Source organism: Synechococcus sp. WC10meta (assembly GCF_047461475.1).
This window is the reverse complement of record NZ_JANSHF010000001.1, coordinates 195879-251515: the sequence shown is the minus strand read 5'-3', so window position 1 is coordinate 251515 and position 55637 is coordinate 195879. Positions and strand designations below refer to the sequence as shown.

At 60.9% G+C, this 55637-nt stretch carries 55 protein-coding genes (1 of these 55 only partly in view); 34 read left to right on the top strand and 21 right to left on the bottom strand.

Annotation, left to right across the window (positions count from 1 at the left end):
* The 3 genes from fbp to NW804_RS01340 all read left to right on the top strand — a co-directional run.
* Nucleotides 1–613 carry the 3' portion of a class 1 fructose-bisphosphatase gene (gene fbp / locus NW804_RS01350; protein ID WP_414422676.1) on the top strand. 386 nt of this gene lie to the left of the window's left edge, so 613 of the gene's 999 nt are visible here — the last part of the coding sequence; its start codon lies beyond the left edge, outside the window; its stop codon occupies nt 611–613.
* 37 nt (nt 614–650) lie between these two features.
* Entirely contained in the window at nt 651–2192 is a 1542-nt protein-coding gene (gene zwf / locus NW804_RS01345; protein ID WP_414422667.1) for a glucose-6-phosphate dehydrogenase, read from the top strand.
* A gap of 100 nt (nt 2193–2292) precedes the next feature.
* Entirely contained in the window at nt 2293–3219 is a 927-nt protein-coding gene (locus tag NW804_RS01340) for a tetratricopeptide repeat protein (RefSeq protein ID WP_414420537.1), read from the top strand.
* Here NW804_RS01340 and dxs read toward each other — a convergent pair.
* Nucleotides 3188–5149, bottom strand: coding sequence for a 1-deoxy-D-xylulose-5-phosphate synthase (gene dxs, locus NW804_RS01335; protein WP_414422666.1), 1962 nt, complete (start codon nt 5147–5149; stop codon nt 3188–3190). The genes NW804_RS01340 and dxs overlap by 32 nt on opposite strands.
* 146 nt (nt 5150–5295) lie before the next feature.
* Between dxs and cysK the strand changes: the two genes are divergently transcribed.
* On the top strand, nt 5296–6273 hold the full coding sequence (gene cysK, locus NW804_RS01330; protein ID WP_414411352.1) for a cysteine synthase A: 978 nt from the start codon (nt 5296–5298) through the stop codon (nt 6271–6273).
* Here cysK and ileS read toward each other — a convergent pair whose 3' ends face one another.
* Nucleotides 6274–9039 carry an isoleucine--tRNA ligase gene (ileS, locus tag NW804_RS01325; protein ID WP_414422675.1) on the bottom strand — a complete coding sequence of 922 codons (2766 nt, stop codon included), beginning with the start codon at nt 9037–9039 and terminating at the stop codon, nt 6274–6276.
* Between the two features lie 202 nt (nt 9040–9241).
* Nucleotides 9242–10081, bottom strand: a complete 840-nt coding sequence (locus NW804_RS01320) for a hypothetical protein (protein ID WP_414422665.1) — start codon at nt 10079–10081, stop codon at nt 9242–9244.
* Between the two features lie 137 nt (nt 10082–10218).
* Here NW804_RS01320 and NW804_RS01315 point away from each other — a divergent pair, with 137 nt between their 5' ends.
* Nucleotides 10219–10593 carry a rhodanese-like domain-containing protein gene (locus NW804_RS01315; RefSeq protein WP_414410604.1) on the top strand — a complete coding sequence of 125 codons (375 nt, stop codon included), beginning with the start codon at nt 10219–10221 and terminating at the stop codon, nt 10591–10593.
* Between the two features lie 66 nt (nt 10594–10659).
* Nucleotides 10660–12486 carry an aminopeptidase P family protein gene (locus tag NW804_RS01310; protein ID WP_414422664.1) on the top strand — a complete coding sequence of 609 codons (1827 nt, stop codon included), beginning with the start codon at nt 10660–10662 and terminating at the stop codon, nt 12484–12486.
* 88 nt (nt 12487–12574) lie between these two features.
* Here the strand turns inward: NW804_RS01310 and NW804_RS01305 are convergent, their stop codons facing one another.
* On the bottom strand, nt 12575–13297 hold the full coding sequence (locus NW804_RS01305; RefSeq protein WP_414404881.1) for a Crp/Fnr family transcriptional regulator: 723 nt from the start codon (nt 13295–13297) through the stop codon (nt 12575–12577).
* Between the two features lie 169 nt (nt 13298–13466).
* On the opposite strand from NW804_RS01305, the gene NW804_RS01300 reads away from it, so the two are divergent.
* From NW804_RS01300 to NW804_RS01275, 6 genes are all read left to right on the top strand, one after another.
* Nucleotides 13467–14129 (top strand): sigma-70 family RNA polymerase sigma factor, encoded by a 663-nt coding sequence (locus NW804_RS01300; protein WP_414394390.1) that lies wholly within the window; start codon nt 13467–13469, stop codon nt 14127–14129.
* Nucleotides 14126–14704 (top strand): anti-sigma factor family protein, encoded by a 579-nt coding sequence (locus NW804_RS01295; protein ID WP_414422663.1) that lies wholly within the window; start codon nt 14126–14128, stop codon nt 14702–14704. Before NW804_RS01300 ends, NW804_RS01295 begins: the two co-directional genes overlap by 4 nt.
* 132 nt (nt 14705–14836) lie before the next feature.
* Entirely contained in the window at nt 14837–15295 is a 459-nt protein-coding gene (locus NW804_RS01290; protein ID WP_414404879.1) for a hypothetical protein, read from the top strand.
* Between the two features lie 51 nt (nt 15296–15346).
* Nucleotides 15347–15661, top strand: coding sequence for a DUF3181 family protein (locus tag NW804_RS01285; protein ID WP_414410600.1), 315 nt, complete (start codon nt 15347–15349; stop codon nt 15659–15661).
* Nucleotides 15649–16716, top strand: coding sequence for an S-layer homology domain-containing protein (locus tag NW804_RS01280; RefSeq protein ID WP_414422662.1), 1068 nt, complete (start codon nt 15649–15651; stop codon nt 16714–16716). The genes NW804_RS01285 and NW804_RS01280 overlap by 13 nt, the downstream gene beginning before the upstream one ends.
* A gap of 77 nt (nt 16717–16793) precedes the next feature.
* Nucleotides 16794–17363, top strand: coding sequence for a photosystem I assembly protein Ycf4 (locus tag NW804_RS01275; protein WP_414394097.1), 570 nt, complete (start codon nt 16794–16796; stop codon nt 17361–17363).
* 105 nt (nt 17364–17468) lie between these two features.
* Here the strand turns inward: NW804_RS01275 and NW804_RS01270 are convergent, their stop codons facing one another.
* The 8 genes from NW804_RS01270 to NW804_RS01235 all read right to left on the bottom strand — a co-directional run bounded on the left by NW804_RS01270 (nt 17469) and on the right by NW804_RS01235 (nt 23939).
* On the bottom strand, nt 17469–19013 hold the full coding sequence (locus tag NW804_RS01270) for an NAD(P)H-quinone oxidoreductase subunit N (protein WP_414422661.1): 1545 nt from the start codon (nt 19011–19013) through the stop codon (nt 17469–17471).
* 119 nt (nt 19014–19132) lie between these two features.
* Nucleotides 19133–20434: a gas vesicle protein GvpJ gene (gene gvpJ, locus NW804_RS01265; RefSeq protein WP_414422660.1), complete on the bottom strand. Its 1302-nt coding sequence runs from the start codon at nt 20432–20434 to the stop codon at nt 19133–19135.
* A gap of 75 nt (nt 20435–20509) precedes the next feature.
* On the bottom strand, nt 20510–20692 hold the full coding sequence (locus tag NW804_RS01260) for a peptidylprolyl isomerase (RefSeq protein ID WP_414422659.1): 183 nt from the start codon (nt 20690–20692) through the stop codon (nt 20510–20512).
* Nucleotides 20693–20736: 44 nt separating this feature from the next.
* Entirely contained in the window at nt 20737–20811 is a 75-nt protein-coding gene (locus tag NW804_RS01255) for a hypothetical protein (protein WP_414420547.1), read from the bottom strand.
* Nucleotides 20812–21011: 200 nt separating this feature from the next.
* A complete protein-coding gene (locus tag NW804_RS01250; protein ID WP_414420530.1) occupies nt 21012–21488 on the bottom strand; it encodes a phosphate-starvation-inducible PsiE family protein in 477 nt (158 codons plus the stop codon).
* A gap of 49 nt (nt 21489–21537) precedes the next feature.
* Nucleotides 21538–21702 carry a DUF2256 domain-containing protein gene (locus NW804_RS01245; protein ID WP_414420529.1) on the bottom strand — a complete coding sequence of 55 codons (165 nt, stop codon included), beginning with the start codon at nt 21700–21702 and terminating at the stop codon, nt 21538–21540.
* Between the two features lie 27 nt (nt 21703–21729).
* Nucleotides 21730–23364 (bottom strand): CTP synthase, encoded by a 1635-nt coding sequence (locus tag NW804_RS01240; protein ID WP_414422658.1) that lies wholly within the window; start codon nt 23362–23364, stop codon nt 21730–21732.
* 50 nt (nt 23365–23414) lie between these two features.
* A complete protein-coding gene (locus NW804_RS01235) occupies nt 23415–23939 on the bottom strand; it encodes a hypothetical protein (protein ID WP_414420527.1) in 525 nt (174 codons plus the stop codon).
* A gap of 203 nt (nt 23940–24142) precedes the next feature.
* Here NW804_RS01235 and NW804_RS01230 point away from each other — a divergent pair, with 203 nt between their 5' ends.
* Together NW804_RS01230 and NW804_RS01225 are read left to right on the top strand one after the other, a co-directional pair.
* A complete protein-coding gene (locus tag NW804_RS01230; protein WP_414422657.1) occupies nt 24143–25150 on the top strand; it encodes an aldo/keto reductase in 1008 nt (335 codons plus the stop codon).
* 32 nt (nt 25151–25182) lie between these two features.
* Nucleotides 25183–25932 (top strand): HAD family hydrolase, encoded by a 750-nt coding sequence (locus NW804_RS01225; protein ID WP_414422656.1) that lies wholly within the window; start codon nt 25183–25185, stop codon nt 25930–25932.
* An 8-nt stretch (nt 25933–25940) separates the two neighbouring features.
* Here the strand turns inward: NW804_RS01225 and queA are convergent, their stop codons facing one another.
* A complete protein-coding gene (gene queA, locus NW804_RS01220) occupies nt 25941–27128 on the bottom strand; it encodes a tRNA preQ1(34) S-adenosylmethionine ribosyltransferase-isomerase QueA (RefSeq protein ID WP_414422655.1) in 1188 nt (395 codons plus the stop codon).
* A gap of 83 nt (nt 27129–27211) precedes the next feature.
* On the opposite strand from queA, the gene NW804_RS01215 reads away from it, so the two are divergent.
* Entirely contained in the window at nt 27212–27889 is a 678-nt protein-coding gene (locus NW804_RS01215; RefSeq protein ID WP_414410265.1) for a Mo-dependent nitrogenase C-terminal domain-containing protein, read from the top strand.
* 77 nt (nt 27890–27966) lie between these two features.
* On the opposite strand, the gene NW804_RS01210 is transcribed toward NW804_RS01215, so the two are convergent.
* Complete coding sequence (locus NW804_RS01210) at nt 27967–29385, bottom strand: folate/biopterin family MFS transporter (protein WP_414422654.1); 1419 nt, start codon at nt 29383–29385, stop codon at nt 27967–27969.
* Between the two features lie 228 nt (nt 29386–29613).
* Here NW804_RS01210 and rph point away from each other — a divergent pair, with 228 nt between their 5' ends.
* The 6 genes from rph to NW804_RS01180 all read left to right on the top strand — a co-directional run bounded on the left by rph (nt 29614) and on the right by NW804_RS01180 (nt 35274).
* Nucleotides 29614–30342: a ribonuclease PH gene (gene rph, locus NW804_RS01205; protein WP_414404954.1), complete on the top strand. Its 729-nt coding sequence runs from the start codon at nt 29614–29616 to the stop codon at nt 30340–30342.
* Nucleotides 30343–30541: 199 nt separating this feature from the next.
* Nucleotides 30542–31774: a response regulator gene (locus NW804_RS01200; RefSeq protein WP_414422653.1), complete on the top strand. Its 1233-nt coding sequence runs from the start codon at nt 30542–30544 to the stop codon at nt 31772–31774.
* Between the two features lie 24 nt (nt 31775–31798).
* Entirely contained in the window at nt 31799–32437 is a 639-nt protein-coding gene (locus tag NW804_RS01195) for a riboflavin synthase (RefSeq protein WP_414410270.1), read from the top strand.
* 39 nt (nt 32438–32476) lie between these two features.
* Nucleotides 32477–33046: a shikimate kinase gene (locus tag NW804_RS01190; protein ID WP_414410271.1), complete on the top strand. Its 570-nt coding sequence runs from the start codon at nt 32477–32479 to the stop codon at nt 33044–33046.
* Nucleotides 33047–33100: 54 nt separating this feature from the next.
* Nucleotides 33101–34630, top strand: coding sequence for a glycogen synthase GlgA (gene glgA, locus NW804_RS01185; protein WP_414410272.1), 1530 nt, complete (start codon nt 33101–33103; stop codon nt 34628–34630).
* A gap of 44 nt (nt 34631–34674) precedes the next feature.
* Complete coding sequence (locus NW804_RS01180) at nt 34675–35274, top strand: hypothetical protein (RefSeq protein ID WP_414422652.1); 600 nt, start codon at nt 34675–34677, stop codon at nt 35272–35274.
* On the opposite strand, the gene rsmD is transcribed toward NW804_RS01180, so the two are convergent.
* The 4 genes from rsmD to NW804_RS01160 all read right to left on the bottom strand — a co-directional run bounded on the left by rsmD (nt 35271) and on the right by NW804_RS01160 (nt 38570).
* The gene (gene rsmD / locus NW804_RS01175) at nt 35271–35822 is read right to left on the bottom strand and encodes a 16S rRNA (guanine(966)-N(2))-methyltransferase RsmD (RefSeq protein WP_414422651.1); all 552 of its coding nucleotides are present in this window, start codon (nt 35820–35822) and stop codon (nt 35271–35273) included. The genes NW804_RS01180 and rsmD overlap by 4 nt on opposite strands.
* Nucleotides 35823–35826: 4 nt before the next feature.
* Complete coding sequence (locus tag NW804_RS01170) at nt 35827–36717, bottom strand: Sll0314/Alr1548 family TPR repeat-containing protein (protein WP_414410275.1); 891 nt, start codon at nt 36715–36717, stop codon at nt 35827–35829.
* Between the two features lie 36 nt (nt 36718–36753).
* Nucleotides 36754–37452: a HEAT repeat domain-containing protein gene (locus NW804_RS01165; RefSeq protein ID WP_414422650.1), complete on the bottom strand. Its 699-nt coding sequence runs from the start codon at nt 37450–37452 to the stop codon at nt 36754–36756.
* Between the two features lie 338 nt (nt 37453–37790).
* The gene (locus NW804_RS01160) at nt 37791–38570 is read right to left on the bottom strand and encodes an RNA methyltransferase (RefSeq protein WP_414394135.1); all 780 of its coding nucleotides are present in this window, start codon (nt 38568–38570) and stop codon (nt 37791–37793) included.
* A 53-nt stretch (nt 38571–38623) separates the two neighbouring features.
* On the opposite strand from NW804_RS01160, the gene NW804_RS01155 reads away from it, so the two are divergent.
* From NW804_RS01155 to NW804_RS01130, 6 genes are all read left to right on the top strand, one after another.
* Nucleotides 38624–39181: a hypothetical protein gene (locus tag NW804_RS01155; protein WP_414422649.1), complete on the top strand. Its 558-nt coding sequence runs from the start codon at nt 38624–38626 to the stop codon at nt 39179–39181.
* Nucleotides 39178–40083 (top strand): UDP-3-O-acyl-N-acetylglucosamine deacetylase, encoded by a 906-nt coding sequence (lpxC, locus tag NW804_RS01150; protein ID WP_414422648.1) that lies wholly within the window; start codon nt 39178–39180, stop codon nt 40081–40083. The genes NW804_RS01155 and lpxC overlap by 4 nt, the downstream gene beginning before the upstream one ends.
* 83 nt (nt 40084–40166) lie before the next feature.
* Entirely contained in the window at nt 40167–40667 is a 501-nt protein-coding gene (fabZ, locus tag NW804_RS01145; protein ID WP_414394140.1) for a 3-hydroxyacyl-ACP dehydratase FabZ, read from the top strand.
* A gap of 70 nt (nt 40668–40737) precedes the next feature.
* Nucleotides 40738–42333 (top strand): CocE/NonD family hydrolase, encoded by a 1596-nt coding sequence (locus NW804_RS01140; protein ID WP_414422647.1) that lies wholly within the window; start codon nt 40738–40740, stop codon nt 42331–42333.
* Nucleotides 42334–42406: 73 nt separating this feature from the next.
* Nucleotides 42407–42667: a DUF6761 family protein gene (locus NW804_RS01135; RefSeq protein ID WP_414404856.1), complete on the top strand. Its 261-nt coding sequence runs from the start codon at nt 42407–42409 to the stop codon at nt 42665–42667.
* A 30-nt stretch (nt 42668–42697) separates the two neighbouring features.
* On the top strand, nt 42698–44494 hold the full coding sequence (locus NW804_RS01130; RefSeq protein ID WP_414410279.1) for a hypothetical protein: 1797 nt from the start codon (nt 42698–42700) through the stop codon (nt 44492–44494).
* Nucleotides 44495–44548: 54 nt separating this feature from the next.
* Here NW804_RS01130 and sufR read toward each other — a convergent pair whose 3' ends face one another.
* Nucleotides 44549–45274, bottom strand: a complete 726-nt coding sequence (sufR, locus tag NW804_RS01125; RefSeq protein WP_414394150.1) for an iron-sulfur cluster biosynthesis transcriptional regulator SufR — start codon at nt 45272–45274, stop codon at nt 44549–44551.
* Nucleotides 45275–45405: 131 nt separating this feature from the next.
* Here sufR and sufB point away from each other — a divergent pair, with 131 nt between their 5' ends.
* The 6 genes from sufB to NW804_RS01095 all read left to right on the top strand — a co-directional run bounded on the left by sufB (nt 45406) and on the right by NW804_RS01095 (nt 51577).
* Nucleotides 45406–46842 carry a Fe-S cluster assembly protein SufB gene (gene sufB / locus NW804_RS01120; RefSeq protein ID WP_414420507.1) on the top strand — a complete coding sequence of 479 codons (1437 nt, stop codon included), beginning with the start codon at nt 45406–45408 and terminating at the stop codon, nt 46840–46842.
* A gap of 101 nt (nt 46843–46943) precedes the next feature.
* A complete protein-coding gene (sufC, locus tag NW804_RS01115; protein ID WP_414422646.1) occupies nt 46944–47717 on the top strand; it encodes a Fe-S cluster assembly ATPase SufC in 774 nt (257 codons plus the stop codon).
* A complete protein-coding gene (sufD, locus tag NW804_RS01110) occupies nt 47714–49021 on the top strand; it encodes a Fe-S cluster assembly protein SufD (RefSeq protein WP_414422645.1) in 1308 nt (435 codons plus the stop codon). The genes sufC and sufD overlap by 4 nt, the downstream gene beginning before the upstream one ends.
* Nucleotides 49022–49271: 250 nt before the next feature.
* Nucleotides 49272–49718, top strand: coding sequence for an AbrB family transcriptional regulator (locus tag NW804_RS01105; protein WP_414410284.1), 447 nt, complete (start codon nt 49272–49274; stop codon nt 49716–49718).
* Between the two features lie 131 nt (nt 49719–49849).
* A complete protein-coding gene (locus NW804_RS01100; protein WP_414422644.1) occupies nt 49850–51235 on the top strand; it encodes a 1-acyl-sn-glycerol-3-phosphate acyltransferase in 1386 nt (461 codons plus the stop codon).
* Nucleotides 51236–51370: 135 nt separating this feature from the next.
* Nucleotides 51371–51577: a hypothetical protein gene (locus NW804_RS01095; protein ID WP_414410286.1), complete on the top strand. Its 207-nt coding sequence runs from the start codon at nt 51371–51373 to the stop codon at nt 51575–51577.
* Here the strand turns inward: NW804_RS01095 and pyk are convergent.
* Entirely contained in the window at nt 51574–53415 is a 1842-nt protein-coding gene (gene pyk, locus NW804_RS01090) for a pyruvate kinase (RefSeq protein ID WP_414422643.1), read from the bottom strand. The genes NW804_RS01095 and pyk overlap by 4 nt on opposite strands.
* Before the next feature lie 161 nt (nt 53416–53576).
* On the opposite strand from pyk, the gene NW804_RS01085 reads away from it, so the two are divergent.
* A complete protein-coding gene (locus NW804_RS01085; protein ID WP_414394164.1) occupies nt 53577–53819 on the top strand; it encodes a hypothetical protein in 243 nt (80 codons plus the stop codon).
* Nucleotides 53820–53909: 90 nt separating this feature from the next.
* On the opposite strand, the gene NW804_RS01080 is transcribed toward NW804_RS01085, so the two are convergent.
* Entirely contained in the window at nt 53910–55418 is a 1509-nt protein-coding gene (locus NW804_RS01080; RefSeq protein ID WP_414422642.1) for a UbiD family decarboxylase, read from the bottom strand.
* Nucleotides 55419–55637 lie beyond the last annotated feature (219 nt).

The window sequence follows — 55637 nt, the reverse complement described above, 5'->3', positions numbered from 1 at the left end:
CGTTGGCTCCATTTTCTCTGTCCTTCAGCCCCTGGAGGATCGCCCTGAGGCTGACCACCAAGATCTCCTCCAGCCGGGCCGCCGGCAACTGGCTGCTGGCTATATCCTCTACGGCCCCAGCACCCAACTGGTCTATTCCGTCGGCAAGGGGGTACATAGCTTTACGCTGGATCCCAGCTTGGGCGAGTTCATCCTCTCCCAAAGCGACATCCGCATTCCCGAACGTGGCTCCGTCTACAGCCTCAACGAGGGCTACTTCTGCCAGTGGAGCGAGGGGATCCAAAACTTCATCCGCTACGCCCATCGCCAAGGTAGCTATACCTCCCGCTACAGCGGCGCTCTGGTGGCGGATTTTCACCGCATCCTGTTGCAGGGAGGGGTGTATCTCTATCCCGGTACCCAGAAGAAACCCGAGGGCAAGCTGCGGCTGATGTACGAGGCCAACCCGCTGGCGTTTTTGGCCGAGCAGGCAGGAGGCGTGGCTACCACTGGCACCGAGGCCATCCTGGACATCGTGCCCCACTCTCTCCACCAACGGGTGCCCCTCATCATTGGCAGCCGCGAGAACGTGGAAGAGGTGCTGCGCTGTCTGGAAGGTTCTCTGCAGCCCTAGCTCCTCTCTCCCTATCCACCCAAGCTGAGCCGACTCTATGGTGGCCCTGGCGGAAAACCCCTTGCGCGTTGGCCTCAACCAAGAGCGCATTCCGGATCCTTGCATTCTGGTGCAGTTTGGCGCTTCCGGGGATCTGGCGGCCCGCAAGCTGATCCCGGCCTACTACCGGCTCTTTGTCCAGCGACGGCTGCCGCCGGAGTTTACCTTGGTGGGGGTGGCTCGCCGCGACTGGAGCCACGAGGCCTATCGGGACAAGATGCGGGCAGCCCTGAAGGAGTTTGCCCCCCAGGATCTGGGGCCAGAAGCCCTCTGGCAAGACTTTGCCAGCCGCCTGTTTTACTGTCGCCTGGATATTGGCGATGCCGAGGGCTACCTGCGCCTCAAGCAATTCCTCAGCGAATTGGACGAAGAGCGGGGCACCCGCGGCAACCGCGTGTTTTACCTGGCGGTGGCACCGGACTTCTATGCCCAGGCCCTCCAGCAGTTGGGGGCAGCGGGGATGCTGGCGGATCCAACCAGGACGCGGGTGGTGATTGAAAAGCCCTTCGGCCACGACCTCACCTCGGCCCAGGAGCTGAACCGCCTTGTGCAGCGCATCTGTCAGGAAGAGCAGGTCTACCGCATCGACCACTACCTGGGCAAAGAGACGGTGCAAAACCTGCTAGTCTTCCGCTTTGCCAACGCCATCTTTGAGCCTCTCTGGAACCGCAACTACATCGACCATGTGCAGATTACGGTAGCGGAAACGGTAGGGGTGGAGGATCGGGCCGGCTACTACGACGCTGCCGGCGCCCTGCGGGACATGGTGCAGAACCACCTAATGCAGATCTATTGCCTGACGGCCATGGAGCCGCCCGTCTCGTTGCGCGGCGATGGGGTGCGCAATGAAAAGACCAAAGTGCTGCAGGCCACCCGTCTGGCCGACACTCGCAACGTGGCAGCCGCAGCGGTGCGGGCCCAGTATGGCCCCGGCTGGATTAGCGGCAGGCCAGTGCCCGGCTATCGCCAAGAGCCCAATGTCAACCCCAACTCGCAGACCCCCACCTATGCCGCCCTGAAGCTGGAATGCGACACCTGGCGGTGGAAAGGGGTGCCCTTTTACCTGCGCACGGGCAAGCGCCTAGCCAAGAAGGTTTCCGAGGTGGCCATCTACTTTAAGCAGGTGCCCCTATCCCTTTTTCCTTCGGCCACGCGGGAGGTGAGCCCCAACATCCTGGTGCTGCGCATCCAGCCCAACGAGGGCATCTCCTTGCGTTTTGAGGCCAAGATGCCCGGGCCGGAGATCCGCACCCGCTCGGTGGAAATGGATTTTCGCTACGGGACAGCCTTTGGGTCGAGCGCGCCAGATGCCTACGAGCGCCTGCTGTTGGACTGCCTGCTGGGGGATCCCACCCTGTTTACCCGCGCCGACGAGGTGGAAGCTGCCTGGCGGGTGGTAACGCCCGTTTTGTCGGCCTGGGAGACGCCACCTGGCTATGATACCGCGCCGCCGCTGTACACCTATGAGGCCGGCACCTGGGGGCCCAAGGCTGCCGAAGACCTGCTGGCCCAGTCTGGGCGGCGGTGGCGACGTCTCTAGTTTCCTGCAGCAAAACCTGGCTCAGGTAGCGACTGGGGCTGATAAAGCGCCAAGGGGGCGAGAGCAGACATTTCAAACAGCGATTGCGGCTAACATGGGCATGGCCTGGTTTTGCGTGGGTATCATGCCGTCGCTGTCGTTCCGGTTTTGCCTAGCCTTGCCGGTGGGCCTTGCCCTTGTCTTGGGGATAGAGGGAGGGGATCCCGCGCGGGCTCAGGTCTTGCTCCATGTGCCCCTGCCCAATGGCGACTTGATGCAGGCCCAGGGGCTGCAACTGGCCACCAACGCGCTGCGGCTAGCCCAGTTTGGCCAGACCGAAGAGGCGTTGCGCCGCCTGCAACTGGCCGTGGCCATGGTGCCCACCTCTTCCGAGCTGCTCTACGCTTTGGGCAACGTCTATCTGGAGCTGGGGAACTCTGCCCAGGCCGTGCAGGTGCTGCAAAGGGCCCGCGCTCTGGCTCCCCAGGATGGGGATGTCCTCTACTCCCTGGGAGTGGCTTACTTGCGGCAGGGCAGCTACTTTGCCGCCGCCGAGGCCCTGGAACGGGCTGTTGCCTTGCAGCCGGATAACCCCAACGCCCGCTTTCAACTGGGCAATGCCTACCTCATGCTTGACCAATGGGATCCCGCCCGGCGGGAATATGAGAAAACCTTGGAGTTGGATCCCGCCTACTGGCCTGCTATGAACAACCTTGGCCTGGTGGACTACGAGCAAGGGGATCTGGAGGCGGCCATCGAGCGCTGGGAGCGCACCATCGAGATGAACGAGGCGGTGGCCGAGCCCTACCTGGCCCTGGCTACAGCCCTGTACGTTCGCGGCCAAACCCAGCGGGCGGAAGAACTGGGGGCCAAAGCCGTGCGCTTGGATCCCAGCTATGCCCGGCTAGAGGTGCTGCGGGAGAACCTGTGGCGGAATAACCTGCTGCGAGATGTGCAAGTTCTCCTGCGAACGCGGGCAGTGGTGGAGGCCCTACAGCAGGCTGCTGTGGACCGGTTCAACCGCCAGATGGGTCTTGCAGGAGAGTAGCCCGGGATCCCTCGGCCACTGGCTTTTGCAGCTTCTCAAGCTTGGCTCGGATCCGCTCGGCAATACCGACACTGTTGAGGCCAAGGTCTGCAAGAGACTCTTCACGGGTAGCATGTTCTACCCAAATGTCTGGCACCCCCAGGCGCAAAAGAGGCACCCGGATATCGGCATCCAGGAGGGCTTCCCCCACTGCCGAGCCAAACCCGCCCATGAGGCAGCCTTCTTCCACCGTCACCACCAGGCGGCTTTGTTCGGCTAGGGGCAGGATTAGCTCTGTATCCAGGGGCTTGGCAAAGCGGGCATTGACTACCGTCGTGGAGATGCCGTGCTCTTTGAGGATCTCCGCGGCCTGCAAGCTGGGATAGACCATCGACCCATAGGCCAGGACTAACACATCGCCGCCGCTGCGCAGCACCTCCGCCTTGCCAATGGGAATGGGCTCCCAGCCATCTTCCGCCAAGGGCACCCCAACGCCAGAGTCGCGCGGGTAGCGCATGGCAATGGGTCCTTGGGTGTACTGGATCCCGGTTACCACCATGCGCTGCAGTTCCGCTTCGTCTTTGGGGGCCATCAGCACCATCTCGGGGATGCAGCGCAGATAGGCGATGTCGTACATGCCCTGGTGGGTGGCGCCGTCAGGTCCAACCACGCCTGCCCGATCCAAGCAGAAAAAGACTGGCAGCTTTTGGAGGCAGACATCGTGGATAATCTGGTCGTAGGCCCGCTGCAGGAAGGTGGAGTAAATGGCCACCACCGGGCGCATCCCCTCACAGGCCATGCCAGCAGCCAAGGTGACCGCGTGCTGCTCCGCGATCCCCACATCCACAAACTGATCCGGCAGTTTTTCCTTGAGCTTGTCTAGGCCAGTGCCGGTGTCCATAGCTGCCGTGATGCCAATGATGCGGGGATCCCGCTCCGCCAGTTTGCAAAGGGTATGGCCGAAGACCTTGCTGTAGCTGGGGGGAGTGGGTTTAGTGGGAGGATAGGGTTTGCCGGTGGCCAGGTCGAAGCGGGATTGGGCGTGATAGCTTACCTGCTCAGCCTCTGCCGGTGGGTAGCCTTTGCCCTTGACGGTGGCCACATGCACCAGCACGGGCCCAGAGAGGCCATGGGCCAACTCAAAAGCATCCAACAACTCTGCCAGGTTGTGCCCGTCCACCGGCCCCACGTAGGTAAAGCCCAGCTCCTCGAAGATGATGCCGGCCTTGTTGTTCTGCACAGCAGTAACCAGCTTCACCGTCTCCTTCATGCGCTCAATTTCGGGGCTGAGACTGGAGCCAACTAGAGGCAGGTTCTTTAGTTGCTCCTCCAGGCTGTCGGCCAAAAATTGCACTGGCGGGCTGAGGCGCAGGCGGTTTAAATAGCGCGGGATCGCCCCCACATTGGGGGAAATCGACATGCCGTTGTCGTTGAGAACCACCATCAGGTTGGTCTTGGGCAAATGGCCGGCGTGGTTGATGGCCTCATAGGCCATGCCCCCGGTCAGGGCGCCGTCCCCGATGATGGCCACCACCTTGAAGTTTTCCCCCCGCCGGTCGCGGGCAATGGCCATACCCAAGGCTGCCGAGATGCTGGTGGAGGCGTGGCCGGCCCCAAAGTGGTCGAAGCGGCTTTCGCTGCGCTTCAGGTAGCCGGAGATCCCCCCCTTTTGGCGAATGGTGTGGAAGTTGTGATACCTGCCGGTGAGCATTTTGTGGGCATAGGCTTGGTGCCCCACATCCCAAATAACCTTGTCGCGATCCAGGTCAAGGGTTTTGTAGAGCGCCAAGGTCAGCTCCACCACCCCCAACCCTGGCCCTAGGTGACAGCCGACGGGAGAGTTGGCAGCCGTTTGCAAGTGTTTTTCGCGGATCTGGCGAGCTAAGCTGCGCAACTGGCTGAGGCTTAGGTTGCGGAGCTGGTTGGGATGAGTGATTTCACTCAGGTGCATAGGGGATCTGTCCTTCCGGTGTGATCTCACTCTAGATCATGGCTTTCCAAGAGGGCTTGGCTGGAGTCTTTTCAAAACTTCGCTGGATGTCTCCCGCTGCAGGGTTAGCATCGGACAAAGGCCCCGCTTTTCGAGGTTGCCTGCCCATGAGGATTGCCGACAACATCACCCAACTCATCGGTCGCACGCCGTTGGTGCGGCTCAACCGGATCCCGCAGGCGGAGGGATGCCTGGCGGAGATTGTGGTTAAACTGGAGAGCTTCAACCCGGCAGCCTCGGTAAAAGACCGCATTGCCGTCAGCATGATCGAGGCAGCTGAGCAAGCCGGTTTAATTTCCCCCGGCAAGACCATTTTGGTGGAACCCACCTCCGGCAACACGGGCATTGGCTTAGCTATGGCGGCAGCGGCCAAGGGCTACCGGCTCATCATCGTCATGCCTGAGAGCATGAGCCTGGAGCGGCGGCTGCTGTTGAAGGCCTACGGGGCAGAGGTGCATCTAGCCAGCAGCGCCGGTGGCATGGGAGAGGCCATTTGGAAGGCGGAAGAGATCGTGCGCCGCACCCCCAATGCCTACATGCTGGGCCAATTCACCAATCCGGCCAACCCCCAAATCCACGCCCGCACCACCGGCCCCGAGATCTGGGAGGACACCGATGGCCAGGTGGACATCCTGGTAGCGGGGGTGGGCACTGGCGGCACCATTACCGGGGCGGGCGAGTTTCTCAAGAGTAAGAAACCTTCCATTCGGCTAGTGGCCGTCGAGCCCAAGGCAAGCGCGGTTCTAAGCGGGGGACGGCCCGGCTTTCACCGCATCGAGGGCATCGGGGCAGGGTTTGTGCCGGAGGTGTTGCGGCGGGATCTCCTGGATGAGGTGATTGCCGTAGACGACGAAGAAAGCATGGTCTACAGCCGCCGCCTGGCCAGAGAAGAAGGGATCCTCTCCGGCATTTCCACTGGGGCAGCCCTGGCTGCCGCTATCCAGGTGGGGCGGCGACCGGAAAACGCCGGCAAGCTAATTGTGATGATCCAGCCCAGCTTTGGCGAGCGCTACCTCAGTACGCCTCTCTTCCGCGACCTGGAGCGAGAGTCGGACTCGCGGCTGCCGCAGTCTTTGGTTAGGTAGTCAAAACTCGCCAGCTAGGGCCGCTACGCAGCGCTCACACAGCTCTGGATGTTCGGCAAATTCCCCCACCCGAGGAGAGTAGTTCCAGCAGCGCACGCACTTTTTGCCCTCTGCCCGCTGAACGACAACCTGCAGCTCCGCCGCCTCAGTCTCTGCCTTGATGAGCTCCACCTGGGAAGTGATAAACAGGTAGCGCAGCTCGGCGGCCCGCTCTTCCAGAAGAGCGTACAGGTGGGGATCCGCCACCTTGAGGATGAGCTTGGCTTCGGTGGAAGCGCCGATGAGCTTGTCGGTGCGCGCTTGTTCCAGCGCCTTGTTCACCTCCTGCCGCACTGCCCGCAGCTTTTCCCAAGTGGCAGCTAGCTGGGGATCCCGCCACTGCTCCGGCAGTCGCATCCAGCCCCCTTCAAACACCGAACGGGTGGGCTTGGGGTAGGGCAGGTAGCTCCAGATCTCTTCTGCGAGGTGGGAAAGCACTGGGGCGATGGCCTTGGCCAAGTTCTCCAGCACCAGGGACAGCACCGTCTGACATTGCCGCCGCCGCAGGCTGCGGGCGTGACTGATGTAGAGGCGATCCTTGCCAATATCCAAGTAGAAGTTGGAGAGATCCACCACGCAGAAGTTCTGAACCGCTTGGAAAAAGCGGTAGAACTGATAGCTGTCAAAAGCTTCGGTGATCTCCTCTCCCACCTCCTTTAGGCGGTGCAGGAGGTAGCGATCCAACTCGGTCAACGCTTCAAAGGGAACGGCATCCTGGGCCGGGTTAAAGTCATAGAGGTTGCCTAGCAGAAAGCGGGCTGTGTTGCGGATCTTGCGGTACACATCTGCCATCTGCCCCAGAATGGTCTTGCCCAGGGGCACGTCGCCGGAGTAGTCCACGCTGGAAACCCACAGTCGCAGCACATCGGCCCCGTAGGCGGGATCCGTCTGAGGGTCGCTGCCGCCGTTGATGAGCACCAGGGGATCGATGACGTTGCCCAAGGACTTGCTCATCTTCTGGCCCTTTTCGTCCAGCACAAAGCCGTGGGTGAGCACCGCCTTGTAGGGGGCACAGCCATTGACCGCCACTGAGGTCAGCAAGCTGGACTGGAACCAACCTCGGTGCTGATCCGAACCCTCCAGGTAGAGATCCACGGGGTAGCCTAACCCGCGCGCCTGGGCCACCGCCGCCCAGGAAGAGCCGGAGTCAAACCAAACATCCATGGTGTCCGTGCCCTTGCGGTAGGTGCGGCCATTGCGGCGGTACTGCTCCGGCAGCAATTCTTCTACTGGGCGCTTCCACCAAGCGTCAGATCCCTCTTGGGCAAAGATGGCCTTGATGTGGTCAATGGTTTCGGCAGTCAGCAGAGCCTCGCCAGTCTCCTCGTCATAGAAAACAGGGATGGGCACCCCCCAGGCCCGCTGGCGGGAGATGCACCAGTCGGAGCGCTCCTTGACCATGGCGGTGATGCGGTTTTCCCCTTCCGGCGGGATCCACTTCACGGTTTTGATGGCCTGCAGGGCCAGCTCCCGGAAGCCGGCTACGGACGCAAACCACTGCTCGGTGGCCCGGAAGATGGTGGGTTCTTTGGTGCGCCAGTCATAGGGATATTTGTGGCTGTAGGGCTCCTCCTTGAGCAGGGCACCGGCAGCCTGCAAAGCCTTAATCACGGCCAGGTTGCCGCTGGTCTCCGGTTCTTTGGAGAGGACATCTAGCCCGGCAAACTGGGGGCCGGCTTCTGCTGTAAACCTCCCCTGCTCGTCCACGGGGCTGAGGATGGGCAGGCCGTACTTTTGGCCAGTTTTGAAGTCTTCTTCCCCATGCCCTGGCGCCGTGTGGACAATGCCGGTGCCGGACTCGGTGGTCACATAGTCTCCCAAAACACAGAGGCTAGGGCGGTCAAAGAGGGGGTGGCGTCCCTGGCAGTATTCCAGAGCGGATCCCGGCAGGGTGGCCTTGACCTCCAAGGGAGTCTCCAGGACTTTTTCCAGCCGCTGCCGCAAAGCGGCGGCAATGAGCAGCAGGCCGAAGCGGGGAGACTCCACCACCGCGTAGGTAAGCTTGGGGTTAAAGCAGAGAGCCAGGTTGGCCGGGATCGTCCAAGGGGTAGTCGTCCAGATGGCCGCCCGCAGGCCTGGCAGGAAGGGCTCTAAAACCGGCCGCGCCGCCGGGCTGAGGCTTTGCAAGGGAAAAGCCACGTAGATGCTGGGGGAGATGTGGTTGTCGGGATATTCCAGCTCCGCTTCTGCCAGGGCCGTCTGGGAGCTGGGGCTCCAGTGGACGGGCTTGAGGCCGCGGTAGATGTAGCCCTTGAGAACCATCTGGCCAAACACCTCGATCTGGGCCGCCTCGTACTCCGGCGATAGGGTCAGGTAGGGCCGATCCCAATCTCCCCATACCCCCAGCCGCTGAAAACTGGCCCGCTGCACGTTGACGTAGTGCAGGGCGTACTCTCTGGCCTTTTGCCGCAGTTGCAGGGGGGTGAGGCTCTGCCGCTCCTGGGGGGAGAGGCTTTGCAGCACTTTCAGCTCGATGGGCAGGCCGTGGCAGTCCCAGCCAGGTACATAGCGCACCTTGCGCCCTCGCAGGAGGTGGTACTTGTTGACGATGTCCTTGAGGATCTTGTTGAGGGTGGTGCCCATGTGGATGTCGCCATTGGCATAGGGTGGCCCATCGTGCAGGACAAAGGGATCCCCCGGATTGGTTTCCGACAGACGCTGGTAGATCTGTTCTTCCTGCCAAAAAGCCTGGATGGCGGGCTCTCTCTTAGCGGCCTCCGCCCGCATGGGAAACTGAGTCTGCGGCAGGTTGAGGGTACTCTTGTAGTCCACGGCAACTTGAGCAGGCTAAAGGGCGTTTTTCTATCCTACGCCGTTGCCTGGTTCTCAGTCGTGTTCTAGGCTTCCTCTCCCTGGCCTGAGGGAAAGGGATCCAGACGGCCACCTCGGCTTTCTGCCAGGAGTCTGGCTTGCTTGGGGTTCCTTTCTCTTAGGGTTGAACGGTAAGGCGCCGGCTCTCGACAACCAGGCCACTTTGGTTAACCAGCATCACCGAGATCCACTCAGCACCCGCTTCTGGGGGGGCATCCGCCTGCAGGAAGATCCCGCCCGCCTGCAGAGGTTCGAGGGCAAACGAAGTGACATCCAGGTAGCTTGCTCCGGCAACGGGCCGCTCCGCCACAGCGCCCAACAGCAAAGATTGGGTGAGGGGCTCGGCCACAATGGCCTGCAGCGAGTAGGTGGATCCCGGCTTGACCACCTCCGGCAGCTTGAAAGTAACGGTGGGGGGTGCTGAGCCGGAGGTGAGCGTGCTCGACTCCCGCAGCACTTCTTGCTCTACCAGCAGCAGTTGTCCTGGATTGGCGGCATCCGGGCGGTAGCGGTTGCGCACCAGGACGGAAGCCTTTACCTGAAACTCCCCCCGCCCCGAAGCCTGGGATCCCTGCACTTGGCTAGCAATCTCAGCTACAATCTCAGGGCCTATCTGCCGCCAGGAGACAATTTGGGCGGAGTAGGTCAGCTCAGGATGCGCGTCCCACAGCTTGCGAATGGCCTCTTCCACCCCCTGCCGATCCAACCCGTCGCGGTGGCGGAAGTCGGGGCTGTAGCCGGCCATCACCTTCGGCAAGTCCCGTCGGTTAGCCGCGGCTATTTGCTCGTTCAGCCACTCGACCAGAGCCGCTGGCGCAGGGGCAGAAACCTGCCTTTGCAGCCCGCTTTCTAGCGGCGGGGGAGTCTGGGCCAGCACTTTGCCTGCAAGCGGGATCCCCCAGCTCAAACTCAAGGCAAGGGGCCAGAGCAGTTGGGAAAAGGCGGATCGAGAGCTCAAACTGTGGGCCTCCGGCGGGCAGGTCTGCGCTTAGTTTAGCCTGTCCGGGTAGGGATCCGGCCCAACTTGGCCGAGCGGCTATCCACACCCCTAAAGCCCGGTTTATTCTGGAGATTGGGTTGCATCGGCGAGGTTCCATGGCGTCCCCTCACTCTCCTGCTTTCTTGGCTTTGGTCAACGAGGCCAAAAGCCGCATCCAAGAGCTGACCGTCGAGCAAGTCAGGCAGAAACAACGGCAAGGGGATCCCTTCTACCTAGTCGACGTGCGGGAAGAATCGGAGTGGCAGGCAGGTCGCATTGCTGGCGCCATTCACTTGAGCAAAGGCATTATTGAGCGGGACATCGAGAAGGTGATCCCAGACAAAGAGGCGGAGATTGTCCTCTATTGTGCTGGTGGGTTTCGTTCAGCCTTAGCAGCCGATAACTTGCAGAAGATGGGCTACCGCCGCGTGTTTTCGATGGACGGCGGCATCCGCGCCTGGCGAGAGGCTGGCTTTCCCGAAGAGTGCTAGAAATTCTTGCTCAGCTTTCCCAAGGAGAAAGGGGACGTCTGTAACATGGTCTCTAGGGCCGATAGCGTGGACTCTTCCGTTGCCTCTGCCATGCCTCAAACCTTGCCCCGCCTGGAGATTGCTGCCCGTTTGCAGCAGCTGCGCCAGCTTTTGCAAGAACAGAATTTGGATGGGTTTTGGGTGCCCTCCGCCGATGAGCACCTCAACGAGTACCTGCTGGAGTATCGCAAGCGGCGGCAGTGGATCACGGGTTTTACTGGCTCGGTGGGCGATGCTTTGATTAGCCGGGACAGGGCTTGGCTGTGGGTAGATCCCCGCTACCACGAGCAGGCCGAGCGGGAGGTGGATCCCAACCTGTTTACGGTGATCAAAGGCGGTCTGCCGGATCAGCCCAGCCTGATGGAGATTGTAGAGGAGTTAGGATCTGGCTTTCGCCTGGGGGTGGATCCCTTTACGGTGTCCGTAGCCACCTACCGCCAGTTACAAGCCCACGCCCAAGCCGGGGGAGTGCTGCTGGTGCCGGTTCGCGAAAACCCGCTAGATAAGCTGGCCAAGGAATCTAGCCAACCTCTTTTGAAACAACCCATCTATCCTGTCCCTGCCCAGCTCTGCGGGGCCACCCCCAGCGACAAGCTGGCTCAGGTGCGCCAGGAGATGCGCCGCAAGCGGGTAGGCCTGTTGCCCTTAACCAAGTTGGACCAGGTAGCCTGGCTATTGAACCTGCGTGGCTCTGACATCCCCTACAACCCGGTGTTCCGCGCCTACGCGCTGGTTGCCCTGGAGAGGGTTGCCCTCTTCACAGATCTGGAGCGCCTTACTCCCTCGGCTCGGCAAGTGCTGGCCGAAGCGGAGGTAGAGCTCTGGCCCTACGAGGCTTACCCGGAACAACTGCCCCAGTGGGCCGAGCGCTACGGGCCGGTGGGATTGGATCCCAAGCAGACCACTCAGGGCACGCAAGAGCTGCTGCACGGGATCCCCTGTCGCGAGCTGGATCACCCCGTGGATGTCCTCAAGGCGGTCAAAAACCCCACCGAGCTGGAGCAGATGCGGCTAGCCAACCGCAAAGCCAGCCGGGCCAAGATCCGCACGCTCGCCTGGATCGACCGGCAGATCCAAGCAGGGATCCCCATCAGCGAAGCCGATGTGGCAGCCACCCTGGAGGCCCACTACCGCGAGGAAGGGGATTGGGTTGGCTTGAGCTTTAACACCATCGCTGGGGCCGGGGCCAATAGCTCTATCGTTCACTACGGCACCCCGGATCCTCAGAAGCTGCTGCAGCCAGGCGAGTTGTTTTTGTTGGACTCGGGATCCCACTACCTGGGGGGCACTACCGACGCTACCCGCACCCTCTGGATTGGCTCGCAACCCGCGGATCCCTTGTGCAAGCGGCGCTACACCGAGGTGCTCAAAGCCCACATTCACTGCGCCCGCCAGATCTTCCCCCCCGATACCTACGGCCTCTCTTTGGATGGCATTGCCCGCTCCAGCCTCTGGCAGGCAGGGCTAGACTACGGCCACGGCACTGGCCACGGCGTCGGCGCCTTTTTGAACGTCCACGAGGGGCCCAATGGGATCCACCGCCGCGCCAGCACCCCCTTCAAGGTAGGCATGATCACCAGCATCGAGCCAGGTTACTACCAGCCAGGCTGGGGCGGGATTCGCCTGGAGAACCTCTACGAGGTGGTTGCCCTCCCCGAGCCAGAGGGCTGGATGGGCTTTCGCTCTCTGACGTGGATCCCTTTTGACAGGCGTTTGATCGATTGGGATCTCCTAGACGCGGCACAGCGGGCTTGGCTGGATGAGTATCACCGCCAGGTTTACGCCCTGCACCAGGCCAGTCTCTCAGAAGAGGATGCCTCTTGGCTAGAGTGGGCCTGCGGTCTTGCCAGCTAGCCGTTATGCCACGGGTCTTGCCGCTAGCGCAAGCTCTCGCAAACCACAGCTTGCAAGGAGCAAGTTTCCTGGATGCAGCCCCAGCTAACTAGAGCAGGCGGGCTGCTTTTACGAGTTTGGGGTACTGGATTAGGAGCAGAGACTGTTGGTCTGGCAGGGGCTGAATGATCCCCTGCTGCTGCAAGCGGTTCAGCACTGCCGCCACTGTTTCCTGGTTAACCTGGCTGAGGTCGGCCAAATCCTGGAGGGGCGGGTAGATGATGCGCACTCCCTGCTCAGTCTTCTCGCCAAAGGCTTCCGCCAGTTGCACCAGCGCATGCACCACCCGCACAGGAGGGCTCTGTTGCTCCAGGTCGGCCTGCAAATTCGCTAGGCGCAGACGGCGGGAGAGGCTGCGAGCCAGTTGGTAGCACAGGCGCGGCTCCTGCAGCATCAGCGTCTTGAAAGTTGCCGCTGGGATCCCGGCAGCCCGCACCGAGGTTAAGGCCAGCACATCCCGCGAGCGGGGCGCTTCGTCCAACACCGCCATTTCCCCTACCCAGGCGCCGGGCCCGAGTAGAGCTAGGGTTTGGGCGCTGTCCCAGGTTCCTTCGGCGGTGTGGATCCGCAGAGCTCGCCGCACCTTGACCCAGCCAGATAGGATCAAATAAACAACGCTGCCCCAGGCATCCTGCATCAAGAGCGCCTGCCCTGCTGGGATGTCCCGCAGCTTTACCTGGGATCCCAGCCACTGCAAAGACGTGGCCGAAAGTTCCGCCAGCGTCGGCACTGCCTTGAGCTCAGAAAGAACAGCAGCGGCGTCGGAAGTCATGCCAGATCGGGCGTCTACTCTACCGCAAGCTCACTGTAGCCCAGTTGCCAGCCCAAGAGCTATCCTGCAAGGGTACTCTCGCCAAAGATAGGAAGGGAACCCGGTTGTCCTGAATTCGTCTCTCAAGTAGAGGTTCCGGTTGGGAGGGGATCTCTTTCTGGGGATGCTTATGGATGCTGCCCTCAGCAACATCAGCGGCCAGTGCTGGTCAGCCTCACTGAGGAAGGAGCCTGTGCTGCCAGAAAAGCTTGCCGATCGGGAGCTGGTACTGCTGTGTCAGCAGGGATCCCGGCCCCACCGCGAGGCCTTTGCCGAGCTCATACGCCGCTATCAGGCCTACGTAGATAAGGTTCTCTACCATCTTGCGCCCAACTGGCCGGATCGCCAGGACTTGGCCCAGGAAGTTTGGATCCGGGCCTACCGCAACCTCAAACATCTGCAGGAGCCAGCAAAGTTTCGCAGTTGGCTGGGGCGGATTGCCACCAACCTGGTTTACGACGAGCTGCGCAAGCGCAGGCGCCAGCAGCAACCCCTCTCTTTGGATGCCTCGATTTCCACGCAAGAGAGTGAGATGGAATGGGAGCTGCCCAGCAGTAGCCCAAGCCCCCACGACCACCTCGCCACCTGCGAGTTTTACGAGCGATTGCACCAAGCCGTCCACGACCTGCCTGAGGCCTTTCGCCAAGCCATCCTGCTGCGAGAAATTCAGGGGATGGCCTATGAGGAAATTGCGGAGATTACGGGGGTATCTCTGGGTACTGTTAAATCCCGCATTGCCCGGGCCCGCGCCCGCTTGCAGTCCATCCTGAAGCCCTACCTCAATGGCGAATGACTATGTTTTGCCCCAACCTCAACCCCGACCGCGAGGATGCCGCCTCCCCTCCCCCCGCGGAGCTGCCGCCGGTGGAGGAGCGCTTTGAGCAGCTAAGCGCCTACCTGGATGGAGAACTGTCCCCCCAGGAGGCGCGACAAGTGGAGGACTGGCTAGCCAGCGATCCCCAGGCGCAGCAACTGTACAGCCAACTGTCGGCCTTACAGGCCGGTTTGGCTAACCTCAAGGTGCCAACCCTGGATCCCGTTCAGACGGAGCTGCTGATTAGCCGTGTGTTCGAGAAGCTGGATCGAGGGCCAGAGGTTGCTCTGGGCTGGCGGCGGTGCAGCGGCTTTCCTTGGCGACAAGTGGCAGCAGCCGTGGTAGCCCTGGCGGGAGCGGGCTGGGCGGGCTGGCGCTGGCTGCACCCTCAGCCGTTGGTGTCTCTGGAGGATCCGCCAGTGCGGGTGGCAATTGTGCCCGCCTCTGCCTGGGTTGCCCAACGCTATCTATTTGAGCCAGGACAGAAGCAAGACGCCTACTCAATTTTATTCGAGTCGCTGCCCAACTCCCCAACCGACTTGAGCTGGGAGTGAGCTAATTGGCTTGAGCTAGCTTGAAGTGAGGAACACAGGGTGAGAACAGCGGTTTGCCAAGCTTGGGGGCTAGCAGTTTGTCTTTGGCTGGGCAGTCTGGGATCCTGGCCAGCCCAGGCAAACCCCAGCGCCTTGAAGTCCGCTTCCCAGCCCACTCCGCCGCCGGCCAGCTCTCAGGCTCCTGCTCGAAAAAACCAGCCGCCCTCTGGTGAGATAGAGCTTTCCCCTTTCCCCAACTTCCCCCTTCTCAAAGAGGTAGAAGCGCCTCCACCACCCTCGACTAAGCTGGGCATCGATTGGGCTCAGCTGCCCCTCCTTCCCGATCCCGAGCTGGCGGCAGAAATGGATAGGGAGTTTAGCCGCCGCCTAGCCCGCTTGAACCAGCAGATTGCCAGCCAACAAGACCGCCTCTACCGCCTTTTGCAAACCTGGGACGCCAACGTAGAGGACATTCGCCAGACCCAGGCCCAACTCAGCCAGTTGCGCCTCGAACGGGATCGCTTGGCTCTGGAGCACCTGTTGCTGCTGCGGCAGTTGCAAGAGAACTTCGCCCTGCCTCTACCGCGCCGCTCTGCCGCCAGCTCTCCCTAAAGTGGGGCCAGGCTATGATCAACGCAGGGCAACCAGTAACGAAGCTGATCCATGGCCCAAGTGCCGAGCAACCCCGAGATCGAGCAATTGGCCGCTGCCATTGGCAAGGAAGTTTACATCGATGTAGCCCGGTGGCACCTCTACCTGCGGGATGCCCACCTGCATACCGTTCTGGCGGAGCGGCTGGCCCCTCAGGTGATGGCAGGCAAGGTGGATGAGAATGCCGTCACGGAGATCCTGCAAGGGATCCCAGTGAAGGTGGGGGGCGGGCGCAAAGAGCTGCCTCTGGTGGATCTGCTGCCCATGCAAAGCCTGCTGAACCTGCTGGATGTGCTGGAGGAGTTCAGTCGCAAATGGGCTCAGTAGAGGGAGAGAAAGCATTGCACCAGCAACACCACTCCAAGCGGCCTAAGCAATCGCTGTCCCCGGCTATCACCTGGCTCTTGCTGCTGGGACTGCTGTCAGCTTGTCAGGGAACGGAGTGGGGAGAACGACTGGAACGGGCGGTGCGACCGGTGGATCTGTCTGTTCCTCCCTCTGCAGAGCAGCCGGCGACGCCAAGGCCTCTCTCAGAATTCCCCTCACCCTCCACCTCTCCCCCTGTTGCCTTGACACCTCTGCCAAGCCAAGTCAGCAGCCGCTTCACGGATCTGGAGCCCGGATCCCTAGTGGCCCAGTCGGTCTATTACCTGGATCGGCTGGGGATCTTTGCCGATATTGCTGGCAGCGAATTTCAGCCGCAGCGCAGCGTGCGTCGAGGAGAGTTTGCCCGCTGGCTGGTGCTAGCCAACAACGCCATTCACGCTGACGAGCCCAGCCGCCAAATCCGCATAGGATCCCCCTCGGAGCGCCCTCTTTTTTTGGATGTACCGGAGGAGGATCCCAACTTCCGCTACATCCAGGCCCTGGGAGCTGCCGGCATCGCTGCTGGGGATGCCAATCGCGAGTTTCGCCCCAACAGCCTGCTGTCGCGAGCCGAGTTAATTCGCATGAAGGTGCCTTTGGATTTGCCGCCCGGCCAGATCAAGGGATCTCGGGCAGAGCTGGAGGAGCGCTGGGGCTTTACCGATGCGGCGCAGATCCCCGACGAGGCTGTTGCTCCCCTAGTGGCAGATCGCAGCCTAGAGAATGCCTCCACGGTGTTGCGCACCTTCGGCCCCATCCGCACCTTTAACCCCCTCCAGCCAGTTAGCCGTGGGGAAGTGGCAATTGCCCTGTCTGCCTTTGGAGAGCGGACGGCTCAAGAGGCCGTAGCCCAGCTCTCGGCTCTCCCAAGTCCAACTCCTGCCGTCGAATCCTCTCCCCTGCCAGCCGAGCCGGAACCGACCTCTTCCCCCACTTCCGAACCCTCCCCTGCTGAACCTCCGGCAGTTACCCCAGGGGTAGGGAAAATCGTTACGCCCCGCGAGTCTCAACCCTGAAGTAGCGGGATCCCAGCAAGAGGTCGAGCCGCCCAATAGAATGGGAGAAGCCAGCTTTGGAAAAAGGGATTCCGGCGGTGTCTGCAACTGTTCCCGAAATTCGCTCTGAAGACCTGCTGCGCTACACCGTCATTGGGTCGCGGCGGCCCAGCGTTTACTTTTGGGCAGTGGTTCTGACGGCAGGGGGTCTGGGCTTTACCCTGGCTGGTCTTTCCAGCTATTTCCACCGCAATTTGCTTCCCTTTTCCGACCCTGCCAGCCTGGTGTTCATTCCCCAGGGCATTGCCATGCTCTTCTACGGCGTGCTCGGCTTCCTGGCAGGGTTGTACCAATGGCTGAGCCTGTACTGGAACTTGGGGGGCGGCTACAACGAGTTCAACCGCCGTACCCAAAAGATAACGCTGGTGCGGCAGGGCTTTCCGGGCAAAAACCGCGAAGTTCGTCTGGAGTATGACTTTGCCGAGGTGCAAAGCCTGCGGGTGGAGCTGCGAGAAGGCCTCAACCCCCGCCGAGCTATCTACTTGCGAGTGAAAGGACGCGGTGACATCCCCCTCACCGGCGTTGGGCAGCCGCCTTCTTTGGCCGAGATTGAAAACCAAGCCGCCGAAATTGCCCGCTTTCTTAATGTCAGCCTAGAGGGTATTTGAGGTTCGACTCAGTTGCAGACGGTGGCGGGGCAAGGCTGAAACGCTTAATTCCCCCTCCTACAGGGAGAGGGGTGGGGGCATTTTTAGGAATTGCGGCCCGAGTAGCTAGGGCAAAGCTGCAGGGCTGGCTGCCTCGGGAGCAAAAGCCTGGGCTGTCGGGAACCCCAAAAACGGGCTACGCTCCACTGCCTGAACAGAGAGGGTAAACAGTGGATTGGAGAGGATGCCAGCAAAGATGGTGGCCACTAGGGTCAACACCATGCCTACTCGCAGAGCCGGCATGCCCTCTGCCTGCCAGTCGGTCTCGGCGTAGTTTTGCACCGAAAGCGACATCTCCTGCGGCTCTTTCACCACCATGGTTTTCACCACTCGCACGTAGTAGTAGATGGAGATGACGCTAGTAACCAGGCCCACCAGCACCAGGGTGTATTCTCCTGCCTGCCAGCCAGCCCAGAAGAGATAGAGCTTGCCGAAAAAGCCGGCCAGTGGCGGCAGCCCGCCCAGGGAGAGAAGACAAATGCTAAGGCAAAGGGTGAGGAAAGGATCCTTCTGGTAAAGGCCACTGTACTCGTTGATTTCGTCAGTGCCGGTCTTAAGGCTAAACAGGGTGACGCACAGAAAGGCGCCCAGGTTCATGGCTAGATAAACCATCAGGTAAAAAATTAAGCTGGCGTAGCCCGCTTCCGTGCCTGCCACCAAACCAATCAAAACAAAGCCCGCCTGCCCAATAGAGGAATAGGCCAGCAGGCGCTTGAGGCGGGTTTGGGCAATGGCCACCACATTGCCCAGCACCATGGTCAAGATAGCCAGCACTGAGAGCACCGCCCGCCACTCTTCCGTCATGGCTGGGAAGACGGTAGCCAGAAAGCGAATGGCCAGGGCAAAGCCTGCCGCTTTGGATCCCACCGACAAAAAGGCCACCACCGGCGTCGGGGATCCCTCGTAGACGTCGGGAGTCCACTGGTGGAAGGGCACCGCCGCCAGCTTAAAGCCAATGCCCCCAAGGCAGAACACCAAGGCCAGGATCCCTGCTAGGCCAGCATTGGCCAGGTGGGGCGCGATGGCCGACAGTTGGGTTTGCCCCCCCGACAGGCCATAGAGCAGCGACATGCCGTAGAGGAAGATGGCCGTGCTGCTAGCGCCGGTCAGCAGGTACTTCAGGGCAGCCTCAGAGGAGCGCGGATCTCGCTTCGTGTAGCCAGCCATGAGGTAGCTGGCAATGCTCAGCGTTTCCAGCGAGACAAACACCATGATTAAATCCATCGCTCCCGCAAGGAACATTCCCCCCAAGGTGGCCGTGAGGAGCAGCACATAGAACTCGCCCGTGGGCGTGCCCGCCTGGCTGAGGTAGCGCTCCGCCATCATCACCGTCAGGGCTGCTGTCACCACCACCAGGCCACGGAAGAGAATGCTCACGGGATCCGCGGCAAAGCTGCCCAAGAAGCTCTCCAACTGGGGCTGCTGCCACTGCAGCACCAGGGGCACCAGGGCTCCCATCAACCCCAAGAGGGAAAGAGTTGGCAAACTTCTGCGCGCTGCCGACCCGCCTACCAGATCCACTGCCAGGACGAGCAACAGCGTGAGGGTGACCACCACCTCCGGCCAAATCGCGCCGGCATGCAGGTTTCCGGTTGGGGCGAAAACATCCATAGGAGAAAACTGTGAAGAGAGATTAACGGGATCCAAAGCCAGCATACCGCGATTTCCGGCCTCCCCATCTTGCTTCTGGCATCTCTTCTCTCAATCGTCTCCATCGACACTCCCTGGGTCTAAGAAAGCTTGGCGCTGGAGGTAAGCACCAATTGCAGGCGGGCGTGGATAAGACTCAAGTCCGCCAAGCCCAGGTCGAGCTCGCCGTCGACGACGATCCCGGTGTTGATCAGCCGATCCAAGAGTTCCAAGAGGGATCCCTCGCCGTCGGGCTGGCCGGGGTAGTAGTCTCCCTGGCGGGGCAGAAGCGTGCCCAGATCCCCTAAATCCAGATTGAGATCTGCCGGGTCAATCTCCAGCAGGGCGCAGAGTTGCCGAATTTGCTGCCGCAGGGCTTGCAGGCTGCTGCCGGCCCGCTCGATCTGCTCCGGCGAAAGGCGATTGGCCTCCATCTGCCGCACCACCTGAGCTTCCATCAACTGGCGCAGCAGCTCCACCAAGGTCAGCACCAGGGAGGCAAGGCCAGCTTCCGGGCGTTTCCGGTCAGGGCTAGCTTGAACCCGACTCAAGTCTTGCGGGCCGGCTGGGCTGATGGCAAGACCAGAGGAAGGAGGAGGCGGGATCAACCACTGCTCAAAAGGCTGGGAGAGCTGTTCCAAGCTAAGGAGATGCAGGCGGGGATCCCGGGCGGCCTCTTCTCGCTCCTCCGGCAGGTTGTAGCCCCAGGCAGCCAAAAACAGGAGCACTGGCTCTAGCTCCGGTACGCTCTGCACCTGGCGCAGCGTCTGCAGGCGATCCTCGACAAACCAGAGTTCCTCTGGCGCTACCTGAGCTGCAGTTAGCAGCCGCTGGAGGGTGGCGGCCTTGGGAGCGCGCACCTCCTTGCCCAGGATGCGGTGGCGCGGCAGTTGGATCCCTTCGCGGAGCAAAAGCTGCTGAATAAAGCGCCCCTCTTTGGTACTGAGAATGGCTAGGCGCGGCTCGCCGGCAGCCTGTACTTGGCGCATCCAGGCTGTCACCCCCGGATAGAAGCGGTGCAGCTCCAGCCACCCCTGCCGATCCTCTGCAAGCCAGCGATCTCGCACCTCATCCAGCGCTTGGGACAAAGCCCGCTCGGAAACCCCCGCCTGCTGCAACAACCGCTGCCGCCAGCCAGGCCAGTCTTGGCGCAAAGCGTCTTCCGGGATCCCTTGCTGCAGCCCCCAGAGCAACAGGGGCATCTCCCAACCCGTCTCGATTAGCGGGCGCAACTGGTCAAAGACTGGCTGCAACGGCTGCAATTGCGCAGGAGCCAGGCTCCACACCTGGGCACAGACACGACAGGAGGAGGCAAAGTACTCTGCCCGCCCATCGCAGAGCACGCCATCAAAATCCAGAACCAAAATGCGGGGGGACATTCGCCGGGGGCTAGCGAACTCCATACGGGATCCCCCTCAAGGCAAGTTGCAAAAACCCAGCTAAGGATCAATCAAACTGTTCCACGAGATTAGCTCAAGCTAATGGGATTCCGAGATGAGAATGGGCTTGCTCTCCACCGGGTTTAGCGGGCAATCCTGCGGGCCAGTTGGTGCAGGGGCAATTTTATCCAACACCTCTTCTCCCGCGATCAGTTGGCCGAAGATGGTGGAGTTGGGAGGCAGGGGATAGTCACTGACTGCCGTTGGTGTTAGGGCCGGCATTGGCCATCGCCAAGATCGCCCGGGGGTAGGGACGTTGCAACGGCTCATCGGGAAAGCGGTAGCCTCCTACCCCGCTTTGTGCCTGTGGGATCCCCGCCTTGGGCCATGAAGCCCCGAATCCCGCGCTGGAAGATGAAGCCATCGTAGAAGTGAGCGTTGGCCCAAAAAGACGAAGCTGACAGTAAGGGAAGCTTCTTGCAGGAAAAGCTCCAGAACTATCGTGCCGGCAGTGGCTCCCCTCATAGCCGTGTAGGATTTGGCCGAGCCAAGCACCACTGGCGCGGGCTGTTGCAGGTTTTTTGCCAAACTATTGGGAAGCTTAGTCTTGACCGGACTTGGATGGGGGCTTAGCTCGTCGCACCAGCCAGTAACTTACCGACAGAGCCAGAGTTGCTGCCCCCAGGCCAATCAGATCCAACCCCCCCAGCTTCTCGAAATCAAAAATGATGATCTTGCGCGCCACCGCAATCAAAGAGGTAACAATGACCAGCTCCACTTGCACAACCTGCTTTCGCAGGTAAGCAGTAATGTTCTCCAAAATCTCCAGGGCAATCAAGATATTCAAAAAGAGGCCGAAGATCTCAATCAAAGTGGTGGAGAAAAACCCGGTTGGCTCCCGTAACAGATCGGCTATCAGGAAGCGGGCCAAGTCCACCACGGCCACCACGATTAGCCCAATCATCAAAACTGACAGTAGCTTCGAGATCAGGCTTTCGATGCGGGTGATGGCCCGCAAAAAGGGATCCTCCTCTTCGGTTTCGTGGGGATTGTGCAACAGCCACTTGAGAAACCGCATGCTGCCCTTTTGTCCCCTCCTCGACCCCACCATTATCCGTCCTGGCCGCCTAGGAGGAGGAGCGGGATCCCCTGGGGCGATGGTTGCGGCAACGCTCGGAACAGTATTTCACCTCTGGCCAACAATCAGCCCATTTCTTGCGCCAAGTAAAGGGCCTGCCGCAGGTGAGGCAGATTTTGCTAGGCAGATCCGACTTTTTCCGGTGGCGGGGCATAGCGTGCTGGAGACAACAACCCTTGGATCAACTTGTACTTTGCAACTGCAGCGGTTGAAGCTGGGAACGGCGACGCAGAGCAGCCTCGATCAGCCCCAAAAAGAGGGGGTGCGGGCGGTTGGGGCGGGAGCGAAACTCGGGATGGAATTGGGTGGCGATGAAAAAGGGGTGGCTGGGCAGCTCGATGATCTCCACCAGGCGGTTGTCGGGCGAAACACCGCTAATCACGTAGCCAGACTCGAGGAACAGGCTACGGTAAGCGTTGTTGAACTCGTAGCGATGGCGGTGGCGCTCATAGACAATTGACTCACCATAGAGCTTGGCTGCCAGGGTGTCGGGCAGAATGCGGCAGGGGTAGAGGCCCAGGCGCAGGGTTCCCCCCAGGTGCTCCACATCTTTCTGCTCCGGCAGCAAGCTGATGACGGGATGAGGAGTGTCGGGATCGAACTCATAGCTGTTGGCCCGCTCCAGGCCGGCAATATGGCATCCCCAGTCGATCACCGCACACTGCATGCCCAAACACAGCCCCAGAAAGGGAATGCCCCGCTCCCGCACGTGGCGGATGGTGACCACCTTGCCCTCGATGCCGCGGTTGCCAAACCCCCCTGGCACCACTACGCCATCTACCCCCGCTAGCAGAGTTTCTGGTCCCCGCTCCTCGACTGCCTCAGAAGAGATCCAGCGCAAGGTAACGCCAGCATTGAGGGCCAGCCCGGCATGGCGCAGGGCTTCTGCTACCGAGAGGTAGGCGTCTGTCAAGCGCACGTATTTGCCGACAATGGCAATCTCCACCTGCTCTTGCGGGTGGTGCAGCCGCTGTACCAGGAGCTCCCACTCGCGCAGATCCGGCTGCTGTGGATCCAGGTTGAGAATCTCCAAAACTCGCTGGGCCAGGCCCTCCTGCTCCAGGATCAGGGGCACGTCGTAGATGCTGGGGGCATCCTGGGCCTGGATGACACATTCCACCGGCACGTCACAGAACTCGGAGATCTTCTCCTTGATGGCGCGCGGCAGAGGCTGTTCACAGCGGCACACCAGCACGTCCGGCTGAATGCCAATCGAGCGCAGCTCCTTGACCGAGTGCTGGGTAGGCTTAGTTTTCATCTCCCCCGAGGCCTTGATTAGAGGCACCAGGGTGACATGCACATAGGCCACGTTGGCGCGGCCCACGTCCTTGCGGAACTGGCGGATGGCTTCCAAGAAGGGCAAAGACTCGATATCCCCCACCGTGCCCCCCACTTCTACCAGCACCACGTCGGGGTTGGTCTCGCGGGCCACCCGCCGGATCCGCTCCTTGATCTCTTGGGTTACGTGGGGGATTACCTGCACCGTGCTGCCCTGGTAGTCGCCCCGCCGCTCTTTGGAGATCACCGCTTGGTAGATGGCGCCAGTGGTGACGTTGTTGAGCTTGGACATGTTGGTGTCGGTGAAGCGCTCATAGTGGCCCAAGTCCAAGTCCGTCTCGGCACCATCGTCGGTAACAAACACCTCCCCGTGCTGGTAGGGGCTCATCGTGCCGGGATCCACGTTGATGTAGGGATCCAGCTTCAAAATCGACACGGTGTAGTTGCGGGACTTGAGCAGACGGCCCAGGCTAGCCGCTACAATGCCCTTGCCAATGCTGGAGACGACCCCGCCGGTGATGAAGACAAACTTGGCCATAGCCCCGACCCTTGCCCTTTCTTGATTATGCCAGGGATCCCAGGGCTTCCTCAGCGCCGGGAGCGAATGGGGCCATTGTAGAGGATGGTGGTCTGAAAGGTGCGCCGATCCACCCGCACCTGGGTTTCAATGCTGGGTTGGACAAAGCCGGGCTCGCCGCCGCGGAAGGTGAAGACCCAGGCGTCTTCAAACTCTTCAAACGGCGCGTCGATGGCCGCCCCGTGCATGGAAGCCTCGGCGCGGTAGCGCTGCAAGCCCCCGTTGGCAATCTCGGCCGCTTGGCGGGCCAGGTTCTTAGCTCGGTTGAGATCGCGGAAGTATCGACTAATTTCCTCAAAGCTCCCCCTGGGCAGCGGTCGTCGCGGGGCAGGTGTGGGCGGCACAGGCCGGGGATCCGGCACGATGGGCAAGGTGGGAATATCTTGGCTAGGGGGCAGTGGCTCGACCGGGCTGGGAGTTCGGAAAGTTTCTGGGAAAAGCGGGGTGATCCCCTGCGCCTGAACGGGCAGCAAGGATCCCCAGAACAAAATGCCGCCCAGGGAGCCGGACAGGCAGAGAGGGAAAATGGACTTCATGGAGCCATTCCTCAAAAGTTTTGGGGTGTGGTGTGAATTTTTCAATCCTCACTCTACTAGGCCGCTAGTCGGGAAAGCAGAGGCAAAAGCCCGCCCTCTTTTTCCACCAGCAGCTAGGCGCGTGGGTTGTCTGCGCAAGAGGCTTTGTCCTCCCCCGGCGCCTGTTAGCATCCTGAAACGGGATCCTGTTTGCAGACGTTGCCATGGAGTTTGTTACGCTTGCCGAGACGGGGCTAAAACTTAGCCGCGTGGGGCTGGGCACCTGGAGCATGACCGGGGATTGGTGGGGGCCAGCGGATCCCCAGGAGGCCTATGCCACCCTCCGCAAGGCTATTGACCTGGGCATTACGCTCTTTGACACGGCTCCGGCCTATGGCCGCGGCCTTTCGGAGGAGCTATTGGGACGGGCTATCCGGGATGCCGGCTGTCGGGATCGCGTAGTCATTGCCACCAAGGCCGGCCTGCAGTGGACTAACGGCAAGGTGGTGCGCAACTGCAGCCTCAGTTGGCTGGCTCAGGATCTGGAAAACTCCCTCCGCCGCCTGCAGACGGATGTGATCGACATCTACCAGGTGCATTGGCCGGATCCCTTGGAGCCTCTGGAGGAGACAGCTGCCTTTTTCGGCCGCCTACTCCAGGAAGGAAAGATCCGCGCCATTGGGGTGAGCAACTTTTCTCCGGAGCAGATGGAGCGCTTCCGCCAGGTGGCTCCCCTGCACACGGCCCAGCCGCCCTATAACCTGTTTGAGCGCCAGATCGAAGCGGATGTCCTGCCCTACTGCCGGGCCAACGGCATTGCCACGCTAATCTACAGTCCCCTCTGCCGGGGGCTGTTGGGGGGAAGGCTGACTCCGCAAACCAAGTTTCCGCCTGGAGATCTGCGCAGCGGCATCGATCCCAAGTTTGGAGAGCCTCGCTACTCCCAGTACCTGCAAGCGGCAGAAGAGCTGAGCCGACTGGCGCGGGAGCGCTACGGCAAAACCTTGCCCCAGTTGGCGGTGCGCTGGCTCTTGGATCAGCCGGGGGTGAGTGCAATCCTATGGGGAGCGCGCAAGCGCCAGCAGCTGGATGACCTAGCCGGAGTTTGGGGCTGGTCGCTGGAGGCGGAGGCAATGCAGACCATCGACGAGATCCTGCAAAGGCACGTCCCCGAACCCCTTCCCCCCAGCTTTATGGCTCCTCCTACCCGCCCAGGGATCCCAGCTTCCTAGAATTGTCCGGAGAATCTGAAATAGGACCTCGCATGACGCTGCAAGGGGTAATCCTAACCTGGAGCGGCGTGGTGGCTGACGACGAGGAGCTACACCTCTACGCCATCAACCAAGTGTTGCTGGAGGAGAACCTGCGCCCCTGGGATCTGGGATCCCCGGCGCAAAAAGAGCTCTATCGGCTACACCATCTGGGCCAACCGGATCGGGAGAGTCTGCTCGCCCTCTGGCAAGCCCAGGGACGGGTGCTCAGCCCCAGGCAGCAAGAAGGACTTTTGCAGCGTAAGGCCCTTTACTACCGGCAGGCGTTGCAGGAGCAAAAGGGATCCCTTCTGGTTCCTGGTTTGGCGGAAGCCTTGGAGAAGCTGGAGCGGCTGCAGCTCAAGGTGGGCCTCTTGAGTGGCCACGCCGCTGTCGAGGTGGAGGCTTTTCTGGAGCGCTTCCCCTGTCCAGCTCTGGCGCGGCTGACTCAGAACTTCCGCTACCGCGTAACGGGCGAGGCAGGGGATCCTCAGTTGCACCGTCTGCTCCTAGAGCGGATGGGGCTCTCCCCTCAGGAGTGCCTGAGTTTTGAAGCCACCTACGCCGGCATTCAAGCGGCTCGCTCGCAAGGGATCCCGGTGTTGGCTTTGGCCACTTTCTTTCCTCTGCACATGCTGCAGCGGCGGGCCGATTGGGCAGTGGATGGCTACCCCCACGTGGAATGGGAGCGCCTCCAAACTTGGTTTGCCACTGGCCAAGACCGTCCTGCTGACCTTCCTACCAAGCCCTTGGCAAAAGGGTAAGAATCCCCCTAGGGCAGGATCAGCATGCCGTCCCCAAAGGAATAGAACCGATAGCCCTGCTCGATGGCCTCCTGGTAGAGATCCAACAAGCGCTGTCGCCCGATCAAGGCTGCCACCAGCATCATCAGGCTGGAGCGGGGCAGATGAAAGTTGGTGATCAGCCCCTGCACCACCCGCCAGGAGTAGCCGGGGTAGATGAAGAGGTCGCTTTTTCCCTGCCAGGGTTGCAGGGCGCCGGAGAGAGCTGCCGTTTCTAGGGCCCGCACCACCGTTGTTCCCACCGCAATCACCCGCCTCCCCTGGGCTTGGGTTTCGCGAATAGTGTCCACCGTTTCTGCCGGCACCTTGAGCCACTCGCTGTGCAAGCGGTGGTCGGTTACTCGCTCTGCCTCTACCGGGCGGAAGGTACCCAGCCCAATGTTCAAGGTGATGTAGGCAGTTTGGACCCCCTTCTGGGCCAACCGCTCCAAAAGCTGAGGGGTAAAATGCAGGCCTGCGGTGGGGGCAGCCACCGAGCCCGGGTGTCTGGCCCAGACGGTTTGATAGTCTTCAGGTCGGACTCCCGCACTTGTCGGGTCAAGGGCACGGGCAGCTTCCAGATAGGGAGGAAGCGGGATCCGCCCCACCCGCTCCAGGATCTGCTCAAAGGCATCCGCCCCTTCCCATGCAAACTGCACCACCCGCCCGCCGGTCTCTGCGTCCACCGCCAGCACTGCGGCCGTCAGCTCAGCCAGCAAGCCCTGGTGATCCCAAAACCGGATTTGATCCCCCACCTTGACCCGTTTGCCCGGCCTGACCAAGACCCGCCAGATCTGCTGCTGAGGGGAGGTGTTGCCTGGGATCCCGGGCTGCTCTGGCTCGAGCAGCAAAACCTCTACCCGCGCCCCAAAAGCGTCCTTTCCCGGCAAGATCTTGGCTCCCCACAGCCGGGCCGGGATGACCTTGGTGTCGTTGAGAACCAGCAGATCCCCGCTCTGCAGGTAGTCGGGGAGGTCGCAGAAGCGGCGGTGCTCGTGCCTATCGGGGTACACCACCAGCATTCGCGCCTGATCCCGGGGCTCCACCGGCCTCTGCGCGATCCGCTCAGGCGGTAGGAAGTAGTCATAGGCAGCAGTTAGGAGATCCGGGTTGGGCTCTTCAGCGCTCCCTGGGCTGGGTTCAACCTGGGCAGCTAGGGGTGGAAGAGGATCCGTCATGAACAAAAAGAGGTTGCACAGACTTCAACCTCCAGTCCAGCCTAGCTCTTTAAAATGGCGGTGGCTTCTTGTGGAGCTCTGCCATGTCTAGCGATTCCACGCCTACTTCTGCTAGGGAGTGCTCACCCCAGCAGGCGGAACTATGGCTACGAGGGCTGCTTGGCATTGCCTGGGCTGATGGAGAATACAGCCCCGAAGAGCAACGACTCATCGAAGATCTCATCCGCTCCGACTGGCCCGAAGAAGAGGGGAAAGATCTCGCTCCCCTCTCCCCCGAAGAGCTGGCGGCCCAGTTGCAGCCGGAGTTGCGGGAAGATTTCCTGCGCACGGCGGTGATGACAGCCGTTGCCGATGGGGTATATTCCGAGCCGGAAGATCGCTTGTTGCACCAATTGGCCACTGCCTTTGGGCTGGAGCTTCCCCAGCTCCATCTGCTCAAGGCTACGCTGGTCGACAAGAGGGCCACCTCGCCATCGCCGGCAGAAGCCCAGCCTGAAAGCAGCTATACCGACCTTTTGGCTCCCTTGCGCAAGTGGCTGGACGGCATCCAAGTCCGCGACGTGAGGGTAGCCCGCTTCTTATGCCGTATGATCCCTGCCCACTGCCCCTTTGAGCGGGATGTGGTGTTGTTTGGCCGCAAGGTGCTGCACATTCCCCCCATGTGCAAGCTTAACCCCCTCTACGACCAGGTGGTGGCCTTGCGCTGCCGCGCCCTCTCCTTCCTGGCAGAAGCTGGGGAAGACATTAGCCAATACACTTGATACCTTGCGCTCAAGCAGGTGGAAGCCAACGCTACCTTCTTCCCAAAAGAGGGGTGCGTCTATTGGCCGCCGGCCCCTTAGGAGTAGGTTATGTCCGTCTCTCCCAAAGGGATTGCCTCTCTCCTAGCGGCTGCTTCTGCTCCCTGCAAGAAGGACTGCAGCGAAGCCTGAGCTTCCGCCTCCAACTCTGCTGGGCTGGGAGTTATCCTCTCGGCGGGCAGCCAACCCAACAAGGGCAAGGGCAAGAGGGTGGAGAGGTTGGTGATCACCAAAAGCAGCCCCAGGTGGCTGAAATTGCTTTCGGTTACCCCTAGAGCGTGCATGAGCAGGGATCCCAGCTCCTGCGAGAGAAACCCCGCTAAATTAAAGGCCGACATGAGCAGGGCAAAAAAGGTGGCCTCGATCCCTGGCGGGCAAAGGCGGGCGGCCAGAACCAGCACCGGCATAAAGGCAATTTGCCCCGCTACTGTCAGCACCAGGCTATCCCCGAGGCTAAACCAGTGGTCGTCGAGGCCCCAAGCGCGGTTGAGGTGATAGACCAAGATCAGGCTGGTCAGGCCTAGAGCTGCGGAAATGACCGTCATCCAGCCAAAGAGGGGGCGCAGCGGGATGTGCCGCAGATACACCTGAAAGATTCCCACCCCTACCAAGCTGGCAACGCTAGTCACTAGCCGCACCTGGCCCAAAAACTCCGGACCAAAGCCGAGATCGTTGGTAACAAAGTAAAACAGCGCTACGTCGGCACTGGGAGTTGCCTGCCAGACAAACACAAACAGCAGCGGCAGGAAAACGCTGGGCTGCCGCAGGGCTTGCCACACCCGAGCTACCTGTTGCTGCAGGGGATCCCAGCCCAAGGCGCTAGCCACGGGCTGATCCTCAATGACCCAAGCAGCCAGGGCAATCAGCATGGGCAGCAGGGCTGTTAGCCCAAACACTACCTGGGGAGGATAGTGAGCCAAGAGCGCCCCCCCGGCATAGGCCGTGAGCAGGGATCCCAGAGCTGTGGCCCCCCACGTTAGAGACTGCAGCGTGCCCGTTCCCGCCCAGTCACTGCCCTGCACCCGCTCCACCACCAGCGAATCGACAATGACATCCCCCACGGCTACCGCCAGGGATGCCAAAACCATCCAAAGCAGGGCCAGCTCAGCCGTCGGCGCCCCCAGAGCCATCCCCAGCCAGGCCCCACATCCCAACAGCCCTGCCAGCAGGAGGTAAGGGCGGCGCCGGTAGCCTGCTAGCGGCAGCGTATCCGATAGGAGTCCATAAAGAGGCTTGACAGTCCAGGGGATTACAGCCAGGCCCATCAACGCCGCTGCCTGTGTTGGGCCGAGGCCCAGGTTATCCTTCAAGTAAAAGCTGGTGGCTAGCCGTGCCAGCCCCACTGCCCCCTGCACAAAATACACCAGCAGGATCCCAAACAGTTCCGGCGTCCAGCGGATTTCCTGGAGGGGGTCAAGCGCCGACTGACGTAAACGCTGCAGGAAGAGGAGGATCATGACGTCTGTGTCTTCTTGCTGGCTGGGTCCTGCCCTGCAGGACACCTTTTGTTCCAGAACTTGCTGCAACAGTAGGAAAAGTTGGCTAAGAACTTCTTTACACTGTAACCTGCCTATTGGCCTACAACAGCAGCTCTCCCGCTGCCTGTCTTCCAAGGCGCTGGCAGCCCTTTTGGAGAAGCTGCCGTGGGTGAACCTGAACGACAATGCGAGGGATTTGAATCGCCCATGAGCTGGCAACGCCCTGATGGCCGCACACCTACCCAATTGCGCCCGGTTTCCTTCCAGCGCCACTTCACCCGCTACGCCCACGGCTCGGTGTTGGTTAAGCTTGGCGATACCCATGTTCTCTGCACCGCCACCGTGGCCGAAGAAGTCCCCCCTTTTTTACAAAACACCGGCCAAGGCTGGCTGACCGCAGAGTACCGCATGCTGCCCACCGCCACCCAACAGCGCCAGCCGCGGGAGACGCTCAAGGTCTCCGGCCGCACCGCTGAGATCCAGCGGCTAATTGGGCGCAGTCTGCGCGCAGCTTTGGATCTCCGGAAGCTGGGATCCCGCACCATCACCATCGATGCCGATGTGTTGCAAGCCGATGGCAGCACCCGCACCGCCGCAATTACCGGTGGATACGTGGCCCTGCACGATGCCATCACCTGGCTCTACAAGCAGGGACTGCTGGATCCGGCGCAGGGATCCCCTTTGCAACAGCAAGTGGCAGCCCTTTCGGTGGGAATTGTGCAAGGCGAGGTGCTGCTGGATCTCTGCTACGAGGAGGACAGCCAAGCCGAAGTGGACCTGAACGTGGTCATGAACGAGCAGGGAGCCTTAATTGAAATCCAGGGTACCGCCGAAGCCGGATGCTTTGACCGCTCGCAACTGTTGCAAATGCTAGACCTGGCCCAGGCCGGCATCCAGAAATTGCTCCAGGCCCAGCGGGAGGCTCTAGACTTGTAGCCAAGGCAAGTCTAGCCCGGGCCCCGAAAGGGGGAACTGCTGTCCCGGCAGGGGGAGGGTGTGGCCAGGTTAATGGTTTGATGAAGGGGAGATAATGGGATAAAGCAGCCGCAAACTAAGGCTCTCTCTTCAACTGAGGTGAGTAGCTGATGTAGTCGCTGCTTAGGTAGCCTGGAGAGGCTAGGCCGGAGGGTTTCCCATGTCCCATTTTCTCTTTGCAGCGGCGGAACTGGCGCCTCTGCTCCGGCAGCAAGGTCGGCGGTTTACCACTGGCTATCTCCACCTTCACCTTAGGGGCGAGGATCCCGCCGAGGGCACAGAGCCTTGGGTGCTGACCTACTACCACGGCCGGCTGCTTTTTTCCGCCGATCAGCCCCTCAATGCCCCGATCCTACTGCGACGGCTATCGCGCTTTATCCCCCGCCTCAACCTGGACTGGCCCCAGCGGGTTATCCGTGTGCTGCAGCAGCGGCTGCTCCCAGACAACTCCCTAGCGGAGTTGCTGGAGATGATGACCGAGCTGGGCTTGATAAAGCCAGGCGAGCTGGAAGATGCCCTCTGGCTGAACCTGCTTACCGATTTTGACCGCTACCTGTTCGATCGGGGGGGCACTTGCTACTTCGAGGTGCAGGAACGGGTTGCCCAAGAGGCTCCCATTGGTGGGTTTGAGCTGGAGCCCCTGCTGCAAGAAGCGGCCCGCCGCCACGATCGCTGGGCGGAACTCAAGGTGGCCATCCCCACCCTGCTGGCGGTGCCGGTGGTCAACTGGGATCGGGTCAACCGCTATCGCCTCAGCGACGAACAACGCCAGAAGCTCCACGCCCTCACCAAAGATGGCCAGTCGCTGGAGGCCATTGCCCAAAAGCTCTGTCGGGATCGGCTGGAGGTAGCTAGCCTCTTTGCCGCTTGGGCCAAAAAAGGTCTGGTGAGCCTGCAAACGCCTCCAGACTTGCTGCAACCCCAGCGCCGCACTTCCATAACCCTCTTGGCCGTAGACGACAGCGTCGTGATGCAGGAGATCCTGCGGCAGTACCTATCCCAGTATCGCGTGATTACAACGGGCAACCCCGCCGAGGTGCTCCCCCTCCTGTTCCAGCACCGGCCTCACCTGCTATTGATGGACATCGCCATGCCCGGGATCGACGGCATAGAGCTCTGCCGCATCGTGCGCAGCCTGGAAGCGTTCAAGTCTCTCCCTATCCTGATGGTTACCTCGCGGGACAGCTTGCTGGATCGCATCCGCGGCAAGTGGTCGGGCGCAACCGGCTACCTGACCAAGCCTTTTAGCGAAAGCCAGCTCACTGCCGAGGTGGAGCGGCTCCTAGCCCAGGCCCAAGATCCCAACTCCCGCTCTCTCCGAGGAGCCCAAACCAACTCGCCCAGCTTATGGCTGGGATCCCTTTCCCCCTTTGGGGATCAGGCCAAGGCTTAGCAAGCAGGCCAAGGAAGCCGAAGCATGTTTACGGGTCTAGTGCGCAGTTTGGGTACAGCTCAGTTGATCTCGTCTTCGCAGGTACGGGTTACCTGCCCAAAGCTGCAGCCGCAGTTAGCCTGTGGGGATAGCGTGGCGGTGGATGGCCTCTGCCTGACAGTGGTGGAGATCCTGCCCGATGGCTTTTTGGCAGATGTCTCGCCGGAAACCCTGCGCCGCTCGACCTGGGGCTGCGGATCCCCAGGGCCACGCCCAGTCAACCTGGAACCGGCGCTGCGGCTGGGGGACAAGTTAGGGGGGCATTTCGTCAGCGGCCATATCGACGGGGTGGGGCACCTCTGCGAACAAGCAGCCACCGGCAACGCCTGGGAGCTGAGCTTCGAGGTGCCGGCGGCCATCGGCCGCTACATCGTGCCCAAGGGCAGTGTGGCGGTGAACGGCGTCAGCCTGACCATTGCCGAGATCCGCCAAGGGGGATGTTGGTTTAAGGTGGCGGTGATCCCGCATACCTACCGCCAGACCAACCTTTCCCTGCTGCAAGTAGGGGATCCGGTAAACGTGGAGGCAGATCTCCTGGGCAAATATGTGGAAAAATTCTTGGGCCTGGCCCCGCCGGAGAGCAGCCTCTCCCTGGAGTTTCTAGCCGAGCACGGCTACGTTTAATCCCAGCCGTTCGCGTAGCGGGACGGAGTCCTTGCCCCCATGATCCCTCCCCAAGAAGCCGAACGCCTGCGCGGCGTCACTGTCTATTTGATTGGCATGATGGGCAGCGGCAAGTCCACCCTGGGAGCTGAGCTGGCAGCCCAGTTGCGCCGTCCCTTCTTTGATACCGATGCTCTGGTGGAGCAGGTAGCCGGCTGTTCGATTGCCCAGATCTTTGCCGAGCAGGGAGAAGCCCACTTCCGGGAGCTGGAGACCCAGGTGTTGGCGCAACTGAGCGGCTACACTCGCCTGGTTATTGCCACCGGCGGCGGCATTGTGCTGCGGCCCAAAAATTGGAGCTACCTGCACCACGGCCTCACCGTCTGGCTGGATGTGGCCCCTGAGCTCATTTGGCAGCGGCTGAGCCGGGATCCTGGCCAACGTCCCCTCCTGCAAACTCCCGATCCCCAGGCTGCTCTGCAGAGGCTCATGCGGGAACGAGAACCCTTCTACGCCCAGGCCGATGTGCGGGTGCCCATCCACTCAGAAACCAGCCTGTCCCAGCTGGTTCAACAGGTCTGGCAGGCCATTTGCGCCCGCCTGCGAGAGCAGCCGCCCTGCAACCCGTAGCAAAACCTCCAAAAATAGGAGGGGAGGGTCTGGTATTGCAGCAGGGAGGGCAGTGTGGTACAGGCCAGGATTTTGTTTGCAGCGGCGGAAGCAGCGCCCTTGGCAAAGGTAGGGGGGATGGGGGATGTGGTGGGATCCCTGCCTGTTGTTTTGCGCCAGCTGGGGCAGGACGTGCGCATCATCATGCCCCTGTACGGATTTTTGTGGGACCAATTTGGCCCAGAGCCGGGGCAATACCCCCGCTCCAAAGACCCCATTTGGTCGAAGCAGGTCATGGGCCAGGTGGCCGATATCTACGAAAGCGTTTTACCCGGCACCGATGTCCCCCTTTACCTGGTCAGCCACTACTGCTTTGCCCCCCACCGCATCTACTACGGCGAGGACGAGTTTTGGCGCTTTACGTTTTTTGCCAATGCTGTGGCCGAATTTGCCTGGACCTACTACCCCTGGAGGCCCAACATCATCCACTGCCACGATTGGCACACCGGCATGATCCCGGCCTGGATGCACCAGGCTCCCGATATCGGCACCGTCTTTACCATTCACAACCTGGCCTATCAGGGACCGTGGCGCTGGCAACTGGAACGCATGACCTGGCTGCCCTGGTATTTTTCCGCCCACAACACTATGGCCGCCGGGATCCTCTACGCCGACCAGGTAACCACCGTTTCGCCCACCTACGCCCTGGAGATCCGCACCAGTCTCTATGGAGAAGGCCTCCAGGATCTGCTGGCTTGGAAAGGAGAACGCCTGTGGGGGATCTTAAACGGGATCGACACCGAGAAGTTCGATCCCCGCACGGATCCCCATCTAGCCGCCAACTTCAGCATCGACGACCTCAGCGGTCGAGCGGTGAACAAGGCCGTGCTGCAGACCCGCCTGGGTTTGACCGTCAACCCCGACGTCTTTCTCATGGGCATGGTGACCCGTTTGGTGGAACAGAAGGGGATTGACTTGGTCATTCAAACCGTGGAGCGCTTTCTAGCCTACAGTGACTCGCAATTTGTCTTGCTGGGCAGCGGCGAAGCCCACTACGAAGAGCGGCTCCGGGAAATGGCCCAGCGGCACCCAGGCCGAATGTCCTATCAGCAGGGCTATCAGCCGCAACTGGCCCAGTTAATCTATGGGGGGGCAGATGTTTTCTTAATGCCCAGCCGCTTTGAGCCCTGCGGCATTAGCCAGATGATTGCCATGCGCTACGGCTGTGTGCCCATTGTCCGCCGTACAGGGGGACTGGTGGATACGGTCAGCCACCATATTCCCAGCAAAGGGATCGGCACCGGCTACTGCTTTGACCGCTACGAGGCTCTGGACTTCTACACTTGTCTAGCGCGGGCTTGGGAGGCGTTTCAGCACAAGGAGACTTGGCAAGCGCTGCAAAAGCGAGGCATGGCCAGCGATTTCAGTTGGCACCGCTCGGCTTTGCAGTACCTGCGCCTGTACGAGCGGATTATGAACTTGCCCCTGCTGCCAGAAACAATTCCCTCCCAGGCTCAACCGGCTTCCCCGCCGTCTGAACAGTTGCCTCCTCAGCAACCGCTAGGGGAGGGGATCCCTGAGCTGCAGCAAAGCCCCGCGGAGTGAGGTAGAGTGGAACGGGTTAGCAAGGTTTTGAGGGTTACTTGCCAATGTTTCGACGGCCTCCTGCTGGTGGTCGAACTGCTGCTCGTGGCCTTGCCTTCCTGCCCCGTTCTTGGGTACAGCTGGCCTTTGGCTTGTTGCTTGGCCTAGTGCTGGGTGTCGGTTCAGGTCTTTGGGCTACGGCTCAAGAAGTGCCCGCCCGCCAGCAGCTTATTCCCAATCCCCAGCAGTTTCGGGCCCTAGAACAACCCAGCAGCGCTCTCAGCGCGTTGCGAGCTGAACAGTTGGCTGCTGAGGCCAACGCTGCCATTCAGGCCCAAAACTACGACCGAGCCATCGAGCTCCTGCAGCAGGTGTTTAACGCCTACAACCAGCGCTCCAACTACCACCAGGATCTCTCCCGCGCTTTTGCCGGGATCCAAAACCGCATCTCCGAAGAGCAGCGGGAGCTGGCCCGCGTTGCCGCCCAGGCTCGGGATCAGGCCGCCTACGACCTGGCCGTGGTTTATCGGGCTGCCGGGCGCCCTGAGGAGGCCGTGGGCTGGTTGATCCAGGTCATCAAAAGCCAAACCCCAACCCGGGAGCTAGGCACCCAGGCCTACCAGCAGCTGCTGGAAATTGGCTTTGTTAGCACTCCTTTTCCCTAGGGCTTTTCTTCCAGATTGCGGTAGAAAGCCAGCGCCGTTTGCCCATAAGCCCGCTGGTCGACGCGCAGGAGAGATCCCACCTGCTCTGGCAGCTTTTGGCCGCTGCGATGCTCGACAATCAAGGTTCCACCTGGCTTGAGCAAGGGCGGGATCAGCGGCAGGAGCGAGGCGTACAGACCGGCGTCATGGGGGGGATCAAAATAGACGTAATCGAAAGGATCCAAACCCAGGCCGCGGCTGAGCAGCTTGCGGGCATCCCCCTGAATCACCTGGAAAGATTGTCCCGGCTGAGCTACCTTTGCCCAGTTGGCCTGGATGAGGCGACAGGCCGGCGCAGCGATCTCAATGCCGGCCACGAAGGCTGCCCCATGGCACAAGGCTTCTGCCCCTACCGTGCCGGCTCCACAGCAGAGATCCAGCCAGCGACAGTCCTTCACCTGCCCTCGCAAGATGTTGAACAGGGCTTGCCTCACCCGTCCAGGCGTGGGCCGAGTTCCCCGGCCAGCAGGGGTTTGCAGCGTCCGTTTGCCACTGATGCGCAGGCCCATCGGTTTAGGGAGAGGGAGTCGGTGTAGGCAACTGGACGGTCAGCCCACTGCGCTGGGCGGCGCGATCCCGCTCCATCTGGATCTGCTCCACCAAGGCTTTCGGCAACTGGCTAGAGGCCTGCAAAGCCTGGTCGAAAAGGGGAACCGCCTCCCGGTCTTGACCCTTGGCAACCAGGATTTGCGCCTTGAGGTAGTAAAGTTCAGGGTTGTTGCAGGAAACAGCAATTGCCCGATCCACCGCCGCCAGCGCTTCGTCATAGCGCTGCATATCCCGGTAGGCCAGCGCTTGGCCGCGGTAGGACAAATACTCAGGCGCTGCTAGGCGAAATTGGTTCAAAGCCTTCTCCCGATAGGTTAGCAGCAAGTCGATATAGCCGTTGAGAAGATTGAGCTCCGGGTCGCTGCTGTCTACTGCCTGGGCGGCGCGAATGGACGCAAACAATTGGTTGAGAGTGGGCAACGCCTTAGGCAAGCCGAGCACTACCCCTTCCCGCACCACAATGTTGGCCGCTTCCAACCCATAGCCCACGCCCTCGTACAGGTTGCCGCGCAAGGGATCCGTCTTCTTCAGCTCGGCGGCCACCTGGCGGGTTTGGGTGGCTAACTGGGCAAAAGCATCCAGATCCCCCTCCTGGTAGGCCAGCGCCGCCAGCAGGGCGTAGACCATCGGCTCTTTGGGAGAAGCTTGTCTAGCCTTCTCTAGCTTCTCCCGGCTCTGCGTGTAGCGGCCTGCGCAGAAGAACTCCTCAAAGGCACTAGCCACCTCTGGCTTGATGGGGCGGGCATTGGCCCCACTGCGGAAGGGATCCTGCGCCCAAACCGGCCCAGCCGCTGCCCATACCCAACACAGGATCCCTACCAGCTTGCTTACTCTGCTAAACCTGCGGCTTTTCATCCCCACGCCCGGATCAATGCCAGTTTGACCTGCTTTTTACCGCAGCAGTTGGGCAATGGAGGCAATGGCTGCCTCCTGGACCAGCTCATCCGTCTCATGGGCCAGGAGCTCGTGCAAAGGCTGAAGGGCGCGCGGATCCCCAATCTGACCAAGGGCACGAGCTGCCGCCTCCCGCACTGCCGGCTCCCTATCCGCAAGCTTGGTCAGCAAAGCCGGCACCGCCTCAACCGCCCGCATCTGCCCTAGACGGTAGATTGTTTGCACTTGGGCCTCCAGAGGAGTTGCCGCCAAGCTAGGCTCGTATCCAGAACCCTGATCTACCGGGGCAATAGCCGAGAGAGCCTGCAGAGCCTCCAGGGCACGATACCGCTCCACCCCGTTCAGGTGCGGCAGTTGAGCCAACAGGTTGTCAAAAGCCTGCTGCACCGGATCGGCAGCTGACGCCTGCTCAACGATGCGGGCAAGGTTTTGGTTGGCCTGCAGCTGTTGCCAAGACTGGAACAGGGTTAGGCCGGCAACCACCAAGGCAGCATCGGCCAAAATCGCCAGCAGCGCCAGGCCGCCCCAGATTTTGCTGCGACGGCTGAGCTTGCGGATCTGCTTATCTACGTAGACAAAAGCCTGGTGCTGCCGCTCCCAAAAATCGGGGGCTACCTGCAGGGTTTGGGCGCTGAGATCAGGGGACAGAAGGTTTTCCTCACGGGCCACCTCCAAGCTTTGCAGCCTCTGGTTCAACCGAGAAAAGTGCCTTGTCCAGAGCCACGTAAACATTGGATCCCACCCTCTCTCCGATCCTGCCACTAGAAGCACGCCCGCCTGACACGGCAAGCTAGAGACCCTGCTCGCCTCCCGTGTCAGGAAAAGTTTGCCGCCTTCCCTCTGCCGACGGGAGAACCTAAGCGCCAGGATAACAAAAGCTTCTGCCCCTCACCAGCCAGTCTTTGCAAGTTGCAACCCTGGCGGTTCAGGATGCTAGCGAATGGTCTGGGGTTGGGGCTGCGTACGGCTTTGCAACCGGGAGGAGCCGCCAGAGTGTACTGCCTGCCCGCCCCTATGGGATCCAAACCCCCGCATTAATCGTCTTGGGGGAGGTTTCGACGCCAGGCCGTTTGGCTCCATTGCAGTTGTCGCAAGATCCCGCGCAGCAGGGCCACCTCGGACACGGTCAAGCCGGCGCGGTGAAAGAGGGCGCGCAGCTTGAGCATCTTGCGGCGGGCCGTGTGGGGATACAGGTAGCCAATTTGCAATAGCAGCGCCTCCAGCTGGCCGAAAAAGCCCTCCAGCAATTCGAAGGGAGCTGGCTTGGAGAGGCCAGGGCTAGGCGGAAGCGGCGGATCTGGGCAAAGGAGGGTGCGCAGCTCGTAGCAGCAGATGCCCACCGCCTGAGCCAGGTTGAGGGAAGGGTAGGCCGGATCGGTGGGGATCTGGATTTGGCGATGGCAGAGGGCCAGCTCTTCGTTGCTCAAGCCCTGATCTTCAGGGCCAAACACCAAAGCCACAGGACCGGCGGCCAGTAGCTCGGGAAAGGCTTGGCGGGGAGATTGAACTTGCCACTCGGGGGGGTAGGGCTCGCGGCGGCCTGCAGTCCCGAAGACCTGGACACATCCCTGGAGGGCCTCCGCCAGAGTTGGCACTTGCCGGGCTTGGCGGAGCAAGTCGGCGCCATGCACAGCCATGGTAACTGCTTCGGGATCAAGGGGATCGCAGCGGGGATCCACCAAGACCCACTGTCGCAGACCCATGTTTTTCATCACGCGGGCAATGGCGCCCAGGTTGCGCGGCCCCACTGGTCGCACCAGGACAATCCGCACCTGGGCCAATTGCTCCTGAACCCTGGGGGAGGGTGTCTGCATCGCCTGGGGTTACGGATAGAGTAGAGGAACTAGATCCTGCCACAACTAGCCCTATGGGATCTGCTTACCGCTGCTGGCTAGGCCTGCTGTGTTTTGTGCTGCTGGGGTTTTGCTGGGGATCGGCGGCGCTGGCTGCGCCGGAAAGACTGTCCTCCACCTTAGAGCCGGCCCAGGGGGCTTCTCTAGCGGAGGCGCGACAGCGGTTGGAAGCCATTGCCGAGGCGATGCGCTCAATTCGCCTTTGCAACCGTCCCAATTGCCGCTACCGCGATATTTCCGTCGAGGTACATCCCATAGCAGGAGCCGAGCCCCCGGAGTACGAGGGCAGGATCGACGCCACTATCGACCGTCCCTCTGGCAGCTTCGACAGGGCCCGCTACCGGCTGCGATTCCAGGGAGGGCGTTGGCAGTTGCTGGGAGGCGAAGAGGTGTCCGATGTCTCCTCCTTCTTCTTCGAGGGAGATAGCTACGAGGTGTTCAGCGCCTACGGCACTCGCAGTCGCAAGGCCAGATTGGCAGACGCCAGCAGCAGGCTGCGCGTGGGCTACCGGGAGCTGTACTACCGGGTTTTCGACCAGGGCCAAGAGCGTCTTGCGGCAGGAGCACCATGAGAAGTCAACAGCGCACCTTGGCCAGCTCTATTTCCCTAGAAGGCGTCGGCCTACACACCGGCCTGCCGGTCCGCTGCAGTCTCCACCCCGCCCCCGCTGGCAGCGGTCGGGTCTTCGTGCGGGTGGACCAGCCAGGCTCCCCTCCTATCCCTGCCCAGGTGGGATCCCTAGCTCCTGCTGCCCTCTGCACCCGCCTGCAGCAGGGCTCTGCTCAGGTGCAGACGGTGGAACACCTCCTAGCTGCCCTTTACGTTCTGGGCATCGACAACTGCCGCATTGAGGTAGAAGGACCAGAGCTGCCGATCCTCGATGGCTCGGCCCTGCCCTTTGTGGAGGCCATTGTCCAGGCCGGGATCCTGACCCAGGAGCAGCCAGCCCTGGTGGGCGTGGTTCAAGAGCCGGTTACCGTCTGGGCAGGAGAGGCTTTTGTCAGTGCCCTGCCCCACCCCGAGGCCCGCTTTACCTATGGCATCGAGTTTGCCGACTCTCCCATTGGCCAACAGTGGCTAAGCTGGAGGGAAGATAGGCCGGATTTTGTCTGCTCCATCGCAGCGGCGCGTACTTTTTCCCGCCAGCAAGATGCGGAGCTAGCCCGCCAACAGGGGCTAATCCAAGGGGGCAGCCTGGAAAACGCCATTGTCTGTACTGCAACCGCGTGGCTGGGACCCCTGCGCTACCCCGATGAGCCGGTGCGCCATAAGCTGATAGATTTACTAGGAGATCTCAGCCTGTTGGGCTGCCGCCTCCAGGGGCACATCGTGGCCTACAAGGCGGGGCATGCTCTGCACCACCGTCTGGCCAAACAGTTGCTAAGGAGCGGATCCCTCCAGATTCAGGCGGAGGCAACACCAGAAAGGGATCCTGGCTGCCACGGCAAGCTGGCCTCTCTCCTGCAGTCTTGACAGGATGCACTGCCCGCTATCGTGGGACTAGGCCATCTCCCCTTTAGGCTTTGAGGTTTGTCTTCCAGCTCTTTGGGTTTGCCATGTCCTCCGATGTCTGTCCTCCTCCCCCTCTCTCGGCTGAAGCAGCGGCTCAGTTGGCAGCTGCTCCCCCCGTTTTCACTACAGACCAAATCCTGGAGATTCTGCCCCACCGCTATCCCTTTTTGCTGGTGGACCGCGTGGTGGAGTATCTCCCAGGGCAACGGGCAGTGGGCCTCAAAAACGTCACCTTCAATGAGCCTTTTTTCCAGGGACATTTTCCCAACCGCCCCATTATGCCCGGTGTCCTCATTGTTGAGGCCATGGCTCAGGTGGGAGGGATCGTCCTGACCAAGCTGCCGGATGCAGCCGGGCGCCTAGCTCTTTTTGCCGGCATCGATGGGGTACGCTTTCGCCGCCCCGTCCTGCCTGGAGATCAACTGCTGCTGTCAGCTGACCTGCTCACCATCCGGCAAAAGCGCATCGGCAAGATGTTCTGCCGGGCTCAGGTGGGGGGGCAATTGGTTACTGAAGGCGAGCTGATGTTTTCCTTGGTGGACTAGTAACCTGTAGGAAAGCCTCACCGCGCCCCTCCAAACCATGCTGCCTGTACGTCCCCGGGAAACGGTTTCCATGTTAACCCGCGATGGGATCCAACTGGACGCGGATATCTATCGCCCGGAGGGGGAAGGGAGCTATCCGGTTTTGCTCATGCGGCAGCCCTATGGCCGGGCCATTGCTTCGACAGTGGTGTACGCCCATCCGCGCTGGTACGCAGCCCATGGCTATATTGTGGTCATCCAGGATGTGCGTGGGCGAGGCACTTCCAAAGGCTCCTTCTACCCCTTCCGCCACGAAGTTGAAGATGGGTTCGACGCCGTCAGCTGGGCGGCTGCTTTGCCAGGGAGCAACGGCGTGGTGGGTATGTACGGCTTTTCTTACCAGGGCATGACCCAGCTGTATGCCGCCTCCGCCCGTCCCAGCGCTTTGAAAACCATCTGCCCAGCGATGCTGCCCTACGACCTTTACGCGGATGCCGCCTACCCCGGGGGAGCCTTTGCCTTCTACAACAACCTCAGTTGGGCCCTGCAACTGGAAGCCGAGGGAGCACACCGGCGGGGAGATGCCAGTGCCTATCAGGCCCTCTTCAAGGCGTCGCGCAACCTGCCCCTCCACGACCCTATCCCCCTCAAGCCGGGCGTGCTGCAGCAATATGCGCCCCAGTCCTATTACTTCGACTGGCTGGATCACAGCGAGCCGGACGACTACTGGCGCCAGCTCTCCCCTCGGCTGGAGGCGGTGGACCTGCCAATGCTGCACATTGCCGGCTGGTTTGACAGCTACCTGAGTGGCAGCCTACGCCTCTACAAGGAGATGAGTGCCCGCAGCCAGAACCCCCAATACCTGGTTGTCGGGCCGTGGGCCCACCTCCCTTGGGGGCGCAGGGTGGGAGCGCTGGATTTTGGCCCTGAGGCCGTCAGCCCCATCGATCGGCTGCAGGTGCGCTGGTTTGACCAGTTCCTCAAAGGCAAGGACACAGGGATCCTCCAAGAGCCGCCGGTGCGCCTGTTCGAGATGGGCTCCAACCGCTGGCGCAGCCTTGAGGCCTGGCCCAACCCTGAGCCAAAAGCTCTTTACCTGCACAGCACTGGTCTAGCTGCCCTTTCCGAACTCGAGGGATCCCTCCGCCCGGAGCCCCCGCCGAGGCAGCAGTCGGATACTTTTGTTCACGATCCCTGGCGACCGGTACCGGCCCTGGGGGGTCACCTGGTTTACCCTGCCGGGCCCCAAGAGCGCTCTGCTGTTGACTGCCGCACCGATGTTCTTACCTACACCACTCCCCCCCTAGAAACCGACCTCCTCCTGGCGGGGGACATCACGGCAGAGCTCTACGTCGAGGCGGACAGCCCCAGCTTTGATCTCTGCGCCGTGCTCTCGGTAGTGAGGCCGGATGGCCAGGTGTATAACTTTTCCCAGGGCTACCGCCGTCTGCGGGATCCCCAGCCCAATGTCCCCATTGGGATCCCCTGTCAGCCGACCTGTATCCGCATTCCCCGTGGCCACGCCCTACGCCTTAGCCTAAGCGCAGCCTGTTTCCCTGCCTACCCCGTTAACCCAGGTACAGGCCAGCGGGAGGAGCGGCAAATGGAAGGCCGCGTTCTCACCCTGACTCTTCACAGCGGCGGCAACACGCCTTCGCGGCTAATCTTGCCCATTCTTGAGGAATAGTGCGGCTTTGCAATCTCTGCTTAACAAACGAAAATCAAACGCTAGGATGAGACCAGGTGGGCAAAAGAGCGCCATGTTGCAGGACCCAAAGCTAATCCGGCACTATCAAGCTCTAACCGATGCGCTGGTGGACAGTTGGCATCGCGGCTATCAGCGCATTGACGAGCTACGGCTGCTGGTGGACGGCTACCTGCTGGCCTTGCGAACTGGCAAGCAATTAGAGCCCTTTGAGATCTACCGCCTCGAAGATGAGGTCAACCGCTTCCTCTACGATCCCTCCAACTTCAGGGAGCCAGAACCGGAGCGGGAGACGGAGAGAACGCGGGGTTACTAACTTATCGACCAGTGGGCTGAGACCAGTCCTATGGCAGTCTGGGATACCCTGGCCACTTCCCGGCGCCCAGCTCTATTGGGATCTGGCCTCGGCCTGGGAATAGCCCTGACCCTCTGGTACGGGGCGTTTGGCTACCACGTACTGCAAATTGGGATCTGGCTGCTGAGCATTTTGCTGGTGGGGCTGTATGTGGCCCAGTTTCCCCCGGCTCAGCCCCCTTGGGATCCGACGCGGCTGCGCTGGCGCCAGGAGCTGCTGCACCTGGGGCTGTTGGCGTTGGTTTTTGCTCCCCTCTACCTCTACGACCTGGCCAACATCCCTTTTCAAATCAACACCGACGAGATTGTCATCACCTCCATGGCTCGTCGGGCTTCCGGGGTGCGCTACCCCGATCTCTTTGGGTTGATGCCAGAGTACTTCTATTTCCCCCGCTTTATGTTTAGCCTCTTTGGCGGCCTGACGCGGCTGATGGGAGGAGTCACCCTGGTCAATGTGCGCACGGTGCATGCCGCCTTTGGGGTGATTACTATTCTGGTGGCCTACGGGTTTTTTCGGTCGTTCTGGAACTCCCGGCTGGCCTTGGCAGGAGCGGCCCTTCTGGGATCCAACCACGCCTTGTTAGGCATTAGCCGCATGGCCATGCGGGAAAACCTGATTGTGCTGGTGGAGTGTGCAGCTCTGGCCCTGATCTTGAAGGGCGTGCGGGAAAAAAATCCCCTGCTTTTGTATTTGGGGGGAGGGGCAGCGGCTTTCTCCCTCTACGGCTATTTGCCAGGGCGCGTGGTGATCCTGTTGGGACTCCTGTTTGGCGTTCTGTACTTGCTCTTGGGGCGGGAGGATCTGCAGGCCAACCCCGTTTGGACCCTAGCCAAGCTGACAGTGCCGGCAGCGCTGGGATTTTTTCTGGTGGCCGCGCCCATTCTGGTAGCCACCGCCACTGCCCCCCCAGAAAGCGCCGAGTATGCCCGCCAGCAATTTCTCTTTTTCCCCGAGGGGCGGGCGCTGCAGCAAATGTGGGTGAACGCGGCTACGCCGGCAGAGGGGGTGTGGCGCAACATCCGCAATGGCCTGAGCATGTTCAACGACCCCAGCCAGCACGACCGGGGCTATATCTATCCCAACTACGGCCATGCCTTTGTGGATCCCTTGACAGGGATCTTGATTTGGCTAGGGCTGGGATCTGGGCTCTACCGCGTCCTCAGGGGGCGCAGCCAGCCGCACGACTGGCTCTGTATTGGCAGTTTCCTGTTTCTTTACCTGCTCTTTAGCCTGGCTATCACCAAAGCCCCCAACTATACCCGCCTGCTCGTGATCCTGCCCTTTGTAGCCTACCTAACCCTGGAAGGGATCCAGACGCTGGCCGCTCCCCTGGAACGTTGGGGATCCACCGTAACAGCAGTAGCGATGGCGGGCACCATCCTCCTCATTGGAGGCTGGAACTTGGCCATTTGGGGCGACTTTGTCCACAAGGGCTGGACGCAGGGCAACGACGTGGGAGCCACCGGGCGCTACGTGGCCGCTCGACAGAGGGATCCCAACCACCGCTTCTATTTGGCTGCTAGCGCCGCCTACCCCTATTTCAGTTGGGGAGAGCCTGCCTACTGGCAAAGTTGGATTCAATTTTTTGCCAGGCAAGAACAAGAGGTGAAGGTTTTTCCCCCCGAGACGTTGCTTAGCCAAGACCTAGAGCCGCCGTTTACCCTGTTTATGAACGAGGGGGTATGGGAGCAGCAAGGGGCAGCGCTGCGGCGACGCTTTCCCAAGGGTCAGCTGCATCGGATCCCAGCAGAGCGAGGGCTGTGGGCCTTTGAGGTGGCGGATCCTTAAGACTATGGCTGCTCTTGCCTGTCTTCTGAAGGCGTCACCTTCTCGGGGCTGGGCCTAGGAAGGGATCCCTGCGGAGGAGCCTGGCTTGGCAATCCAGTAGCCGCACTGGTGCTCCCCGTTAACTTGCCAGCTGAGGCGCTCCACCCGACAATCGGGCAGAGCGGCGGCAAACATCTCCAGCTCATGGCCGCAGACGCTGGGAAAACGCTGGGCAATCTGGGCAATGGCGCAATGGTGCTCCACCAGGACGTACTGCTCGACATACTGCTCAGAGCCTTCTGCTGGCCTGGGGGCAGCCAGGTGGTTGGGATAGGGGTAGTACTCGGCCATGTAGCCTTCTGCCTGGCGCAACTGTACCAGGCGCTCTAGCCGCTCGGCCAGGGATCCGGATCCCATCTGGGCTTGGTACTCCTGGGCTTTGCGTTGCCACTGCTGCTGGAGCAGGGATCCCATCTGTTCGGCTCCCAAGGTTTCGGCCAGCGTGTTGAGCAGGCCCAGGGCAAACTCGTCGTAGCGGGCAGGGAACTGCGCTTCCCCCTGGGGGCTAAGCTGATAGAAGTGCTGGGGACGGCCAAGGCCGCTGGGTTGAGCGACATGGCGGATCAGTCCCTCCGCCTCCAGATCCTTGAGGTGGCGGCGAATGGCCTGGGGAGAAATGCCCAAGTGCTCTGCTAGGGTTTGGGCAGTAGCCTGTCCTGCCTTGCGCAGGTAGATCAAAATAGCCTGCTTACTGGAAGTAGGCTGGGTAGCCTGGCCGGCGATCCTACGTGCTCGGTTCACCGTTGTCCTCCTGCCTATTTTGACAACGGGATCATTGCTAAAGTAACTTGAGGATTAGTTAAGCAACAACTATGTTGTTTTAGTTGGCCGTCTGTTCTTGCGCGCTTCTAATCCCTACTTGAGAGCCACCCATGTCTAAGAGCGTCCGCGCCCTGGTTAACCAGCCCTACAAGTACGGCTTTGTTACCGACATCCCTTCAGAATCCATCGGCAAGGGCCTAAACGAGGACATCATTCGCCAAATCTGGGCCAAGAAGGGGGAGCCGGACTTCATGCTGGAGTTCCGGCTGCGGGCCTACCGCCAGTGGCTGAAGATGAGCGAGCCCACTTGGCCAAACGTGACCTACCCCCCCATTGACTACCAAAACATCGTCTACTACTCGGCCCCCAAGGTGCGGGAGAAGAAGAAGAGCCTGGACGAAGTGGATCCAGTGCTGCTGGAGACTTTTGAAAAATTGGGGATCCCGCTGTCTGAACAGAAGCGACTGGCCAATGTAGCGGTGGACGCCATTTTCGACAGCGTCTCGGTGGCCACCACCTTCCGGGAAAAGCTGGCCAAGGAAGGGATCATCTTCTGCTCCATGTCGGAGGCGCTGCGGGAGTATCCCGAGCTGGTGCGTAAGTACTTGGGCACGGTGGTGCCTATCGCCGACAACTACTACGCGGCGCTGAACTCGGCGGTATTTAGCGACGGCTCCTTTGTCTATGTGCCCAAGGGGGTGCGCTGCCCCATGGAGCTCTCGACCTATTTCCGTATCAACAACAGCGAGTCGGGCCAGTTCGAGCGCACCTTGATCATTGCCGACGAGGGATCCTACGTCAGCTACCTGGAGGGCTGCACAGCCCCCATGTTCGACACCAACCAACTGCACGCGGCGGTGGTGGAACTAATTGCCCTGGACAACGCCGAAATCAAGTACTCGACGGTGCAGAACTGGTATGCCGGCGACGAAAACGGCAGGGGCGGCATCTACAACTTTGTTACCAAGCGCGGCCTCTGCCAGGGGGCCAACTCTAAGATCTCCTGGACGCAGGTGGAGACTGGCTCCGCCATCACCTGGAAGTATCCAAGCTGTGTGTTGGTGGGGGAAAACTCGGTGGGCGAGTTTTACTCAGTGGCCCTGACCAACCACTACCAGCAGGCCGATACCGGCACCAAGATGATCCACATAGGCCGCAACACCCGCAGCCGAATTATCTCCAAAGGGATCTCGGCGGGGCATTCCAAAAACAGCTACCGCGGCTTGGTGAAAATTGGGCCGAAGGCAGAGGGCGCCCGCAACTTTTCCCAGTGTGATTCCCTGCTGATTGGGGATCAGTGCAGCGCCAACACCTTCCCCTACATCGAAGTGCAAAACAACACCGCCAAAGTGGAGCACGAAGCCTCAACCTCTAAGATTGGAGAAGAGCAGTTGTTTTACTTCCAGTCGCGCGGCATCTCTGCAGAGGATGCTGTGTCTATGATCATCAGCGGCTTCTGCCGGGAGGTGTTTAACCAACTGCCCATGGAGTTTGCCGTCGAGGCCGATCGCTTGCTGAGCTTGAAGCTAGAGGGATCCGTTGGCTAGATCCCCAGCAAGCTGAATTGGCCATTGCCGGCTTACTTTAGCTAGCTGCGCGATCCCAGGGTGAACGCTCGTCTGGAGGTCATTCAAGAGCAACCGCTGAGATGATCCGGGAAAACAGCCCTGTCATTTTATCTGTCCGCGATCTCACCGCTGAGATCGACGGCACCCCTATCCTCAAGGGGGTAAACCTGGAAGTTCGGGCTGGCGAGATCCACGCCATCATGGGGCCAAATGGCTCTGGGAAAAGCACCTTCTCCAAGATCCTGGCCGGCCACCCGGACTACCGGGTAACCGGGGGTGAGATCCTCTATTTGGGCAAGGATCTCTTGGCCATGGAACCGGAGGAGCGGGCCTGGGCTGGGATCTTTTTGGCCTTTCAATACCCCATCGAGATTCCAGGGGTAAGCAACTTGGATTTTCTGCGGGCTGCCTACAACGCCCGGCAGAAATACCGGGATCAGCCGGAAATGGATCCCCTCGAGTTTGACGACTTCGTGCGCCAAAAGCTGGAGCTGGTCAAAATGGATCCGGCTTTTTTGGAGCGCCCCGTCAACGAGGGGTTTTCTGGCGGCGAGAAAAAGCGCAACGAGATCCTGCAGATGGCCGTGCTGGAGCCGACCCTGGCCATTTTGGACGAGACGGACTCTGGCCTCGACATCGACGCGCTGCGCATCGTTGCCCAGGGCATCAACCAGCTAGCTGGCCCCGAGAAGGCCATACTCCTCATTACCCACTACCAGCGCCTGCTGGAGTATGTGACCCCTGACTGTGTGCATGTGATGGAAGGGGGGCGCATTGTCCTTAGCGGGGACAAGAGCTTGGCGCTGGAGCTGGAAAAGCGGGGCTACGACTGGCTTAGGGAGGAGGTGGGATGAGCGCTGCGGTGCCCAAGTCGTCGGTTGGAGAAAGCGACGCTGCCAGTTTTGGCCGCTCCTTTCTAGAGCACATTCTTAGCCAAATCCCGGAGGTGGAGGACTCCCACGCCACCCTGCGACAGCAGGCCCGCGCCCAACTGGCGGAACTGGGGATCCCCACTCCGCGCGAAGAGGACTGGAAATACAGCGACCTCTCGCCGCTAGTGGCCCACGCCTTTCGCTTGGCCGGCCCTGGGGAGGGGGATGTGAACCGGGCCACTCTGGAGCCCTGGCTGTGGTCGGAAAGCCGCCACAGCTATGCCGTCTTTGTCAACGGCTACTTCGCTCCCCACCTTTCTGACTTGAGCGGCCTGCCGTCGGCGCTGCGCCTTGCTCCCCTCAGCCAGGCTGCCTCTGGAGGGTTGCAAACCATCGCCAAGGTCGATGTCTTCAGCGCCCTCAACACCGCCCACCTAGGCGGCGGGATCCAGATTGAGCTCTTGCCCCACGAGAAGGTTTTGCCGCCCTTGCACCTACTTTGGATAACCGTGGCCCCTGAAGGAGAGGCGGTTTTGGCCCAGCCCCGCTGCCTGCTGACTTTGCCAGCCTACAGCTCCCTCACCCTAATTGAAGACCACCTTTCCTGGGGCTCGGGGATCCCCTTCAGCAACGCGGTTACCGAGATTGCCCTGGAAGAAGGATCCCGCCTGCACCACATCCTCCTCCAGCGGCAGGGATCCCAGGCCTTTCACATCAACCAAACCGCCGTGCGCCAGGGCCGCTACAGCCACTACCGGCTGCAGGCCCTCCAGTGGGGATCCCAGTTTTCCCGCCACAACCTGGAGCTGGCCCAGGTGGAGCCCCAGGCCCACACCCACCTGCAGGGGCTGACCCTGTTGAAGGGATCCCAGCACAGCGACACCCACTCCCGCCTGCGGCATCAGGCCCCCCAGGGCAGCAGCCGCCAACTGCACAAGTGCATTGTCGACGAGACAGCCCGTGCCGTCTTCAGCGGGCGCATTCTGGTCAGCCGAGAAGCCCAACTGACCGACGCGGCCCAAACCAACCGCAACCTCCTCTTAAGCCCCAAGGCGCGAGTGGATACCCGGCCCCACCTGGAGATCTTCGCCGACAACGTCAAATGCACCCACGGAGCCACCGTGGGCCAACTGGAGGCGGAAGAGATCTTCTACCTGCAAAGCCGCGGCATTCCCTTGGCCCAAGCCCGCCAACTGCTCACCTATGCCTTTGCCGCCGAGATCCTAGAGGGGATCCCTGTGGCTCAACTTCCCTCCCTAGTAGCCCAGCAGTTGGCGCACGGCTAATTTCCGGAAAAGATGAGCACTTGCCGCTAGCTGAGGCTTTCTTCTTCCGGCTGTCTTGCCAAGCCATTTGGGCAAAACAAATCCCCTCTCTCTGCTGCTTTATCCAGAGCCAGAACACCCGTTAAAGGCCCAATTGAGAAGAGCCTTTCTCCCCTAGAGTAAACACGACCTGGAGCGGAGCTGCAAGCTTTTGGTTGCAGAAGTACTTCAGGAGGTTATGATCCTAGAGAGGGCTTTAGGGTATTAGAAAATGTCGGATATACCACCACAACCTCTAACCGGGAAGGCTCTCTTGCAGAAGATAGAGGCTTTGGGGCACCTTTCGCGCCGGGAAACGGCAAAGCGCTGTGGCTATGTAACCGTGACCAAGAACAACAAGCTCCGCGTCAACTTAAACGCTTTTTACGATGCGGTGCTGGCAGCAAAAGGTCTCAGCCTCGGCCCAAGTAGCCGTGAAAAGCGCGGTCGCGAGCCCTCCTTTCGCGTCAGCGTTCACAAAAATGGGCAGATCATCATCGGGTCTGCCTACACCAAGCAGATGAATCTCAAGCCTGGCGATGAGTTTGAGATCCACCTAGGCTACAAGCACATTCACCTCAAGCAGGTGTTAAACGGCCAGGTCATGGAAGACTCAGCCTCAGGAGAAGCTGCCCCCAAAAAGACGCGGGGCCGCCGGAAAAAAGCAGCAGGAGGTTGAAAGCCTTCTGAGGAGAGGGACTCCAGTTGAGCAACTGTTGCAGCAGGGCTTTTTTGCCTCTTCGCCCTCTTTAAGAGGGGATCCAAAGCCTAGGTTCACCAAGCGTGCCAACCCTAGATTTGAGGATCCCTATGCCGCAGACGGTTCAACCTCCCCTCCAGTTTCTGCCGCCACGATTGACGCCTTGGGTGGTTCGTTTTGTCCAAACCGGCTTGCCTTTTTGGTTGCGCTGGACCAAAGGGATCCCGCGCGTCGAGGTGGAGGGAGGGGAGCGCTTGGCTCAGCTTTATCAGCAATTTGAAGCAGGCAAGATTCGCTTGTTGGTAGCCTTTCGCCACCCCACCCTCGATGACCCTCCCTGTCTGCTGTACCTGTTTGCTCACCTTTTGCCTCAGGTGGCCCGGCAACAGGGGATCCGGCTGCGGCAGCGGCCCCACGTCCTGTTTGTCTACGACCGCGGCCTGCCACTGTGGCTGGGGGCCATTGCCAGTTGGGGCTTGCCCCGGCTGGGCGGGATCCCCATTCTGCGGGGCCGTCTGGATCGGGCAGGGCTGAAGAGTTCCCGCGAGCAGCTAGTCTCGGGCCCCTATCCATTGGCCGTGGCACCCGAGGGGACCATCAACGGCATGAGTGGGCTGCTCAACCCCCTGGAACCGGGAGTGGCCCAGTTGAGCTTTTGGGCAGTGGAAGATCTGCTCAAGGCGGGGCGGCCAGAGGAAGTGCTGATCCTACCGGTGGGCCTCTGCTACCAGTACTTGAGGGATCCCCGGGCAGCCCTCGACAGGTTGCTCCGCCGCATGGAGGCCAACTGCCACCTGCCAACCGGGCGCTCAGCCCATGTCGGCAAAGAATCTCTCATGGCCCGCTTGCTCCGCTTGGCTGAACACCTCATTCAGACCCTGGAGAACTTCTACGAGCGCTTCTATGCCCCCACTTTGCCTGCGGCAACTTGGGCCAAGCGGGGAGAAGGAGGGGATCTGCGGACACGTCTGCAAAGCTTATTGGATCTGGCTTTGCGCGTGGCTGAGCAGCGCTTTGGCTTGCAACCTCAGGGAGACCTCATCGAGCGGCGACATCGCCTTGAGCAGGCAGGCTGGTCTTGGATCTACCGGGAAGATATTCCCGATGTTGCTGCCCTCTCTGCAGTAGAAAAAAGCCTAGCCAATCGCATTGCCTCGGAGGCCACTTTCCACCTTTGGCACATGCGCTTGGTGGAGACCCTAATGGTATTTGCCGTCCGCCCTCTGCCTGAGCGGCCTAGCCTAGAGGAACTGGCCGAAACCGCCCTGCGGCTGTGGAACCTCCTGGCTTGGATCAAAGGCCAGAATCCCTTGGTTGCTCCTCCTCAGCTGGGGCCGCGGCTAGCCCGTTTCCGCATCGGGGATCCCCTCTCCGTCTCAGAGCGCTGGCCCACCTACCAGGCCAACCGCCGGCAAGCTATCCAAGCTCTGACCCAGGATCTGCAGGCAGCAATGGAGCGGCTACTGCCCTCTCCTGTGGCCATCCCTGCGGGCTAACCCAAGCGAGCGTCCAAGAAGTTTTTTTAAGGCATTCTGGACAAACAAGACAAATCTTTGCATTAGGAGAAGGGAAGCTTCTGGCTCTTGCGGTAGAAAGATAGCAAAAAGGATCAGAGGGGTTGGCCTTCGTCGATGTCTGAAGAGCTGCTCCGCGCCATTCGCAAACGCGACCTCGAGGCCGCTACACTGGCTGTCCAGCAGCTGCGTTCCCAATGGCGTCTCAGTGAGGCAGCAATTACCTCGATGGTGATGGTGGCCGTGGAGCGGTTAGCTTGGGATGAAGGCGATCGGGCCGCCGCCAGGTGGCTGTTACGCTGCTGCTCCCGACGACGGCGCTAGAAGCCTAAACCCTCGCTGCCGGCAGTAACCAGGCCTCTCTCCGCGTCCAAAGTAACAATAGCTCCGTCGCGGATGAGGCGCGTGGCATCTTTAACCCCCACCACCACCGGCACTCCCAGTCGCAGAGCAATTACGGCTGCGTGGGAGGAGACGCCGTCCTCTTCAGTAATGACTCCAGCCGCCTGCTTGATCGCCTCTACATAGCTAGCATCAGTGGCGCGGGCAACCAGGATATCGCCAGGGGTAATCTTGCTGGCCTCAAGGCCAGATCGGAGGATACGGGCAGGGCCGCTGACGGTGCCTTTGCCAAACCCTCTGCCTCTAGCCACCACCGCCTTCACCACTTCTACCTTGATAAGGTCAGTGGAGCCGGAAATGCCCGGCAGGGTGCCGGCAGTGAGCACCACCAAATCCCCGTCCTTGAGCAGGCCTTCTTCCTGGGCTACGTTAATGGCGGCTTGAAGGGTCTGGCGGCTGGTAGGCAAATCCAGAACCAACAGCGGGCGTACCCCCCACACCAACTGCAGCTGCCGCGCCACCTCCACATGGGGTGTTACGGCCAGGATGGGAGTGCGCGGGCGAAACCGCGAGACATTGCGGGCTGTGGCTCCGGTTTTGGTTAGGGTCATCACGGCTACCGCGTCCAGCTCCTCGGCAATTTCCCCCACGGCGCGGCTAATGGAATCGGCTATCAGGGCTTTGGGACGCAGCGAATTATCCTCGGCACAGCTACCCCTAGTCTGGCTCAACTCTTGCCGGGCAAGAGCGCGCAGGTGGTGGCGGCGATCCGCGTAGAGGGGATTAAAGTAGTCCTGTTCGATGCGCAGGGCAATGCGGGCCATGGTGGCCACCGCCTCGACAGGATACTTGCCCACCGCCGTCTCATTGGAGAGCATAACGGCATCGGTGCCGTCCAAAATGGCATTGGCTACATCCGAGATCTCAGCGCGGGTGGGGCGAGGGCTATGGGCCATGCTGTCCAGCATCTGGGTAGCGGTGATGACCGGGATCCCCAGGCAGTTGGCCATGGCGATGATCCGCTTCTGCAAGATCGGCACCTCTTCTGCCGGCAGCTCCACGCCCAGATCTCCCCGCGCCACCATCACCCCGTCGCTAAGAGCCAGGATCTGGGGCAGTTGCTGGATAGCCTCGTGTTTTTCAATCTTGACGATGATGGGAACTCGCTTGCCAGCGGCAGCCATCAGTTCCCGCAGCTCCAGAACATCCGAGGGATCGCGGACAAAGCTGAGGGCCACCCAGTCGACCCCTTGGTTGAGGCCGAAGTAGAGGTCTTCTTTGTCTTTTTCGGTAACGGCGCGGATGCTGAGGCGCACGCCGGGGAAGTTCACTCCCTTGTTGTCGGAGAGGGTGCCGCCGACAATGGTGCGGCAGAAGAGCTCGCCCGCTGCCGGATCCACCGCCTCCACGCGCATCTCCACTCGACCGTCATCCAGAAGGATGGTTGCTCCTTCCGGCACCTCTTGGGCCAGCCTGTCGTAGGTAACCCAACTGCGCTCCTGCGTTCCCAAAATGGGTTTGCTGGTGAGGACAAACGGATCCCCGCTCTTGAGGGTAATCGGGCCTTCGGCAAACTTGCCCAAGCGGATTTTTGGCCCCTGCAGGTCTTGCAAAATGGCAACCTGGATCCCCAGATCCATCGCCGTTTGGCGGATGAGGCGGATGTTGCGGCGGTGGAGATCGTGATCTCCATGGGAAAAGTTCAGGCGAAGGGTAGTTGCCCCTTGCAGGATCATTTCCCTGAGAATGGCTGGATCAGAGCTGGCGGGGCCAAGGGTAGCCACAATCTTGGTGCGTCGAAAAGACTCGCTTAAGTGCATGGCAATCTTTCCCAGGGAGAGCAGATCAAGATTGTTCCCCCACGCAGGGATCTCCTTGATACGATAGCCCGTAGTGTCTTTTTTGAGACCTTGCTTTCTAAGATTCCCAGTCCAGGAAAATGGGCTGAGCGCAGCTTCAAGTTTGGGTTGGGAGTGAAGCCATGCCGATAGCTTCTGAATACGCCTTTCCCTTTGAGCACCACCAAAAGTTTTCCCTGGATAACCCCACCATCTCTAGCCCTGGCGTCTCCAAACGGGAATACGTGGCTAGCAGGCTATTGCAAGGTATCCTGAGCAACTCCCAGACCCCTGTTGGCAACTTGTCTCCTGAGCAGCGCCAGGCCCTAGTCTATACGGCGGTGATGCTGGCAGACGAGCTGTTAGCCGCCCTTGGTGCCCAGTAGGCTTAGGCCCACCCTCGCCACAGCCCACTGAAGGCAAGGGTAAGCAACCCAGAACAGCGCTGGTTGCACCCGCCAGCCTCTTAGCCACCTCTAGAACTCGTAGCCAAATAGGCGCGGATCCGCCGGCTGCAAGTTGAGATCGGCCAGGCCGTATTCCGCCCAGCGGCGATCCACCAGGCGGGCCACTTCCGGATCCGGAGCCAGCGGCTGCCGCCAGGGGGTGTCCGTTTCCGGCGGGATCTTGGTAGTGGCGTCGATCCCCATTTTGCCCCCAAGGCCCCGCTTTTCGGTGGCAAAGTCCAAGGCGTCGAAGGGATTGTCCGGCAAGATGAACACATCCCGCTGCGGATCCACCCGCGAGCACAGACACCAGAGCACCTGCCGCGGATCCCGCACGTTGATGTCCTTATCCACCACGATCACAAACTTGGTGTAGCTAAATTGAGGCAAGGCGCTCCAAAAAGCTAGGGCCGCCCGCCGCGCTTGGCCGGGGTAGGCCTTGTCAATGGACAAAATGGCCACCTTGTAGCCCAGGCCCTCCATCGGCAAAAAGAAGTCCACGATCTCCGGCACCTGCTGCCTAAGGATGGGGGTGTAGATGCGGTTTAGGGCCAGGGCCATCACGTCGTTTTCCTTGGGGGGCTTGCCGCTAAAGGTAGTGAGGTAAATGGGATCGCGACGGTGGGTGAGGCAGTGGAAGCGAATTAAAGGAGCCTGCTCGTTGCGAGGGCCGTAGTAGCCAATGTGATCCCCAGCGGGACCGTCGGGGGCCACCTCCCCTGGGGTTATGGTGCCTTCCAAGACAATCTCGGCGTGGGCCGGCACTTCCAGATCCACCGTTTTGCAGCGGGCTAGGGGCAATCCCTCTCCGGTGTAGAGACCGGCAAACAGCCACTCGGAGAGATCCACCGGCAAGGGCGTGGCCGCCGCCAGGATTACGGCAGGATCTACCCCGATGGCCACTGCCACTTCCAGCTTCTGGCCCAGGGCCGCCGCCTTGCGCAGATGCCGAGTTGCTCCCCGCACCGACAGCCACTGCACCGTCATGGTATTGCGGCTTTGCAGTTGCAGGCGGTACACCCCCACATTGGGAATGCCATTTTCCGGATCTTTGGTAACCATCAGACCCAAGGTCAGCACCCGCCCAGCGTCGCCGGGATAGACCCGCAACAGGGGCAGTTGCGTGAGATCCACCGCCTCATCGCGCAGCACCACTTGCTGGCAAGGAGGAAGTAGCTCCCGGCTGGGTCGAGCTTTGAAGACGCGGAACAGCGCCTGTCCCAGCTCCACCGCCTGGGCAAAGTCTTTTGGCGGGCGCGGCTGGTAGAGCAAGGCCAGCTTCTTTCCCAGCTCCTCCAACTCTTGCGGCCGCTCCATCCCCAGCGCCCAGCAGATGCGCTCCACTGTGCCCAGGGCGTTGATGAGCAGGGGCATGGAGGATCCCTTGACCCGCTCAAACAGCAGCGCCGGGCCACCGCAGGCCAAGAGGCGATCGGCAATTTCGGCAATTTCCAGCTCGGGATCCACCTCGGCGGTCACGCGGCGGAGCTGGCCACGGGATTCTAGGAGGGCAATGAAGCGGCGCAGATCTCTGGGCATGAAGGGAGCACTTGCAGAAGCTGAGGATCAATCGGCCCCTGCAGAGCAGGCCGGATGTCTTCCTCCAAGGGCAGTACTGCTGTGCTCTCGATCTTGGCCTCTCTTGTAGGCAGGAGTCCACTCTCCTGGCTTTACGGCCAACTGCCTAGCAGCAAGGCAAAGCAATTTGCCAGGACCCTCTGCATGGCAGTAGAGTAGCCTCAAGTCTTGCCTGTGAGG

Excerpts from the sequence above, each read along its gene's own strand:
- NW804_RS01190 (WP_414410271.1), top strand. The coding sequence starts at position 32,477 with ATGATCCCTCCCCAAGAAGCCGAACGCCTGCGCGGCGTCACTGTCTAT.
- fabZ (WP_414394140.1), top strand. The coding sequence starts at position 40,167 with ATGTCCTCCGATGTCTGTCCTCCTCCCCCTCTCTCGGCTGAAGCAGCG.
- ileS (WP_414422675.1), bottom strand. The coding sequence starts at position 9,039 with ATGCGGGCGGAGGCCGCTAAGAGAGAGCCCGCCATCCAGGCTTTTTGG.
- NW804_RS01095 (WP_414410286.1), top strand. The coding sequence starts at position 51,371 with ATGTCTGAAGAGCTGCTCCGCGCCATTCGCAAACGCGACCTCGAGGCC.
- NW804_RS01260 (WP_414422659.1), bottom strand. The coding sequence starts at position 20,692 with ATGCCGGCCCTAACACCAACGGCAGTCAGTGACTATCCCCTGCCTCCC.
- rph (WP_414404954.1), top strand. The coding sequence starts at position 29,614 with ATGAGCTGGCAACGCCCTGATGGCCGCACACCTACCCAATTGCGCCCG.
- rsmD (WP_414422651.1), bottom strand. The coding sequence starts at position 35,822 with ATGGGCCTGCGCATCAGTGGCAAACGGACGCTGCAAACCCCTGCTGGC.
- NW804_RS01270 (WP_414422661.1), bottom strand. The coding sequence starts at position 19,013 with ATGGATGTTTTCGCCCCAACCGGAAACCTGCATGCCGGCGCGATTTGG.
- NW804_RS01180 (WP_414422652.1), top strand. The coding sequence starts at position 34,675 with ATGTTTCGACGGCCTCCTGCTGGTGGTCGAACTGCTGCTCGTGGCCTT.
- queA (WP_414422655.1), bottom strand. The coding sequence starts at position 27,128 with ATGACGGATCCTCTTCCACCCCTAGCTGCCCAGGTTGAACCCAGCCCA.
- lpxC (WP_414422648.1), top strand. The coding sequence starts at position 39,178 with ATGAGAAGTCAACAGCGCACCTTGGCCAGCTCTATTTCCCTAGAAGGC.
- NW804_RS01295 (WP_414422663.1), top strand. The coding sequence starts at position 14,126 with ATGACTATGTTTTGCCCCAACCTCAACCCCGACCGCGAGGATGCCGCC.
- NW804_RS01155 (WP_414422649.1), top strand. The coding sequence starts at position 38,624 with ATGGGATCTGCTTACCGCTGCTGGCTAGGCCTGCTGTGTTTTGTGCTG.
- sufC (WP_414422646.1), top strand. The coding sequence starts at position 46,944 with ATGATCCGGGAAAACAGCCCTGTCATTTTATCTGTCCGCGATCTCACC.
- NW804_RS01315 (WP_414410604.1), top strand. The coding sequence starts at position 10,219 with ATGGCGTCCCCTCACTCTCCTGCTTTCTTGGCTTTGGTCAACGAGGCC.
- NW804_RS01215 (WP_414410265.1), top strand. The coding sequence starts at position 27,212 with ATGTCTAGCGATTCCACGCCTACTTCTGCTAGGGAGTGCTCACCCCAG.
- NW804_RS01300 (WP_414394390.1), top strand. The coding sequence starts at position 13,467 with ATGGATGCTGCCCTCAGCAACATCAGCGGCCAGTGCTGGTCAGCCTCA.
- NW804_RS01210 (WP_414422654.1), bottom strand. The coding sequence starts at position 29,385 with ATGATCCTCCTCTTCCTGCAGCGTTTACGTCAGTCGGCGCTTGACCCC.
- NW804_RS01085 (WP_414394164.1), top strand. The coding sequence starts at position 53,577 with ATGCCGATAGCTTCTGAATACGCCTTTCCCTTTGAGCACCACCAAAAG.
- NW804_RS01240 (WP_414422658.1), bottom strand. The coding sequence starts at position 23,364 with ATGGCCAAGTTTGTCTTCATCACCGGCGGGGTCGTCTCCAGCATTGGC.
- NW804_RS01230 (WP_414422657.1), top strand. The coding sequence starts at position 24,143 with ATGGAGTTTGTTACGCTTGCCGAGACGGGGCTAAAACTTAGCCGCGTG.
- NW804_RS01080 (WP_414422642.1), bottom strand. The coding sequence starts at position 55,418 with ATGCCCAGAGATCTGCGCCGCTTCATTGCCCTCCTAGAATCCCGTGGC.
- sufD (WP_414422645.1), top strand. The coding sequence starts at position 47,714 with ATGAGCGCTGCGGTGCCCAAGTCGTCGGTTGGAGAAAGCGACGCTGCC.
- NW804_RS01225 (WP_414422656.1), top strand. The coding sequence starts at position 25,183 with ATGACGCTGCAAGGGGTAATCCTAACCTGGAGCGGCGTGGTGGCTGAC.
- NW804_RS01130 (WP_414410279.1), top strand. The coding sequence starts at position 42,698 with ATGGCAGTCTGGGATACCCTGGCCACTTCCCGGCGCCCAGCTCTATTG.
- NW804_RS01195 (WP_414410270.1), top strand. The coding sequence starts at position 31,799 with ATGTTTACGGGTCTAGTGCGCAGTTTGGGTACAGCTCAGTTGATCTCG.
- NW804_RS01305 (WP_414404881.1), bottom strand. The coding sequence starts at position 13,297 with ATGACTTCCGACGCCGCTGCTGTTCTTTCTGAGCTCAAGGCAGTGCCG.
- NW804_RS01235 (WP_414420527.1), bottom strand. The coding sequence starts at position 23,939 with ATGAAGTCCATTTTCCCTCTCTGCCTGTCCGGCTCCCTGGGCGGCATT.
- NW804_RS01245 (WP_414420529.1), bottom strand. The coding sequence starts at position 21,702 with ATGCCCCGCCACCGGAAAAAGTCGGATCTGCCTAGCAAAATCTGCCTC.
- dxs (WP_414422666.1), bottom strand. The coding sequence starts at position 5,149 with ATGCACCTGAGTGAAATCACTCATCCCAACCAGCTCCGCAACCTAAGC.
- NW804_RS01340 (WP_414420537.1), top strand. The coding sequence starts at position 2,293 with ATGGCCTGGTTTTGCGTGGGTATCATGCCGTCGCTGTCGTTCCGGTTT.
- NW804_RS01105 (WP_414410284.1), top strand. The coding sequence starts at position 49,272 with ATGTCGGATATACCACCACAACCTCTAACCGGGAAGGCTCTCTTGCAG.
- pyk (WP_414422643.1), bottom strand. The coding sequence starts at position 53,415 with ATGCACTTAAGCGAGTCTTTTCGACGCACCAAGATTGTGGCTACCCTT.
- NW804_RS01160 (WP_414394135.1), bottom strand. The coding sequence starts at position 38,570 with ATGCAGACACCCTCCCCCAGGGTTCAGGAGCAATTGGCCCAGGTGCGG.
- cysK (WP_414411352.1), top strand. The coding sequence starts at position 5,296 with ATGAGGATTGCCGACAACATCACCCAACTCATCGGTCGCACGCCGTTG.
- NW804_RS01285 (WP_414410600.1), top strand. The coding sequence starts at position 15,347 with ATGGCCCAAGTGCCGAGCAACCCCGAGATCGAGCAATTGGCCGCTGCC.
- zwf (WP_414422667.1), top strand. The coding sequence starts at position 651 with ATGGTGGCCCTGGCGGAAAACCCCTTGCGCGTTGGCCTCAACCAAGAG.
- NW804_RS01170 (WP_414410275.1), bottom strand. The coding sequence starts at position 36,717 with ATGAAAAGCCGCAGGTTTAGCAGAGTAAGCAAGCTGGTAGGGATCCTG.
- gvpJ (WP_414422660.1), bottom strand. The coding sequence starts at position 20,434 with ATGGAGTTCGCTAGCCCCCGGCGAATGTCCCCCCGCATTTTGGTTCTG.
- NW804_RS01280 (WP_414422662.1), top strand. The coding sequence starts at position 15,649 with ATGGGCTCAGTAGAGGGAGAGAAAGCATTGCACCAGCAACACCACTCC.
- NW804_RS01100 (WP_414422644.1), top strand. The coding sequence starts at position 49,850 with ATGCCGCAGACGGTTCAACCTCCCCTCCAGTTTCTGCCGCCACGATTG.
- NW804_RS01200 (WP_414422653.1), top strand. The coding sequence starts at position 30,542 with ATGTCCCATTTTCTCTTTGCAGCGGCGGAACTGGCGCCTCTGCTCCGG.
- NW804_RS01135 (WP_414404856.1), top strand. The coding sequence starts at position 42,407 with ATGTTGCAGGACCCAAAGCTAATCCGGCACTATCAAGCTCTAACCGAT.
- sufB (WP_414420507.1), top strand. The coding sequence starts at position 45,406 with ATGTCTAAGAGCGTCCGCGCCCTGGTTAACCAGCCCTACAAGTACGGC.
- NW804_RS01140 (WP_414422647.1), top strand. The coding sequence starts at position 40,738 with ATGTTAACCCGCGATGGGATCCAACTGGACGCGGATATCTATCGCCCG.
- NW804_RS01250 (WP_414420530.1), bottom strand. The coding sequence starts at position 21,488 with ATGCGGTTTCTCAAGTGGCTGTTGCACAATCCCCACGAAACCGAAGAG.